This is a genomic window from Lacihabitans lacunae (assembly GCF_042649125.1).
GTDB classification, from domain to species: domain Bacteria; phylum Bacteroidota; class Bacteroidia; order Cytophagales; family Spirosomataceae; genus Leadbetterella; species Leadbetterella lacunae.
Genome location: NZ_JBHRYQ010000001.1, coordinates 922,742 through 980,412 on the forward strand (window position 1 = coordinate 922,742; position 57,671 = coordinate 980,412).

General features: G+C 36.0%; 45 protein-coding genes, 1 other RNA gene and 1 CRISPR repeat array (2 of these 47 running past the window's edge). Of the genes, 32 read left to right on the forward strand and 14 right to left on the reverse strand.

The window, feature by feature from the left end; translation table 11 throughout:
* A CRISPR array of direct repeats spans positions 1–1,045; the repeat unit is 37 nt; unit sequence GACAGAACCAATAATCCAGAAGAATAAGGATTAAGAC; it begins 6,955 nt to the left of the window's first position.
* A gap of 360 nt (positions 1,046–1,405) precedes the next feature.
* From ACFOOI_RS03885 to ACFOOI_RS03895, 3 genes are all read left to right on the forward strand, one after another.
* A complete protein-coding gene (locus ACFOOI_RS03885) occupies positions 1,406–1,615 on the forward strand; it encodes a hypothetical protein (protein WP_379835279.1) in 210 nt (69 codons plus the stop codon).
* A complete protein-coding gene (locus ACFOOI_RS03890; protein ID WP_379835281.1) occupies positions 1,600–1,755 on the forward strand; it encodes a hypothetical protein in 156 nt (51 codons plus the stop codon). The genes ACFOOI_RS03885 and ACFOOI_RS03890 overlap by 16 nt, the downstream gene beginning before the upstream one ends.
* A 547-nt stretch (positions 1,756–2,302) precedes the next feature.
* Positions 2,303–2,581 carry a hypothetical protein gene (locus ACFOOI_RS03895; RefSeq protein WP_379835284.1) on the forward strand — a complete coding sequence of 93 codons (279 nt, stop codon included), beginning with the start codon at positions 2,303–2,305 and terminating at the stop codon, positions 2,579–2,581.
* A gap of 577 nt (positions 2,582–3,158) precedes the next feature.
* Here ACFOOI_RS03895 and ssrA read toward each other — a convergent pair.
* Together ssrA and ACFOOI_RS03905 are read right to left on the reverse strand one after the other, a co-directional pair.
* Positions 3,159–3,536, reverse strand: a transfer-messenger RNA (tmRNA) gene (gene ssrA, locus ACFOOI_RS03900).
* A gap of 121 nt (positions 3,537–3,657) precedes the next feature.
* Positions 3,658–4,677, reverse strand: a complete 1,020-nt coding sequence (locus tag ACFOOI_RS03905) for a LacI family DNA-binding transcriptional regulator (RefSeq protein ID WP_379835286.1) — start codon at positions 4,675–4,677, stop codon at positions 3,658–3,660.
* A gap of 365 nt (positions 4,678–5,042) precedes the next feature.
* On the opposite strand from ACFOOI_RS03905, the gene ACFOOI_RS03910 reads away from it, so the two are divergent.
* The 12 genes from ACFOOI_RS03910 (at position 5,043) to ACFOOI_RS03965 (ending at position 25,806) form a co-directional block, all read left to right on the forward strand.
* Positions 5,043–8,240 (forward strand): SusC/RagA family TonB-linked outer membrane protein, encoded by a 3,198-nt coding sequence (locus tag ACFOOI_RS03910; RefSeq protein ID WP_379835288.1) that lies wholly within the window; start codon positions 5,043–5,045, stop codon positions 8,238–8,240.
* 76 nt (positions 8,241–8,316) lie between these two features.
* Positions 8,317–9,624, forward strand: coding sequence for a RagB/SusD family nutrient uptake outer membrane protein (locus ACFOOI_RS03915; RefSeq protein ID WP_379835291.1), 1,308 nt, complete (start codon positions 8,317–8,319; stop codon positions 9,622–9,624).
* A gap of 75 nt (positions 9,625–9,699) precedes the next feature.
* On the forward strand, positions 9,700–11,943 hold the full coding sequence (locus tag ACFOOI_RS03920; protein WP_379835293.1) for a polysaccharide lyase 6 family protein: 2,244 nt from the start codon (positions 9,700–9,702) through the stop codon (positions 11,941–11,943).
* Positions 11,940–14,165 carry a heparinase II/III domain-containing protein gene (locus ACFOOI_RS03925; protein WP_379835296.1) on the forward strand — a complete coding sequence of 742 codons (2,226 nt, stop codon included), beginning with the start codon at positions 11,940–11,942 and terminating at the stop codon, positions 14,163–14,165. The genes ACFOOI_RS03920 and ACFOOI_RS03925 overlap by 4 nt, the downstream gene beginning before the upstream one ends.
* 23 nt (positions 14,166–14,188) lie before the next feature.
* A complete protein-coding gene (locus tag ACFOOI_RS03930) occupies positions 14,189–14,941 on the forward strand; it encodes an SDR family NAD(P)-dependent oxidoreductase (RefSeq protein ID WP_379835299.1) in 753 nt (250 codons plus the stop codon).
* A 38-nt stretch (positions 14,942–14,979) separates the two neighbouring features.
* Positions 14,980–15,321 carry a cupin domain-containing protein gene (locus ACFOOI_RS03935; protein WP_379835301.1) on the forward strand — a complete coding sequence of 114 codons (342 nt, stop codon included), beginning with the start codon at positions 14,980–14,982 and terminating at the stop codon, positions 15,319–15,321.
* 22 nt (positions 15,322–15,343) lie between these two features.
* The gene (locus ACFOOI_RS03940; RefSeq protein ID WP_379835304.1) at positions 15,344–16,126 is read left to right on the forward strand and encodes a polysaccharide lyase family 7 protein; all 783 of its coding nucleotides are present in this window, start codon (positions 15,344–15,346) and stop codon (positions 16,124–16,126) included.
* 35 nt (positions 16,127–16,161) lie between these two features.
* A complete protein-coding gene (locus ACFOOI_RS03945; protein ID WP_379835306.1) occupies positions 16,162–17,481 on the forward strand; it encodes an MFS transporter in 1,320 nt (439 codons plus the stop codon).
* Positions 17,482–18,301: 820 nt separating this feature from the next.
* Positions 18,302–21,640 carry a SusC/RagA family TonB-linked outer membrane protein gene (locus ACFOOI_RS03950; protein WP_379835309.1) on the forward strand — a complete coding sequence of 1,113 codons (3,339 nt, stop codon included), beginning with the start codon at positions 18,302–18,304 and terminating at the stop codon, positions 21,638–21,640.
* 18 nt (positions 21,641–21,658) lie between these two features.
* Positions 21,659–23,203, forward strand: a complete 1,545-nt coding sequence (locus ACFOOI_RS03955) for a RagB/SusD family nutrient uptake outer membrane protein (RefSeq protein ID WP_379835311.1) — start codon at positions 21,659–21,661, stop codon at positions 23,201–23,203.
* Positions 23,204–23,628: 425 nt separating this feature from the next.
* Positions 23,629–24,555: a class 1 fructose-bisphosphatase gene (gene fbp / locus ACFOOI_RS03960; protein ID WP_379835314.1), complete on the forward strand. Its 927-nt coding sequence runs from the start codon at positions 23,629–23,631 to the stop codon at positions 24,553–24,555.
* A gap of 9 nt (positions 24,556–24,564) precedes the next feature.
* A complete protein-coding gene (locus ACFOOI_RS03965) occupies positions 24,565–25,806 on the forward strand; it encodes an Nramp family divalent metal transporter (RefSeq protein ID WP_379835317.1) in 1,242 nt (413 codons plus the stop codon).
* A gap of 65 nt (positions 25,807–25,871) precedes the next feature.
* Here the strand turns inward: ACFOOI_RS03965 and ACFOOI_RS03970 are convergent, their stop codons facing one another.
* Together ACFOOI_RS03970 and msrB are read right to left on the reverse strand one after the other, a co-directional pair.
* Positions 25,872–26,942, reverse strand: a complete 1,071-nt coding sequence (locus ACFOOI_RS03970; RefSeq protein ID WP_379835320.1) for a M42 family metallopeptidase — start codon at positions 26,940–26,942, stop codon at positions 25,872–25,874.
* Positions 26,943–27,072: 130 nt separating this feature from the next.
* On the reverse strand, positions 27,073–27,558 hold the full coding sequence (msrB, locus tag ACFOOI_RS03975) for a peptide-methionine (R)-S-oxide reductase MsrB (protein WP_379835322.1): 486 nt from the start codon (positions 27,556–27,558) through the stop codon (positions 27,073–27,075).
* 185 nt (positions 27,559–27,743) lie between these two features.
* Here msrB and sufC point away from each other — a divergent pair, with 185 nt between their 5' ends.
* From sufC to ACFOOI_RS04005, 6 genes are all read left to right on the forward strand, one after another.
* Positions 27,744–28,514, forward strand: coding sequence for a Fe-S cluster assembly ATPase SufC (gene sufC, locus ACFOOI_RS03980; protein ID WP_379835325.1), 771 nt, complete (start codon positions 27,744–27,746; stop codon positions 28,512–28,514).
* Between the two features lie 58 nt (positions 28,515–28,572).
* The gene (gene sufD, locus ACFOOI_RS03985; RefSeq protein ID WP_379835328.1) at positions 28,573–29,868 is read left to right on the forward strand and encodes a Fe-S cluster assembly protein SufD; all 1,296 of its coding nucleotides are present in this window, start codon (positions 28,573–28,575) and stop codon (positions 29,866–29,868) included.
* A gap of 42 nt (positions 29,869–29,910) precedes the next feature.
* Entirely contained in the window at positions 29,911–31,134 is a 1,224-nt protein-coding gene (locus ACFOOI_RS03990; RefSeq protein ID WP_379835330.1) for a SufS family cysteine desulfurase, read from the forward strand.
* Between the two features lie 33 nt (positions 31,135–31,167).
* Positions 31,168–31,596 (forward strand): SufE family protein, encoded by a 429-nt coding sequence (locus ACFOOI_RS03995; RefSeq protein ID WP_379835332.1) that lies wholly within the window; start codon positions 31,168–31,170, stop codon positions 31,594–31,596.
* Between the two features lie 52 nt (positions 31,597–31,648).
* Positions 31,649–31,960 carry an iron-sulfur cluster assembly protein gene (locus ACFOOI_RS04000; RefSeq protein WP_379835334.1) on the forward strand — a complete coding sequence of 104 codons (312 nt, stop codon included), beginning with the start codon at positions 31,649–31,651 and terminating at the stop codon, positions 31,958–31,960.
* 93 nt (positions 31,961–32,053) lie between these two features.
* Positions 32,054–32,476 (forward strand): BrxA/BrxB family bacilliredoxin, encoded by a 423-nt coding sequence (locus ACFOOI_RS04005; RefSeq protein WP_379835337.1) that lies wholly within the window; start codon positions 32,054–32,056, stop codon positions 32,474–32,476.
* Positions 32,477–32,531: 55 nt separating this feature from the next.
* Here the strand turns inward: ACFOOI_RS04005 and hemW are convergent, their stop codons facing one another.
* From hemW to ACFOOI_RS04020, 3 genes are read right to left on the reverse strand one after another with little or no spacing between them, the layout of a single operon-like run.
* On the reverse strand, positions 32,532–33,665 hold the full coding sequence (hemW, locus tag ACFOOI_RS04010; protein WP_379835340.1) for a radical SAM family heme chaperone HemW: 1,134 nt from the start codon (positions 33,663–33,665) through the stop codon (positions 32,532–32,534).
* Positions 33,665–34,438 carry a class I SAM-dependent methyltransferase gene (locus tag ACFOOI_RS04015; RefSeq protein WP_379835342.1) on the reverse strand — a complete coding sequence of 258 codons (774 nt, stop codon included), beginning with the start codon at positions 34,436–34,438 and terminating at the stop codon, positions 33,665–33,667. Before ACFOOI_RS04015 ends, hemW begins: the two co-directional genes overlap by 1 nt.
* 4 nt (positions 34,439–34,442) lie before the next feature.
* Positions 34,443–35,648: a leucine-rich repeat domain-containing protein gene (locus ACFOOI_RS04020; RefSeq protein WP_379835345.1), complete on the reverse strand. Its 1,206-nt coding sequence runs from the start codon at positions 35,646–35,648 to the stop codon at positions 34,443–34,445.
* 100 nt (positions 35,649–35,748) lie between these two features.
* Here ACFOOI_RS04020 and queG point away from each other — a divergent pair, with 100 nt between their 5' ends.
* Positions 35,749–36,678 carry a tRNA epoxyqueuosine(34) reductase QueG gene (queG, locus tag ACFOOI_RS04025; protein WP_379835347.1) on the forward strand — a complete coding sequence of 310 codons (930 nt, stop codon included), beginning with the start codon at positions 35,749–35,751 and terminating at the stop codon, positions 36,676–36,678.
* A gap of 1 nt (position 36,679) precedes the next feature.
* Here the strand turns inward: queG and ACFOOI_RS04030 are convergent, their stop codons facing one another.
* Positions 36,680–37,690, reverse strand: a complete 1,011-nt coding sequence (locus tag ACFOOI_RS04030; protein ID WP_379835349.1) for a tetratricopeptide repeat protein — start codon at positions 37,688–37,690, stop codon at positions 36,680–36,682.
* 18 nt (positions 37,691–37,708) lie between these two features.
* On the opposite strand from ACFOOI_RS04030, the gene ACFOOI_RS04035 reads away from it, so the two are divergent.
* A complete protein-coding gene (locus tag ACFOOI_RS04035) occupies positions 37,709–37,951 on the forward strand; it encodes a hypothetical protein (RefSeq protein WP_379835352.1) in 243 nt (80 codons plus the stop codon).
* An 81-nt stretch (positions 37,952–38,032) separates the two neighbouring features.
* Positions 38,033–39,160 (forward strand): signal peptidase I, encoded by a 1,128-nt coding sequence (gene lepB / locus ACFOOI_RS04040; RefSeq protein ID WP_379835354.1) that lies wholly within the window; start codon positions 38,033–38,035, stop codon positions 39,158–39,160.
* 55 nt (positions 39,161–39,215) lie between these two features.
* Here lepB and ACFOOI_RS04045 read toward each other — a convergent pair whose 3' ends face one another.
* Complete coding sequence (locus ACFOOI_RS04045) at positions 39,216–40,355, reverse strand: THUMP domain-containing class I SAM-dependent RNA methyltransferase (RefSeq protein WP_379835356.1); 1,140 nt, start codon at positions 40,353–40,355, stop codon at positions 39,216–39,218.
* 27 nt (positions 40,356–40,382) lie between these two features.
* Complete coding sequence (ung, locus tag ACFOOI_RS04050; RefSeq protein WP_379835359.1) at positions 40,383–41,048, reverse strand: uracil-DNA glycosylase; 666 nt, start codon at positions 41,046–41,048, stop codon at positions 40,383–40,385.
* Positions 41,049–41,181: 133 nt separating this feature from the next.
* On the opposite strand from ung, the gene apaG reads away from it, so the two are divergent.
* From apaG to ACFOOI_RS04075, 5 genes are all read left to right on the forward strand, one after another.
* Positions 41,182–41,568, forward strand: a complete 387-nt coding sequence (gene apaG / locus ACFOOI_RS04055) for a Co2+/Mg2+ efflux protein ApaG (RefSeq protein ID WP_379835362.1) — start codon at positions 41,182–41,184, stop codon at positions 41,566–41,568.
* Between the two features lie 3 nt (positions 41,569–41,571).
* Positions 41,572–42,339, forward strand: a complete 768-nt coding sequence (locus ACFOOI_RS04060; RefSeq protein ID WP_379835364.1) for an O-methyltransferase — start codon at positions 41,572–41,574, stop codon at positions 42,337–42,339.
* Positions 42,340–42,470: 131 nt separating this feature from the next.
* Entirely contained in the window at positions 42,471–43,610 is a 1,140-nt protein-coding gene (locus tag ACFOOI_RS04065; RefSeq protein WP_379835367.1) for a DUF4249 domain-containing protein, read from the forward strand.
* Complete coding sequence (locus ACFOOI_RS04070) at positions 43,607–44,749, forward strand: DUF4249 domain-containing protein (RefSeq protein WP_379835370.1); 1,143 nt, start codon at positions 43,607–43,609, stop codon at positions 44,747–44,749. Before ACFOOI_RS04065 ends, ACFOOI_RS04070 begins: the two co-directional genes overlap by 4 nt.
* 29 nt (positions 44,750–44,778) lie before the next feature.
* Entirely contained in the window at positions 44,779–47,169 is a 2,391-nt protein-coding gene (locus ACFOOI_RS04075; RefSeq protein WP_379835372.1) for a TonB-dependent receptor, read from the forward strand.
* 88 nt (positions 47,170–47,257) lie between these two features.
* Here ACFOOI_RS04075 and ctlX read toward each other — a convergent pair whose 3' ends face one another.
* The 3 genes from ctlX to ACFOOI_RS04090 are packed head-to-tail and all read right to left on the reverse strand — an operon-like array spanning position 47,258 to position 51,026.
* Positions 47,258–48,184, reverse strand: a complete 927-nt coding sequence (gene ctlX, locus ACFOOI_RS04080) for a citrulline utilization hydrolase CtlX (RefSeq protein ID WP_379835375.1) — start codon at positions 48,182–48,184, stop codon at positions 47,258–47,260.
* A gap of 21 nt (positions 48,185–48,205) precedes the next feature.
* The gene (locus ACFOOI_RS04085; RefSeq protein ID WP_379835378.1) at positions 48,206–49,663 is read right to left on the reverse strand and encodes an arginine deiminase family protein; all 1,458 of its coding nucleotides are present in this window, start codon (positions 49,661–49,663) and stop codon (positions 48,206–48,208) included.
* Positions 49,664–49,694: 31 nt separating this feature from the next.
* Positions 49,695–51,026 carry an alkaline phosphatase D family protein gene (locus ACFOOI_RS04090; protein WP_379835381.1) on the reverse strand — a complete coding sequence of 444 codons (1,332 nt, stop codon included), beginning with the start codon at positions 51,024–51,026 and terminating at the stop codon, positions 49,695–49,697.
* A gap of 163 nt (positions 51,027–51,189) precedes the next feature.
* Between ACFOOI_RS04090 and lysA the strand changes: the two genes are divergently transcribed.
* Together lysA and ACFOOI_RS04100 are read left to right on the forward strand one after the other, a co-directional pair.
* Positions 51,190–52,425 (forward strand): diaminopimelate decarboxylase, encoded by a 1,236-nt coding sequence (lysA, locus tag ACFOOI_RS04095; protein WP_379835383.1) that lies wholly within the window; start codon positions 51,190–51,192, stop codon positions 52,423–52,425.
* 69 nt (positions 52,426–52,494) lie between these two features.
* A complete protein-coding gene (locus ACFOOI_RS04100) occupies positions 52,495–53,502 on the forward strand; it encodes a Gfo/Idh/MocA family oxidoreductase (RefSeq protein ID WP_379835386.1) in 1,008 nt (335 codons plus the stop codon).
* A gap of 37 nt (positions 53,503–53,539) precedes the next feature.
* Here the strand turns inward: ACFOOI_RS04100 and ACFOOI_RS04105 are convergent, their stop codons facing one another.
* On the reverse strand, positions 53,540–54,439 hold the full coding sequence (locus tag ACFOOI_RS04105) for a nucleotidyltransferase family protein (protein ID WP_379835389.1): 900 nt from the start codon (positions 54,437–54,439) through the stop codon (positions 53,540–53,542).
* A 222-nt stretch (positions 54,440–54,661) separates the two neighbouring features.
* Between ACFOOI_RS04105 and ACFOOI_RS04110 the strand changes: the two genes are divergently transcribed.
* Positions 54,662–57,671, forward strand: the 5' portion of a protein-coding gene (locus ACFOOI_RS04110; RefSeq protein ID WP_379835392.1) for an amidohydrolase family protein. 50 nt of this gene lie beyond the right edge of the window; 3,010 of the gene's 3,060 nt are visible here — the first part of the coding sequence; it begins with the start codon at positions 54,662–54,664; the stop codon falls past the right edge of the window.

Sequence of the window (57,671 nt, forward strand, 5' to 3'; positions counted from 1 at the left end):
TAAGACATCATCTTCTCCGAGCTTTTCAGCTCCTAAGTAAAGTGTGACAGAACCAATAATCCAGAAGAATAAGGATTAAGACCTAACTTCATTAACTTTTCGACTGTAAGTTCCATGGACAGAACCAATAATCCAGAAGAATAAGGATTAAGACGACTTACTCCCGCAGAACTTATATTCCGTTATCAGGCCGAGACAGAACCAATAATCCAGAAGAATAAGGATTAAGACACCATCTTATTCGGTCTTCTCTTCAGGAGTTATACTGGACAGAACCAATAATCCAGAAGAATAAGGATTAAGACGCACTGAGGAAGATACAAGAGACAGTTTCTTGTGGCAAGACAGAACCAATAATCCAGAAGAATAAGGATTAAGACAGGAAAAAACATAAGATAGTTAAGGCTGTACCAATGGCGACAGAACCAATAATCCAGAAGAATAAGGATTAAGACTTGTGATTACTATTTCATTAGGTAGTAATGAAAAATGACAGAACCAATAATCCAGAAGAATAAGGATTAAGACATGTTAGCTGGTACTTGTGAGGTTAGCTTACAATTGTAGACAGAACCAATAATCCAGAAGAATAAGGAATAAGACTGACTTACTACTTTTGTAGTGTTACCAATATGAATAGACAGAACCAATAATCCAGAAGAATAAGGATTAAGACACTTGTTTAAATTGTTTATTTGATTATTTTTAAGTTCGACAGAACCAATAATCCAGAAGAATAAGGATTAAGACAGTGATTTTTGCTTCTAAAATGTCCGTATTCAGTAAAGACAGAACCAATAATCCAGAAGAATAAGGATTAAGACTTTTTCAGAGTTTTGATGCCCTCAGCCCCTGAATCGTGACAGAACCAATAATCCAGAAGAATAAGGATTAAGACGCTAAAGCTGTACACAAACCTGTGTCGCATCCATACGACAGAACCAATAATCCAGAAGAATAAGGATTAAGACTTAGTAACAGCGAAACTAAGAGCAGCTAGCATAGTTTGACAGAACCAATAATCCAGAAGAATAAGGATTAAGACTAACCTGTAATGGCGTTATATGCACCCCAAACCGTATGACAGAACCAATAATCCAGAAGAATTAAGAATTTATTTCTTTCAACAGTAAAAGCTTTCATTTATAAAGATGATGAAATAGATGATCTTGAAAGTTAAAAAGACTACAACAGTAGTTATGCTGATAGTATTGGTGAAATTCTTGAAAAGCTTGATGAAAAAGAAGAAGGTACTGACTGACAACAATTTTAAGACTAATTCTAATAGCCAAGGGACTTTGCTCCTTAAAAATTGTCTCTATAGGGCTAAGAGACGCATGTTTAATTACAGTCATCAATTTCTACATACTAACCAATGTGTGAGATGGCTTTAACAAAAAAGAGAATGAATGAACCAATTTTAAGTATCTTACAATCTGTTGACAAACAAATTCAAGATAAAACTGAAGAGATGAATGACTTAAAATCATTTGCTGCAAAAATGATGGGACATGGTGGGGATCTTTATATAGAGATTCTGAAAAGAAGAGAGGAAGTTGAGAAATGTTTAAAGGAATTACATAGCAAAAAAGAAGCTTTATGCTCCCAATATTGATCAAAGGCTTGCTAGTGGGTATTATCCTGGCACTAGTAGTAGGAGGTTATATACTCATAATGTCTGGAAGAAATGGATGGATTACTCTTCATGCTTTCCTAAAACTTGGGCAAGACAGAACCAATAATCCAGAAGAATAAGGATTAAGACAACAGCATTGATGAAAATTAAAAGAAATGTAATTGTTTAAAATATTTATTCTCTTGAGATAGAGAAACTAACACCAAGGAAATATTCTATTTTCCTTCAAAAACTAAAAAAAATGTTTGATAAAATTGAGTATATCATATTCTGTTTGGGAATAGTGTTCCTAGCTATAATGGGATTTAAAAAATTGTCTTCTTTCAGAACTACCGTAAAGAGTTTCATCTTGTATTTTTTAGCCTTATGTCTGTTTTACACTGGAATATTTCACGAGTTATTTCAAGACTCTGATGATATTGAGGTTAAGTTAATGGTTGTAGTAAAGCTTTTAGTTATGTTGACTAATTATTCAATGTTTCTCACGGGTTTTATACCGGTCAGTTTATCTATTATTACAAGAAAAAAAAATGAGCAAATTAACCATGAAGAAAACTAAAAGGTTATTACTTGGCCTTCACCTTGTTCTTTTTCTGAAAATTTTAGTATTAATTAATCAGTAGAATAAAGTTTAGAAATCAATAAAATATATTCGCAAATAATAATATGGAAAAAATAACTAGTATCCTATTTTGGATTTACGCAGCTGTCTCATCTACCTTTTTTATTTTATGTTTCTTTGCTAGTGGAAAAAATATGCTGGTTTTTCATATTCTGCAAGGAATGATTTTGATATCAGTTCTATGGGTATGGAAAGCCAAACAAACTAAGGAGGTCATTGGTGATACTGAAGAGATTAGTGACTTTGAGAGAAACGAAATGCTAGAATCTACATATGGCCCAAAAATTCTAAGAAATAACTGGACCAATTTTAAAAAATTCTGAACCACTCTGAAGTAAGAAGATTAAACTATTCAATCTAAACCTACAGCTCAGATAAGATAGCATTGAGACAAACTTGGCTACTTCGTTCATTGAAGATTACGTATCCAAACTGCCAGTACAGAATAGTTAGCATTGAGACATATCCTTTCCAACGTAAAAATTCTTCCTCTCCCTCAAAATTATACTTTTCCAAGAATCAAACCTAAAAAACACTTGTCACTGAGAATTGAATATTCTGAACCATTGTAAAGTTCGTTTTTAAATAATCAATTCTCAGGCGTTTGGCAAAAAGTCTATTTTTTCATTAAAAGTTTATCAAAGAAGTTTAAGACCATTTCAGAATTAGAGTCAAAATGATAAACCTAGGTATTTCGAAATTTCTCAACGAATCTTAAAGTTTGCAAATATTTAAAATCCGATATGATTTTTAAAATCAAAATAAAAAGACTGAAAAAAATTCTTCATTGGATAGGAGTGGAGCAAGAAGAGAAGATAGAAAAATGAGCTTAAAAAATTATGGGCTAGATATGGGCTAGATTTCAAAAAAAAGCCCTCCTGAGCTATTCAAGAGGGTTTTTAGTGGAGACGCAGGGAGTCGAACCCTGGTCCGAACACGGCTACTGTCGAGCCTTCTACATGTTTATTCGGTCTTAATTTTCGTGATAGAGATGCTGTCCGACGTACCAAGCTCTACCCTTATCTTCTCGTATACTATTTAAAAGTCAGAAGTCCGCTTAAAAACGCCTCTCTATTTTCGACGCCCCAGATTCTCTCGCAACAGAGGTTAGCTAGAGTGGAACGATGGCAAATGCTAATTTACTCCGAAATTAAGCAGCCATGGCATACTGTGTATTGCCTGATATTGTTCGGTAGATTTTTTAAATGGAGACCTTCCACCAACTCCATACATGCTTATACTCGCAATGGCTTCATGCCGTCAAAACCGGTCGCCCCCATTACCTATTAACAAATGCAAATTTACTGCATTAAGTTCACTCTTTCGTTTTTTTAAAATAAAATATGTCGTTTTTTTAATCACCAAAATGTCCCACTAACTATCCTAAACTGTTATTTGCTCACTTGATCTTCATCGATGATTCTCTAATCATTAGATGCGGCACAAAGGTCTCCAAGCGATTTTTGTAGCCTTCTTGGCTGTTTAGCTGCTCTATAAATAGGCGAGCGGCCATTTTTCCCATCTCAAATGCCGGCTGAGCCACACTACTGATTGACGGACTCACCATGCTCATGATCGGTTCGTCGTTAAATCCCACTATCGCTATATCCTCCGGAATTCTTAAGCCTTTTTCTTTTATGGCTTTGTAGGCTCCGAGGGCCATTCGGTCACCCATGGCAAATATGGCGTCCGGCGGCTCTGCCAACTGAAGCAAGTCCAACATATTATTATACGCACTTTCCTTCTCAAATTCACCGTGAATAATGTATTCCGACTTTATTTCTAATCCCGCTTTTTTTAAAGCTTCGGTATAGCCTTTTTCTCTGCTGTTACTAATCGCCAAGTTGGCCTGTCCGCCCAAATAGGCAATTCTCCTACAGCCTTGATCTATCAAATGGCTCACGGCGGTTTCGGCTCCTAACTCATTGTTTAGCAAAACTTTTGAGCCTTCTAATCCAGGAAAATCCCTATCAAAAAACACAAGAGGAGATTGTTTACGCTGCACCCGCTTAAAATGTTCCACATTTTGGGTTTCTCTGCTCAACGAAACTATCAAACCTTCCACTTGGGAGTTCATGAGTCGCTGCGTGTTAGCCACCTCTCTTCCATATGATTCGTTAGATTGGCTAATCACCACCGTGTAGCCTGCTTCCATGGCAGCCTCGTCTATTCCTTTTACAGCAGTGGCAAAAAAGTAATCCATGTTGGGTACCAATACCCCAATTAGGTGCGAATTTCTTTTAACCAAACTAGTGGCTACCATGTTCGGCTGATAGTCTATTTCTTCCGAATATTTCACTATTCTTTTTCTAGTCTCTTCATTAATTTCTGGCATTCCTCTTAAGGCCCTAGATACCGTAGATACCGAAACATTAAGCTCTTTGGCGATATCTTTAATGGTGGGTAATTTACTTCTCATTTTATATTTTTTTTATTGACGGAAATTTCAAATAGTCTAATTCCAAGATTCTTTAAATATAATAAACTATTCTAAAATTAGTTCAAAACTTAGATTTCTAAATGAAATTCAAAATTACGTATAATTTTTGTAATATTTTAATAAATTGTACTTTTTATGCAAACGTTTCCGATAACGTTTCCGGTATCGTTGTAGTTAAAAAGTGCTATTTTTTCTGTATTTTTTTTAATATAAAGCTTGTTTTTGGCTAATTGTTCCTATAGTTTTGAATCAGATAGCATTATTTAAATGAATCTCTATTTTCTTGTAAATAGTACAATTTCAAGAAATAGCCTAATTTTTAAACCTTAAAATTTGAAATGAACATGATGTTAAAACTACCTATTAGGCAAGCATCTCTATTAACAACTTTTGTGTTGTTGATCTGTTGTTTTGCCAACAATGCCTTCGCTCAAGAAAGCGTCATTTCTGGGCAAGTAATTTCTACGGTCGACAATGCGGGAATTCCCGGAGCAAGTATATTAGTAAAAGGAAGCTCGCAAGGTACCATCACTGATATAAATGGAAAGTTTACAATAAAGGCGGACAAAAACGCGACCCTAGTTGTAAGTTTTATCGGTTTTCTTTCTCAATCAATTCCTCTAAATGGAAAAACACTACTTACTATATCTTTAGAAGAAGATTCCAAAGCTCTTGATGAAGTAGTGGTGGTAGGTTATGGTACTCAGAAAAAATCGCATTTAACTGGTGCAATATCGAAACTTGAGGGCGGTAGCATAGCAGCCATCCAAGCCAATCGTGTAGACGATGCCTTAGCCGGAAAACTTGGTGGTGTAAGAATACAAAACCAAAGTGGTGAGCCAGGAGCTGACCCGAAAATTCAAATTAGAGCAGCGGCTTCATTATCAGGCGATTCAAACCCCCTTGTGGTAGTGGATGGTTTTCCTATTTCGGGGAGTTTAGCCACCATAAACCCAAATGATATTGCCAGTCTAGAAGTTTTAAAAGATGCCGCATCTGCCGCTATTTATGGATCTAGAGGTGCAAATGGTGTAATATTAGTAACCACCAAAAAAGGCGGTTCTGGCAAAGCTAACTTTAGCTACAATGGTTATACAAGTATCTCAAATAAATATGTAAAAGACATCGCGATGCTCAAAACGGCTTCTGAATGGGCAAATGAATTAGTTACTGATAAATATGATCTCAGTGGCGTAAATCCGCAACTTTTAGAATATAGATTAAACGCATATAAAAATGCACCGGATGTTTTAAGTGTTGAGGATTGGTTATTTAGACAAGGGTCCACAAACAATCACGACTTAAGCGTTTCTGGTGGAAGCGACAAAGTAAAAGCTTTTGCATCAGTTGGTTACTTAAACACCAAAGGTATCGCTCAAAAACAGTCATTCGAAAGATACAATGCTCGGTTAAACGTAGATGCAAATTTGACTAAAAGATTCAGTGCTGGATTGAGCTTTAATGGAAGTTACAGCAGCAGAGAGATTTTACCAACAGATATGAGAGACCTTTTGAGGTCGTATAGCATCAGTCCTATCTATCACACTGCTGCTTCTATCAAATTTGTACAAGACCTAGACGCTCAGCGTGCAGCATTAGCAAAGTCAGGTTTAACCATTGCCAACATGGGTAGAACTTTTGACCAAGACAGAAGAGGTGCTTTAGGAAATCAAAGTATTTATACCCTACAGCCAGGAGACATCGTTCACGATTGGCATTATGGTAGAAATCAAAACGGTATCGGTGGTACTGGAGACCAAGGGCCTGCCGCTAAGTTAGATTATTCAGACCAAACAGAAAAAACTATATTTGGTAACCTAAATTCATATCTTCAGTTTAAGATTTTTGAAGGCTTGAATATTAAGACCATATTGGGTGCAGACATGAATGATGGCCAAGCATATTATTACAAAGGAGTTTTGGCAGATGCAACCCACAGATTAAACCAAACAGCTCTTGACCAAAACAGTGTAAAAAGAACCTCAATACTTAGCGAAACCACGCTAAACTATGCCAAAGTTATCGGTAAAAATGACATTTCGGCAGTAGGTGGAATAGAGTTTCAAAACTTTTATATTAAAGGTACTAGTATAACAGGAACAAACGTTCCCCTTGGTTTACCACTAAATTATTCATTTTTGGCACCAATTGATGTAAACACCAGACTAAGAGACGAAACGGTTTCAAGACAAAGTGTTTTTGGAAGAGTAACTTATGCTTACGATGACAGATATTTAGGGTCATTCTCTTTAAGAAGAGATGGAGATTCTAGATTTGGAGCCAATAACAGATTTGAGGTTTTTCCAGCGTTTTCACTGGGATGGAATGTTCATAATGAAGCTTTTTACAATTCAAAAGTACTTACCGATTTAAAACTGAGATTTAGTAGAGGTTCATTGGGTACTACCTCATTTTTAGGCTCTTACAGTTCATTGAGTCTTTTACAAGCTCAGCCTACGATTTACGGAACGGGTTTCTTGATTCCTAACAATGTGGCAAACCCTGATCTTACTTGGCAAAGCAACACTGAAACCAATTTCGGTGTAAACTTAGGATTTTTGAGAAATAGATTTACGATAGGCATTGATCGCTATACGTCAAACATCAAAGACATGTTGATTAACCAAAGCGTGTCAGAGGTTTTGGGTACTTCTTCTATAGTACTTAATCGTGGAGACGTTAAAAGCTCTGGAATTGAATTTGAATTAGGGGCCACCGTAATTAACAAATCAGATTTTAAATGGAAAGTAGCTGGTAATATTTCGTCTGTAAATACTAAAATTACGAGTTTGGGTGACCTACAATCTTTACCTTATGTAGTATATGGTGGACCAGCAGGTAGAGGACCTCAATTTAGAAACTATGTAGGCGGCCAAGTTGGCGAAATGTGGGGATACGAAACACTAGGACAGGTAGAAGCTAAATATATCAATGATCCTTCACAAAATATTGGACTTAGTAGCTCAGCTTATTATGTAAAAGACCAAAACGGTGATGGCAAAATAGACCCTGAGAATGATTATGTGAAGTTAGGAACAAACACTCCTAAATTTTACTGGGGATTAAACAGTACAATGAACTATAAAGATTTTGATTTATCACTTCAATTTCAAGGTTCTCAAGGAGCAAAAGTTTATAACATAGATCCTATATATTGGGAATCACAGTTTGGCGGAAGACTAAAGGCGAGTTTTGATAAAGAGAACGATGGCAAAGCCGATGATTCCGGGCTATTTTACCAAGAAGCAAGAAATGCCCACGGTTCAATGATGCAAGATGCTTCATACATTGCATTAAGAAATATGACATTGGGATATAATATCAACACCAAGTTAGCTAATAAAATAGGGATTGGCTCAGTAAGAGTATATGCAGCAGCAACAAACTTATTGTATATAATGGCTAAAAATTACACTTCATTTAATCCAGAAGGTGTTGAAACTACAAACTCTGGATATTTAGGACCAACTACCTACGGATATCAAGAAGGAGCTAGTCCAGTTGTAAGAAGCTATACTTTAGGCTTAAATATAAATTTTTAAATAAGTTTTAAATCGGTAGTGAAAAGTCAAAATAGGCTATCCTTTAAAGATTTAATGAATTATAAAAAATAAGAAAATGAAAAATATTTTTAAATATATCGCAATAATCTTGGTGTTCACCTCGTGTGAAAGTAACCTCAACCAAGTACCACCTTTAGAAGCCGAAGCCTCATCTTTATCTTCTTATGCAGAGGTATTAAATGCAGCGTATCACTATCAGCAGGCCTCTACTACGCCGTTAGCAGTTATGGGCGACTTTAGAGCTGATAACATGTTTATGAGAGAGGCACCTTATTCTGCTTTTGACAAATTTGACAAAGATTTGGCCGGAGGAGATTTAGTAGAACAATTTTTCCGTCCGTTCTACAGCAATTTATACAAATCTATTTTGAGTGCAAATAACGTAATTGCAAATTCAACTAATGCAACTCAAGTAGCTGAAGCTAAGTTTTTAAGAGCATTGTCGTACTTTAAATTGGTGAAGGTATTTGGTGATGTAACAATCAATTTGTCTGCAACTCCAAGTATTACAGACAAATCTATATTGGCAAGACAAGCAGCCTCAAAAGTATATGACGAGGTAATAATTCCTGATTTTCAAGCAGCTATAGCTACCTTGACAAACGCTTCGACAACCAAAGCAACCAAAATAGCTGCTCAAGGCATGTTAGCTAAGGTGTATATTCAAAGAGGTAATTTTGCAAGTGCAGCACCTCTATTGGCCGAGGTAGTAAATACCGCCACCGCAGCAAAAATTAGCCTTAGACCTAAGTTTTCTGATGTTTTTGGTGAAACCAACGACCTGAATTCAGAAATAATATATGCTACGCGTATCTCTACCTCTATTAATAACCTATATGGATTTTCTAAGTTTTCCGAATGGTTTAAAGGCACCGACACAAAGTCTCCGAATCCATTAGACCCAGCTTTAACTGCTGCTTTTGATGCAAGCCCCGGCGACTTGAGAAAAGATGTTACCATTGATGTTGCAAACAGAAAAGGTAAAAAATGGGGTAACTTAGACCAAGACTGGATTGAACTTAGATATGCAGATATCCTTTTGCTTCATGCTGAAACTTTAAATGAAAACGGTAGCCCTGCTGCAACTGTACTTAAAGTCTTGGACCCAATTAGAACAAGAGCCGGCGTTAAAGTGCTTGATCCGGTTGAACTAAATACAAAAGAAATAGTAAGAGCTGCCATTTTAGCTGAAAGAAGATTAGAACTTGCACTTGAAGGGCAAAGATGGTTTGACCTTGTAAGAACTGGTACGGTAGATTCTGAATTGAAACAGAGTGTAAATAAGAATTATTACGTATTTCCTATTCCAAGTTCAGAAGTACTTGCAAGTGGTGGCATTATCACCCAAAACCCAGGATATTAATTTATAGGTTGAATGTTTAAATAGATTGAAAAGGGGAGGAATTTTCCTCCTCTTTTAATTGCAAACTTTATTTTCATGAAAAAACTACTCGTTCTAATTTCTATTTTCTTAAGCTTCGAAACTTTAGCTAGTGATATATTAGTTAAAAACCAATCTGAATTAGAATCAGCCATAAAAACAGTAAAACCAGGCGATGCCATTGTAATGGCAAATGGAGACTGGAGAAACATAGAAATCCTTTTAGAAACAAACGGAACCGCAAAAAGTCCAATCACACTAAGAGCCCAACAAAAAGGTAAGGTGACGATCTCAGGAGAGTCAAACTTACGGATAGCAGGAAACTACTTAAACGTAGAAGGTCTTGTATTTAAAAATGGAAATTCACCTACATCAGAAATTATAGCATTCAGAAAAGATTCTAAAAAATTAGCGTACAACAGCCGATTGACGGAAGTGGTTATCGACAATTTCAATGGACCAGAGCGTAACAATGTAGAAGCATGGGTGGTATTGTTTGGTAGAAATAACAGAGTAGACCATTGTCAATTTATAAACAAAAGAAACCAAGGCGTTACGCTAACGGTAAGACTAGATACAGACGAAAGTGCTGAAAATAAGCACCAAATTGACCATAATTATTTTGGTTATAGACAAAACTTGGGTTCAAACGGCGGCGAAACCCTAAGAATAGGAACTAGCCATAACTCCATGAAAAACTCGCAAAGCATCGTAGAATATAACTATTTCGATAAATGTAACGGAGAGCATGAAATTATTTCAAATAAATCAAACCAAAACACATATCGTTTCAATACCTTTTTTGAATGTAAAGGAACACTTACCATGCGTCATGGAAACGAAACTTGGGTAGAAGGAAACGTTTTAATTGGTAATGGAGTGGCGTTTACTGGTGGTATTCGTGTAATAAATGAAAAACAAACTGTAATAAACAATTACTGTGAAGGACTAACCGGAAACAGATTTAGAGGGGCACTTACCATCATGAATGGCGTACCAAATTCTCCACTAAACAGATATGTTTCGGTAAAAGAATCAAATGTTACAAACAACACTTTTGTAGACTGTACACACATAGAACTAGGAGCCGGAAACGATAAAGAAAGAAGCGAATCGCCACAAACTTCTACCATTAAAAATAATCTTTTTTATTCAAATGGGTCGCCTCAGCATTTTGGCGTATATGCTGACTTATCAGGAATTTCATTTGAAAACAACGTTGTAAATAAAACTACTACTTTTCCGAGTAAAACCGGCTTTAAAGTAGAAGATGTAAAGCTAAACACGCTTCCAAACGGCACAAAATGTGCCAAAGGAATTGGTGCTGAAATAAAAGAGGCCGTGGCTTCAAAGGAAAATACTGGCGTGAAATGGTACTCAAAAAATACAGAATCTACAGAAAAAGCGAATATAATAAAAGCTCAACCGGGTCTAAACACTTTGTTTGATGCGGTTAAAAACTCAAAATCTGGAGATATCATTGAACTTACAGACGGAGAATATAATCATACCAAAGTTATTCACTTATCACATCCAATAACTGTTAGAGGTACAAAAGGAAGTATCGTGACTTTCGAAACAAATAATCTTTTTGTCATAGAAAACGAAGGAGGGCTAAGACTAGTTAATTTGACTATAGATGGTAAAATCTCAAACGATAGTCCACTAAATGCGGTAATTACTACAAGCAAATATTCAATGAACAAAAACTACAATCTGTTTGTGGATAATTGCACGGTTAAAAATCTAACGGCCAATAACTTCTTTAACTTTTTCAAAGTAGCCACTAGCACCTTTGCAGATACAGTTTCTATCACAAATTCATCGTTTTCTAAGATTTCGGGAGATGTTTTAGCACTCAACAAAGAAGGAGATGAAATTGGAATCTACAATGCAGAGACCATTATTATTGATAACTGTGACTTTACAGATATTGAGGGAGCTGCCATAATTTTTTACAGAGGAGGCTCTGACGAAAGCACCACAGCTGGTTACATGACTATCAATCATTCTGAATTTAAAAATGTAGGACTTGGAAAGAAAAATGCAAGCAAAGCCGCTTTAGACTTAGTGGGATTACAAAATTTAGATATTAAGAATTCTATATTCGAAAAAAGCTCAGCTATCAAAATGCTGTTAACAGTAGGGGAGCCAAAGGCAGAAGTACACCACAATGTGTTCAATCAAAGCTCAGATTTTGAAATAAAAGGAGAGGGTTTTTCTGAAAAAGAAAACAGTAAAAATATCGCTTCAAATACAAAAGTAATGGGAGACGATAAATTATCAATCGGAAGAAAATGAATAAAATAGTAACACTTATCATATCGCTAACGCTCATTACTTCTAATTACGTTAATGCTCAAACGCACCCATGTTTGACTTTAACAAAAAAAGGTATCAAAGAAATAAAGGCTAATCTAGGCAAAACGCCACTTTACGATAAGTCATTTGCAGAAGTAAAAAAAGTAGTAGATGCTGAAATTTTGAAAGAAATAGATGTGCCTATACCGAAAGAGTTAGCAGGTGGGTATTCGCACGAAGTGCACCGTAAAAACTACAATACAATGGAAAAAGCAGGATTGCTTTACCAAATTACGGGAGATGAAAAATATGCGAAATACGTAAAAAATATCTTACATAAATATGCAGACTTATATCCAACGTTAGGGCTACATCCAGCCAAAAACTCATACTCGAGAGGAAAGCTATTTTGGCAATGTCTAAATGACGCCAATTGGTTAGTAAGTGTAGCTCAAGCCTATGACTGTGTGTATGACTATTTAGGAAAATCAGACAGAGCAAGAATCGAGAAAGACCTTTTTGTGCCTTTTGTAAACTTCTTATCCATAGAAACTCCACAGTTTTTTAATAGAATTCACAATCACTCTACGTGGGGCTGTGCAGGCGTAGGTATGATTGGTTTGGTGATGAACAACGAGGATTTTGTAAAAAGAGCTTTATATGGCACCATGGATCAAACCATTACGGCAGACCAACACGATAACGATGGAGGCTTAATAAAACATCCAGGACAAGAAAAAGCCGGTTTCTTAGCACAAATAGACGGACTTTTCTCACCAGATGGTTTATATTCCGAAGGTGCTTACTATCATAGATACGGTGCATACCCTTTTTTGATATTTGCCGCTAGTCTTCAAAACACAAAGCCTGAGCTTAAGATTTTTCAATACAGAGACAGCCTTTTGATTAAATCGGTATATTCACTTTTAGATCAGACCACGTCTACAGGAGAGTTCTATCCCCTAAACGATGCTCAAAAAGGGATGTCAATTTATAATTCATCTTTGATTTCAGCAGTGGATATCGCCTATCACTTTGGCAAAAGAGATCCAAGCTTATTGACAATCGCAGCTTTACAAAATGAAGTTGTTTTAGATGAGTCTGGAATGGCCGTTGCTAAAAACATTAAGAATAAAATCCCTCTTCCAAACAAGTCTATTATATACAAAGATGGAATTGATGGAAAAGGAGGAGCGATTGGAATTTTGAGATCAAAGTCTGATTTAAACTTAGTTTTCAAATCAGGAACACACGGCATGGGCCATGGACACTTTGACCAAATGTCTTATTCTTTTTACAAAAACGGAAAAGAAGTAGTGCAAGATTACGGAATGGCACGTTTTGTAAACATAGAGCAAAAAGCTGGCGGTGTGTATTTACCTGAGAACAATACTTTTGCAAAACAAACGATTGCCCATAACACCTTGGTAATTAACCAAAAAACACAATATGGCGGCGATAGTGATGAAGCAGATAAATATTCTCCGAAGTTAAACTATTATAATTTCTCTAATCCGGAGGTGCAGTATATCAGTTCTCGCGATTCTAATGCCTACCAAGGAGTATTCCAAAACCGAACGCTAGTTTTAGTTGACTCAAAAGAATTTAAGAATCCATTTGTACTTGATGTGTTTAATGTAAATTCAGAAACTGAGAACACCTATGACCTTCCCTTATATTTTATGGGGCATTTGATGTCAATTAGCACAAAAGTTACGATTCCAAATCAAATGCAAAAGCTTGGTAAAAGCGACGGTTACCAGCATATTTGGAAAGAGGGCGATGCCAAAGCAAACGAAGGAAATACGAATTTCTCGTGGTTAGGCGATGGCGTTTTTTATACCTACATAACCGCCACCACCGGCAGCGACAGCATCTTATTAGGTAGGTCTGGTGCTTCGGACCCCAACTTCAATTTAAGAAGAGACCCGATGTTTATTGTCAGAAAAAAAACAACAGGTCCAACAACGTTTGCCTCTGTTTTAGAAGCTCACGGATCATACTCACCGGTAACAGAAAAGGCGATAAATTCTTACAGCGACATTTCGGCTGTAGAAGTATTAGTAAGCAACAAAGATTACACCATTATAAAATTAAAAACCAAGGAAAATAAAAACTGGTTAGTAGCCCTTGCTAATCAAAATGAAGAAAAACAACATGCCATAAAAGTGGAAGGGAAAGATTTAAGCTGGAATGGTCCTTTTAAATTATTAAAATTTTAAAACGTAAAAACAATTTTTAGATTATGAACTTAACAGGTAAAGTAGCAGTAGTGACAGGTGGTGGTAGAGACATTGGTAAAATGACATCTATTAAATTGGCATCATTAGGAGCTAAAGTGGTGATAAACTACTTCGACACAAAAGACGAAGCAGAAAAAACATTAGAAGAAATAAAAGCAGCAGGCGGTGAAGCGATATTGGTTCAAGGAGACATGACCAAACAAGCAGACATAGACAATATGGTAACCAAAAGCTTAGAAGCATTTGGAAGTGAAATAAATATTTTGGTAAACGTAGCTGGTGGTTTAGTAGCACGTAAAACTTTGGCTGAAATGGACGAAGATTTCATCAACTTCCTATTCAAATTAAATTTCAACACGGTATTCTTAGTAACTAAGGCCGTAGTTCCACACATGCCAGCAGGTTCATCTATCGTAAACTTTGCTTCTCAAGCAGCTCGTGACGGTGGTGGCCCAGGTGCTTCTGCATACTCTGCTTCAAAAGGTGCGGTTATGACGTTTACAAGATCTATGGCGAAAGAATTAGGACCTAAAAACATCCGAGTAAACTCACTTTGTCCGGGTATGATTGCCACTACCTTCCACGATACATTCACTAAAAGCGAAGTACGTGTTAACGTAGCAAACGGCACGCCTTTAAGAAGAGAAGGACAAGCCGCAGAAGTAGCAGACTTGGTTGCTTACTTAGCATCTGACGAGTCGTCATTTGTAACTGGAAATAACATTGATATCAACGGTGGATTAGCGTTTTCATAAAACGCTTTTCTACTTAACACAATAAAACTAATTAAATCATGATAAAAAAAGCTACGGATATTTTTATAGCTGACTCTTCGGTTGAGTGGGACCAAATAGACCCATTAGTAAAAAGAAAAATCATGTCATATGATGAAAATCTGATGTTGGTTAAGGTTGAGTTTCAAAAAGGTGGTGTAGGACCAATTCATGAACACTTTCACAGCCAAACCTCGTATGTAGAGAGCGGAAGCTTTGATGTTACCATTGATAACCAAACTAAAAACCTAAAGGCAGGAGATGTATTTTATATTCCGCCTCATGTACCACACGGTGCAGTTTGCTTAGAAACTGGCGTTTTGCTAGATTTCTTCAGTCCAATGCGTGAAGATTTTTTATAAATTTCAATTAATTGATATTGAATTGAAGACTATATTTTTATTTGTATTTGGCATCTTATTTTTTGACTGTGTAAAACATGGCTCCGACAGCAACTCGGAGCTTGTTTTACCTTCAAGTTCATTAGATCTGACCAATTGGAAACTAACACTTCCTTTTGATAAAGAAAATAAAGATGGACCAGAATCAGGTGTTGCAGCTGAGATATCGCAACCTGCATTGGCCGATTACAGCAATTCACCTTACTACTTTTACGATAAAACAAAAAGTGGTTTGGTATTTAGGGCACATGCTGGAGGAGCTCACACGAGCGGCTCGGGTTATCCAAGGTCAGAACTAAGAGAGATGACAAATGAAGGTAAAAGTCAAGCCAAATGGAATTCAGAAATTGGCAAACATTCAATGGAAATTGACCAAGCAATAACTGCACTGCCAACACAAAAAAAACACGTGGTAGCGGGGCAAATACACAGCACGGGCGACTTTGACGATGTCATCACCTGTAGAATAGAGGCCAATAAATTATTTTTGTCTCACAATGGCAAAAAAGCGACTATTCTCACAGAAAGTTATACTTTGGGTACGCGATTCAAAATAAGGTTTGAAGTTGAAAAAAATCAGATTAAAACCTTTTATAATGACTCAAAGCAACCCGTTGAAATTTACGACATTGCCTTCCCAGACGCCTATTTTAAGGCTGGTTGTTATACACAATCTGCCTCTTGGGGAAAAAACGATAACCACAATGCCGATCCAAAGGAATTTGGTGAGGTAATTATCTTCGGATTAAAAGTAAACCACGAATAATAAATTAAAGATTAAAAACGCTAATAATTGTCAACATGAAAGTTAAAGGATTAAGATGGTGGGTAATTGGTTTAATTGCATTTGCAACGATTATCAATTATATAGACAGACAAACACTAAATGTACTTTGGCCTGATATTGCGGATGATTTATATCCTGATAAAACCAGCGATGAAAGAAAAGAAATTTACTCTTACATCTCCATCATATTTGTATTTTCATATGCCTTCGGACAAGCCATATTTGGGAAAATATTTGATTGGATTGGTACTCGTCTAGGGTTTGCATTATCTATCGGAGTATGGTCTATCGCTACTGCCCTTCATGCTTTGGCTACATCCTTTGGCATTTTCGCTTTGTTTAGATCGATTCTCGGCATAGCTGAAGCAGGCAACTGGCCTGGAGCGGCAAAGGCAAATTCTGAATGGTTCCCAACAAATGAAAGAGCATTTGCTCAAGGATTATTTAACTCAGGAGCGGCCATCGGTGGTATTATTTCTATACCCTTGATCGCTTTTCTATCCATTTATTTTAGCTGGCAATACATTTTTATTCTGGTTGGACTTATAGGTTTACTTTGGTTGCTTCCTTGGTTTGTATTGGTCAAAACAACACCTGATAGCCACCCTTGGTTAACAGACGAAGAGCGTGAATATATTCTAAATGGACAGTTTAGTTTAAACGAAAAAAAGGAAAAAGAAACCAATACCTACAACCCAAGCACTAAAGAACTGTTTGGCCACAAAGAAAGCTGGGGCGTAATAGTTGCCACAGCCGCTATCGACCCAATTTGGTGGCTTTTTGTTTTCTGGATTCCTATTTATTTAAATGAGGTTTACGGAATGAACGTACAATCTATTGGCCTATATGGTTGGGTGCCTTACGTTGGAGCAATGTTTGGAGCGTGGTTCGGTGGATTATTTGCCCAAAACAGACTAAAAAAAGGCTGGAGTGTAGATAAAACTAGAAAAATGGTAATCACATTAGGCTGCGTGATTATGCTACCTGCTTTATTAGCAATGGCAAATCCAGGAGGACCAACCTCAGCTGTACTTATTATGGCTGTGATTTTATTTGGATTCCAAACCGCCATTGGTAATATACAAACCTTACCGAGTGATATTTTTAATGGAAAAACTGTTGGGACACTTTCTGGATTTTCAGGAATGGCTGCCAAGTTAGGAGCAGCAGCTTTGACTTATTTGGTTCCTTGGCTTACAAGTGGTGGAAATTATACACCAGCATTTGTGATAGGGGCAGCATTGGCTATAATTACTGCACTTAGTGTATGGTTCTTAATTCCGAATATTAAGCTTTTAAAAAAAGTAATACTGTTAAACGGGAAAGAAAAATAGAAAATAAATCTTTACATCGCCCTGCACTGTTTGAGCACTGTTAAAATTCTTTTGGGAAGTGTATTTTTATTACAACATTGACAATAAGAATTTTAATTGTGCGAGTTTGCAGGGTGCAGTTTTTTTTGCTCCGTTTTTTTTCGAAAAAAAATGGAGGCCCCGCTGGCAGGCGACACAGTAAATGAAAGGGGGGTGTATTTCAAAATGGTTATAAAATGGCTTCAATGGTAGGTATAAGCTATGTTTTCTTTAAAAATAAAAATTAACACTTTGACAGTAAAAAAAGTAATATAAAATATTAACTAAGAGACAATTAAGGTATATAGGCAAGCAATTAAGAATGAGGTTTAGTAAGCTTAAAGCTTCATTCTTAATTTAACCCAAACATTTAAAGTTTATGGCATTTAAAGCGAGTGGCATAAAAAATAAATAAAGAGTTTAGCCTAGGACTTTTCACCAACTTTAAAATCAAAAACACTTTACACAACACAAATTCTTCTAATTGAAAGAGTTTAAATATTACGGATATTTTAAATATAGCATTCTGAAAAAATAAAAAATGTAAGCTGGGTGTTTTTCGCAGACTATACATTAGTTAGAATAAAATTTCAATAGAATGAAGCTATGTTTTATTTAAAAAATGTATCAATACTTTCACCATTAAAGTGCTGATATTAAGGCAAATGTAAAATTATTTAAATTCAATTTCTTTCTATAGTTTCCTAATTACATAAAAAGGGAAGGTAGGAAAACTATGTTCTTTCAATTTTTTTTTAGACCAAAATGAATTTCAATTTAACAATTAATTAAAATCAATCGTATGTCAATTTTTTTACGAAACAATCTTAAATCGGGTTTATTGGCAGTGCTTCTGCTTATAAACTTACCTAGCCAAGCAAAAGAGCTTGTAGCTGGTGAAAAAGACCGTATTACGTCATCTTTACATGCCTCATCTCCAAAAATGACGCATGAAAAAGTTTTGAAAGAAAATAATAATGAAAAGTCTTCAATAGAAGAAATTATTGTAAAAGGAACCGTGCTAGACCAAGAAAACGGAGAAGGTCTGCCTGGTGTGAGTGTTTTAGTAAAGGGAACTCCACAAGGTGTAATTACAAATAATGCTGGTGAATATACCATTAAAGTGTCGAAAAAAACAGATGTGTTGGTTTTTAGCTATGTAGGGTATAATGCAAAAGAAGTAGTCGTTGGAAACCAATCTGTTATAAATGTTTCTTTAAGTTCAGACAACAAGACCTTAGAAGAAATAGTAGTGGTAGGTTACGGAACCCAAAAGAAAGGAGATATAACGGGAGCTGTGGCACAATATAAAAATGAAAAGTTAGACGAAGCCCCAGTAAGTAGAGTTGATCAAGCATTACAAGGTAAAATAGCCGGTGTGCAAATTCAGAACACTTCGTCTGATGCAGGTTCAGAGCCAAAAATCAGAATAAGAGGAGTGGGATCTGTAAATGCAGGAGCCAACCCATTGGTAGTAGTAGATGGTCATCCGGTGGCAGACGGTTTATCTTTTGTAAACCCAGCTGATGTGGAGTCAGTAGAGGTACTCAAAGATGCCGCTTCAGCAGCTATTTATGGCTCGCGTGGTGCTAGTGGCGTAATATTGGTTACCACTAAAAGTGGAAAAGTAGATAAGACAAAATACAGCTTAAAGTATTCGCAAGGTGTAAAGTCAGCCTATAAAAAATACGATATTCTTACTACCACAGAGTTTGTAGAAAGACTATTTAGCGAAGCTGCCATTAGAGCCAAAGACCCGGCTATTTCGGCTGCTGATTTGGCAATTTCTACTGCAGATAGAGCTGCCTATGTGTTAGAAAATGAAATTATGGGTGGAGCCACCGATTGGCAAAACGAAGCATTAAGAAACGCAAGTTTAAAAAACCTTCAAATGAGTGTTTCGGGAGGGGTCAAAAACCTAAGATATTACGTGTCTGGTGGTTATCAAAATGACCAAGGTATTATGTATCATTCTGAATATGAGAAATTTAACGTACAAACTAAACTTAATGCTACTTTAAGTAAAAGAGTAAAACTTTCTTTAAATATTAGTCCATCTTTTATTAAAAGAGAAAGACCAGGTATAGAATTTAATGATTTTGTACGTTGGAGAACTTTCCAGCCTGTTTATTTAAACGAAACTACAGCAGCTTACATCAGAGAAAATCCGTTATATGCTGACGTAAAAGCTGGCGATTATTCTCAGGCAAGGTTTTTTGCAAACCGAAAATACTCGGGTACTATGCCTGACGGAACATTATGGACTACAGGTACAAGTACAGCCAATCCATTTTCAACAAGTAATCAGCAACCTAAGTCGGTTTTAGAGTCGAGAAATTATGCAACCAATGATTATAGGGTTTTATCTTCGGGCGATATTACCATTAATATCCTTCCGGGTCTAGATTTTAAAACATTGGGAAGTGCATATATGAATAGCACAAACGGGTTAGATTTTACGAAAAGAAACTCAGCAAGAGCGGGTGATGTAAACAAAGGTCTATATACGAATAATTTGTTTTTAGATTTATTAAATGAAAATACCCTAAACTACCAAAAGCAAATTGGCCATCATTCCATAGGTGCTTTGGCAGGTTTTACTGCTCAACAAACAAGAGTCTCAGTTTCTAAAATTACAGGGCTAGATTACCCAAGTGACGAAATCACAACGTTAAACACCGCTCTATCAATTGATATCAACAACTCATTTACCACAAAAAACCAAATAGGCTTACTTTCGTACTTGGGAAGAGTTAATTACGGATATATGAATAAATACTTAGTGGCAGCAAGCTTCCGTGCTGATGGTAGTTCATATTTTGCACCAGGTAACAAGTGGGGTTATTTTCCTTCTGTATCCGTTGGTTGGGTAGTATCAGAAGAAAACTTCTTGAAAGATGCAAGTTGGGTTTCAAACTTAAAATTCAGAGGAAGTTATGGAGTTACGGGTAATAACCGAATCGTTGATTTTGCTTTTGTGGATTTGCTATACAATGCAAATTATGTAACAGGAGCAGGAAATGGAACCATCATCTCGGGTCAAGTACCATCAAATACCATTCTTTCAAACCCAAATATTACGTGGGAGCGTACTTTTCAGTATAATGGAGGTTTAGATTTATCGGTTTTGAAAAACAAAATTTCATTATCGTTAGATGTTTATAAGTCTAATACGGACCAATTGTTATTGAGACAAGCCGCTATGGGCTTTACCGGTGTGCCCCAAACTTGGAATAACATTGGTAGTCTACAAAACAAAGGTATTGAGCTTGAAATAAGTACAAACAACTTCAAAACCAAAGATTTTGAGTGGAAAACTTCTGCTAATATTTCACATAATGAAAACAAAATACTTGAACTAGGATCTGAGTCTCAGCTACTAAATCAAGGCGAGCGTACAGAACTTTACTTAAATAAAGTGGGAGCTCCGTTGGTTCAATTTTACGGATACAAAACAGATGGTGTTTGGATTTCGAAAGAACAAATTGCGGAATCTAAATTAAAAAGTTCATTGTCAAATGTATTTGTACCAGGTGGTCTGAAAATAGTAGATATTAACAATGACGGCATTATTGATATCAACGATAGAACAGTAATAGGAAACCCATATCCTGATTTTATTTGGGGATTAACCAATAGTTTTAAATTCAAAGGTTTTGACCTGAGCTTAATGTGGCAGGGATCTCAAGGTGGGCAGTTAATTAATGGTGATCCTAACTACAACGAGATCAAAAGAGGAGTAGCTGCATTTAATACAACCGACAAATGGCTAAGTCCACTAAATCCAGGTGATGGAAAAACTCCATATTATACCAACGGATTTAACTGGATGCTAACCGACTATGTAGTTGAAGATGCTTCATATCAGGCTCTTAGGGAAATAATAATGGGCTATACGCTACCAAAGTCCTTAATCAGCAAATTAAAATTAGGTTCGGTAAGGGTATATGCTACTGCACAGAATCTATTATTCTTAACAGCTAAAAGCTACAGAGGCTTAAATCCTGAGGCAGTTTATGACAACACAAACGGGGCTTCAAATACCGTGAGTGTTTACAACACGCCTTTGATAGACGGCTACCAAAGAGGAGCGTACCCAATAAATAGATCGTTCAGATTTGGAGTTGATTTGAATTTTTAACATTAAAGAAATTTTAAAATGAAATACGCAAAATATATACTCATAACGTGTTGCCTAAGCTTTACTGCTTGTAACGACGTCATTGATCTTTACCCCCAATCAAACTTAAACACGGGTACCTATTACTCTACTTTGGATGAAATAAAAACAGGACTTATGGGCTGCTACAATGGACTTCAGGCACCTATGGTAAACGAATGGCAACTAACCGAACTTCGGTCTGACAACTCAAAAATGGGCGTGCCTGCAAGTTCAAGTTCAACGAACAGAGACTTAAGTGACTTAGACATGTTTATTCCAGCTACCATACATAACGCCATGTATTCGTATTGGATCAGCACATACCTAAATATCCGTAATGCAAATATTATCATCGATAGACTTGGTGCTAATTATGACCCTGCAACAGGTTCCATTACTTTGTCTGATATAAACATACCTATGTCAGATGCTGATCGCAAGCAATTAATAGGTGAGGCTCTATTTATCAGAGGGTATCATTACTTAAACCTTGTACGTCTATTTGGAGGGGTTTTCTTGGTCCACGAGCCACTTTCAGCAGACAAAGCCAAAACCATAAACAGGTCGACAGTAGCAGAAACCTACAAACTTATAGAAAACGATTTAAAAACAGCTTCTGCGTATTTGAGTGCCTCAAAATTTGGAGCTATAGCGTCTACAAGTATAGGAAAAGCAAACCAATGGTCAGCTAAAGCACTTCTTGGGAAAATGTATTTAACACAAAATAAAAAAACAGAGGCAGCTGCTCAACTTCAGGACGTGGTGACCAATAGTGGGTATTCATTACAAAAGAAATACAGCGATGTTTTTTCTACAACCAATGAAATGAACTCCGAGATTTTGTTTACTATTCGTTACAAAGCAGGTGGTTTGGGCTTGGGGTCAGGTTTTGCAAATAACTTTGCAGCACTAAATAGTGGCTCTACTATCTTAAACGGTTCCGGTTCAGGAAACAACACTCCTACCACCGAATTGATTTCGCTTTATACAGACAAAGACACTAGGAAAGCGACAAACATTGCAGTTTTTGGTACAGGTACCGCAGCCGTTTACTATGTTCCAAAATACCTAAGTCCTGTTGTTTTATCTTTTGATGCCGAAAATGATTGGCCAATTATCAGATTCGCAGATGTATTGCTGATGTTAGCCGAAGCACAAGGATTCAAGGCTGAAAGTATTGCCTTAATAAATCAAGTAAGAGTTAGAGCGGGCTTGGCGGCATTAACAGAAACCGTAAACTCAGTAGAAACTTTTGAAAAAGCATTGGCAGACGAAAGAAGGCTTGAGTTCGCATTCGAAAACCATCGGTTCTTTGACTTAGTTAGGTATAACACTACCATGAACACTATCAAAGCAGAACAAACATTAAAGAATCATTTTGCACTGGAGTACACTTCGCATTATGCTCAATATACAGCTCCGGTTCCAACCTTGGTACAACTTCAGGGATATGTAACTACAGATAAGTTATTGTTACCAATACCCCAACGCGAGATTGACACCAACCCGTCATTGAATATTCAGCAAAACCCTGGATATTAATATTTGGGGATTTAGAACCTAGGAGGTCTTACTGAAAAAAGCTTCCTAGGTTTTATTTTTTATATTCTATTTTTTTTAGAAAAAGTAAAAATAATATTCCGAACTGATATAAATAGTGATAACTTAATTAAATAATATATTAAAAATATTTAAAAATACACAAAAAGTAAAAATTGTACTTTTCGAATATTTAACAAAAGGATATTAGATTTTTGAAATAATTAATAAAAATTAGAATAATTATATTTTGAGTAAAAAGAAAAATTTTATAACTAGTTATATACTAATGAAATATTAGTAAAAATAATTTATTCAAAATTAAATAAAACACTATACGTTATGAATTTAAAGCACCAAACCCTAGGCGAATTTATAATAGAAAACCAAGATGCGTTTTCTTATTCATCGGGGAATTATCAAAACTTTTGAACGGAATAGGCCTAGCCACCAAAATAGTTAACCACGAAGTTAACAAAGCGGGTTTAGTAGACTTAATTGGTGAAGTTGGCGAAATAAATGTACAAGGAGAAGCCCAGCAAAAATTGGACTTAATGGCGAATCACACATTTATAGAAACACTTTCAAAAAGAGAAATTGTCTGTGGAATAGCTTCGGAAGAAGAAGATAGTTTCATAAGTATCAATAGTTTTGATATGCAAAACAAAAACAAATATGTGCTTTTAATAGACCCTTTAGATGGCTCAAGTAACATAGATGTCAATGTGTCGGTAGGTACCATATTTTCAATTTATAGAAGAGTGACACCAATTGGTTCACCTGTAACCATAGAAGATTTTCTGCAAAAGGGTCGAAATCAAGTAGCAGCTGGCTATATAATATATGGAAGCTCCACAATGCTTGTTTTCACTACTGGTAAAGGGGTAAATGGCTTTACGCTAAATCAAGCATTGGGCACATTTTATCTTTCGCATCCGAATATAAAACAACCCGAAGACGGTGCCATGTATTCTATAAATGAAGGCAACGCCGATTTTTTCACCACCGGATTAAATAACTATCTGAGATACTGCAAAGCAGGCGATGACGACAAAATGCCATACAAAGCCAGATACGTTGGTTCTTTAGTGGCAGATTTTCACCGAAATCTTCTAAAAGGTGGAATTTATTTGTATCCAAAGTCTGCTTTTGACCGCCAAGGAAAACTACGATTATTATACGAATGTAACCCAATAGCCTTTATAGCCGAGCAAGCAGGTGGTGGAGAAAGCGACGGTAAAGGATCGGTATTGGATATAGAACCCACAGAACTACATCAACGTGTTCCATTTTTTACGGGAAGCAAAAACATGGTAAAAAAACTAGAAAGTTTCTTAAAAATCGATGATAATTAAAAAATAGGTATGATAAAGACCTTAAAGAAAATATTAACTGCAATAGGCCCAGGCATAATGGCCATTGGCTTCACTATCGGTACAGGCAGCGTTACGTCAATGATTGTGGCAGGAAGTCGATTCGGAATGCAGCTACTCTGGGTTTTAATACTGAGCTGTTTGTTTTCTTGGGTACTCATGAATGCCTACGGACGTTTTTCTTTGGTGAGCAATCAAACGGCCTTGAGCGGTATACGTAAAAACATAAAATACGGAAATTGGATAGCTATTTTCATTATCGTTGGTATTTCGTTTGGGCAAATAAATTCCTTAATAGGAATTTTAGGCATAGTTTCTAACTCCATTTTTGAGCTCAGCTCCTTATATGTCCCTGAACTTTCCAGGTCGTCATATTCCTTTATTTTAAGTACCTCAATCCTAATTTTACTTATTTTTTATTATTTACTTTGGAAAGGCTCATACACACTTTTCGAAAAAGTTTTGGTGGTATTTGTCGTACTGATGGGACTTTCGTTTTTGGGCTCATTATTTGTATTGCACCCATCTTTATCAGAAGTCTCACGTGGGTTTATACTCACTATTCCGCAGGTAAATGAGGGCAACACCTTGGTTGTAGCTTTTGTAGGCACCACTATGGCTGCGGCTACTTTTATTTCGAGGCCGTTATTTTTAAAAGGAAAGGGATGGAACAGTTCAAACCTAAAAGAACAAGAAAATGACGCAATGTGGTCAGCGTTATTGATTTTGATAATCAGCAGTTCCATAATGGCAGTAGCCACAGCGGCCCTTTATAGCCAAGGCAAAGTGGTAGAAAAAGTACTAGATATGATTTATACCCTTGAGCCAATCGCAGGAAGAATGGCCGTAATCATATTTTTCTTAGGTACCCTTTCCGCAGGCCTCTCTTCTATATTCCCAATACTAATGATAACCCCATTGATGATTTCAGATTTCCAAAATGGAGAAATGGATACAAACTCTAAGCAGTTTAAAATAATAACTGGAATTATCTGCGTAATCGGACTTTACGCACCTTTGGTAGGGGCAAACCCTATCAAAATTCAAATACTTTCGCAAGTATTTAATGTTTTTGTATTGCCATTGGTCATTTTAGCTATCATTATCATGGTGAATAAAAAGAGTATTATGGGCGAAAACAAAGCCGGTCTGCTTTTAAACATTGGTCTTTTTGCGGCAGGATTCTTTTCAATTTTAATCACCATCAACGGCTTAAAAGTTCTATTCTTTTAAACAAAAAAAAAGTATAGACTAACCGCGGTTAATCTATACTTTCAAAGCCTTTCTATTTTAGATTTTTATTTGATATATCTAAAATCCGTACCAGCTTTAAGATTTGTTAAAAATGCATAATAAAGTTCAATACAAGCGTTAATATCATCTTTGTGGCACATTTCTACGGTAGTGTGCATATATTTTTGAGGCAATGAAATTAAAGCCGAAGCCACACCTTCTGCCGAATAAGCAAATGAATCTGTGTCTGTACCTGTAGACCTCGTAGCAGCTGCCCTTTGGAAAGGGATTTTGTGCTCCTCAGCCAAGTCCATTATCATATTTAATAGATTATTTTGCACAGCCGGACCATACGTCAGCGATGGACCTTTACCACATGCAATATCCCCGTCTTTCACCTTGTTATACATTGGAGACTGCGTATCATGGGTAACATCTACTACCACGGCCACATCTGGTTTAAGTCTTCTAGATATCATTTCTGAACCTCTAAGACCAATCTCTTCTTGAACCGCATTTACCACATAAAGTGTAAAAGGAAGCTCTACTTTATTTTCTTTAAGCTTACGTGCTACTTCAGCGATTATATAGCCACCCATGCGGTTATCAAGTGCTCTACCGACATAAAACTTCTCGTTTAGCTCCATCAGGCCATCTTCAAAAGTAGCCACAGTACCTACATGAATACCCATTTCTTCTACTTCTGCTTTAGAAGCCGCACCTACATCTATAAATATATTTTTTAGCGTTGGTGTTTCTTCTTTGGCATTGTCTCTAACGTGAATCGCTGGCCAACCGAATATACCTTTTACAATACCTTTCTTTCTGGTATGTAAATTTACTCGCATAGATGGGGCTATCTGATGATCAGAACCACCGTTTCTGCGAACATAGATATAGCCACTGTCTGTAATATAATTTACAAACCAACTGATTTCGTCAGAATGGGCCTCTATAACTACTTTGTATTCTTTTCCAGCATTAATAACTCCCACCGCTGTACCGTACACATCAATGATGGTTTCATCGATGTATGGCTTCAAATAATCAAGCCAGATTTGCTGACCAGTTGACTCAAAACCAGTAGGAGAGGCGTTGTTGAGGTATTTATAAAGAAATTCTATGTTTTTATCCATTGGTTTTTTAAAAATTTGATTTGTTACAAAAATACAAATGTGAACGTATGATTACTATAATGAGGGTCATATTATCAAAAAAAACTCGGCTTTATGAATAAAACCGAGTTTTAATCAAAACTTAAAAACATTATTTTTTCGCCACGAACTTAAGCGAAGCCGAATTTAGGCAGTATCTCAAACCCGTGGGCTTAGGGCCATCGTTAAAAACATGCCCCAGATGCGAGTCACATCTTCGGCATCTTACTTCGTCTCGCACCATACCGTAGCTTTTATCCGTACCAACTTCTACATTACATGCCTCCAAGGGTTTCCAAAAACTTGGCCACCCTGTTCCAGACTCAAACTTGGTTTCTGAGCCAAACAAAGGCAAACCACAGCCAATACACACATACGTACCTTTTTCATGATTATCCCAGTAAATACCTGTAAATGCCCTTTCTGTACCAGATTTTCGAGCTACATCGTATTGTTCAGCTGTTAACTGACTTCTCCATTCTTTATCGGACTTCGTAATTTTGGAAATATTACAGTCTACTTCTTTCGTTTTTTTGTTTTGTGCTTGGCAACTAACAATCATAACTAGGCCAAAACATATCGCAAGGTATTTTTTCATATTATTTTAAAATTTATCTAACAGTATAACTACCTAAACTACGAAATTGATATTAAAATAGTTTTATACGTAAAAAAAACTGAAGGATTGGAACAAGAAAAGCTTATTTAGAGTTATTAAAAATAAACTATACATTCATAGATAAACCATTATCTTTGCAATAAAATTGATACAAGAAAATTATTATGCTGAAAATCAGTAATTTACAAGCAAGAGTAGAAAGTAAAGAGATTCTAAGAGGAATAAATCTAGAAATTAAGCCAGGCGAAGTACATGCTATAATGGGTCCAAACGGCTCAGGTAAGAGTACTTTAGCTTCAGTTTTGGCTGGTAGAGAAGATTATGAAGTTACCGGAGGAACGGTTGAATTTTTAGGAAAAGACTTATTAGAACTTGCTCCTGAAGAGCGTGCAGCTGAAGGAATATTTTTAGCTTTCCAATATCCAGTAGAAATTCCAGGAGTTACTACCATTAACTTCTTAAAGACTGCATTAAATCAAATCAGAAAATATCATGGTCAAGATCCGCTAGATGCTGCTCAGTTTTTGAAAAAAATGAAAGAGAAAGCGAAGTCGGTTAAAATTGACGACCAACTACTTAGAAGATCACTTAACGAAGGTTTTTCGGGTGGAGAAAAAAAGAGAAACGAAATATTCCAAATGGCCATGCTAGAGCCGAAACTTGGTATATTAGATGAAACAGATTCAGGATTAGACATTGACGCACTTAAAATAGTTGCCGATGGTGTTAACCAACTGAAAGGAACCGACCGTTCGTTTATTGTAGTTACTCACTACCAAAGATTATTAGATTATATCGTACCTGATTTTGTTCACGTGCTTTACAAAGGAAAAATCGTTAAATCTGGCACTAAGGAACTTGCTTTAGAACTAGAGGAAAAAGGATACGATTGGATAAAAGAAGAAGCTGACGCTTTAGAAGCTTCATTAAGTTAATTTTTTAGTTAAAGATTAGTTTAAAATCATTTTCTAAAAACTATTTATTAAAGTAAAAATGTCAGTACTAAATATACAAGACCAATTGCTTCAAAATTTTGAAAAACAAACAAAATTTGAAAACAATGCATTTGGCGAAACAAGAAAAAATGCTGCAGAAGCATTTTCAAAGTTGGGAGTACCTACTGTTAAAAACGAAGATTGGAAGTATTCTAATTTAAAAGGACTTTCGAAAAGAGCATATTCATTTGAATCAAAATCTGATTTAAATGTAAAGGACTTAGCAGAACTTCCTTTTGATTTTTTAAAAGGAATAAAACTAACATTTGTTAACGGAATATTTTCAGAAGAGCTTTCCGACATCAATTTTGGTGAATCAAAATTAGAGGTTTCAAATTTAGCAAAATTAAAATCAGAAGGTTCTGAGTTACTCAATGAGCACTTTGGTAAATATTTAGACCAAAAAAACGAAGGCTTATCTGCTTTAAATACAGCTTTTGCTAACGATGGAATGGTAGTGAACATACCAAAAAACACTACGTTAGACAGACCTGTAATTTTAAATTATATATCAGACGCTAGAAAAGAAAATGTCGGCTCTCTAGCTCACAACCTGATTGTGGTAGGCGAAAACTCAGAAGCAAAGTTTGTTGAGATTTTCAGCACAATAGGAGAAGAATCAGCGTTTGGCAACATTACCACCGAAATAGTGGTGAATGAGTCTGCAAGGGTAGATTACTACAAAATTCAGAATGAAAATGATGCATCTTATCATGTAGGAACTACGCAAGTTCAACAAAAAACTAAAAGTTATTTTTATTCTGCAACAGTTACCCTAAATGGTGGGTTTGTAAGAAATAATTTGAACTTAGTTTTAGACGGACAGCACATCGACAATCACATGTATGGTCTTTATATTCCTAATGGAAACCAACATGTAGATAATCATACAATAGTAGATCACCAATTGCCAAATTGCCAAAGCAATGAGCTTTACAAAGGTGTTTTGATGGGAAAATCTACAGGAGTTTTTAACGGCAAAATCTTTGTAAGAGAAGATGCCCAAAAAACAAACGCGTACCAAAACTGTAGAAACGTAATTGTTTCTGACGACGCTACAATGAACTCAAAGCCACAGTTAGAAATCTGGGCGGATGATGTCAAATGTTCGCACGGTACCACTACAGGGAAATTAAACGATGAGGCCATATTTTATATGCAGTCACGAGGAATTCCGAAAGTAGAAGCAGTAAAATTACAATTGATAGCTTTTGCTGAAGATGTTGTTTCTCAGATTAAAATCGAGGGGATAAGAGAGAAGTTGGAAGAGTTAATTCATGAAAAACTGAGTTAATTCACGTAGGATTTTCACCTGAATTAAACAAATTTCATAGTCATGTCAAAACTAAATATTCAAAAAATTAGGACAGACTTTCCGATTTTAGATCAGAAAGTTAACGGTAAGAGTTTAGTATACTTTGACAATGCTGCTACAACTCAAAAGCCACAAGTAGTTATAGATGCTATTTCGGAGTATTATACGGGATACAATGCAAATATTCACAGAGGAATCCACTATTTAGCCGAGAAAGCCACTACGGCATTTGAAGCTACTAGAACTACTGTACAAAAGTTTATAAATGCTGATTCAAAAGAAGAGGTGATTTTTACTTATGGTACTACTGACAGTATTAACTTAGTTTCTCAGACATACGGAATGAAGTTTTTGGGTAAAGGAGATGAAATCCTCATCAGTACCCTCGAGCACCATTCTAATATTGTGCCTTGGCAAATGCTTTGCGAAGCCCGTGGATGTATTTTAAAAATCATTCCGATTAATGATCAAGGTGAAATAATTTTCGAAGAATATCTAAAGCTTCTAACTGATAAAACCCGATTTGTGTCTGTAGTGCATGTTTCTAACGCACTTGGAACCATAAATCCGGTGAAACAAATAATTGAAAAAGCCCATGAATTTGGAGCCGTAGTTTTGATTGACGGTGCTCAAGCAGTTACGCACATCGAAATTGACGTTCAAGATTTAAATGCAGACTTTTATGCGTTTTCGGCCCATAAATTATTTGGACCAACGGGTATGGGAGTTTTGTATGGCAAAAAAGACTTGTTAAATGCCATGCCTCCATACAGAGGCGGTGGTGAAATGATTAAAGAAGTCACTTTCGAAAAAACAACTTATAATGAATTGCCGTATAAGTTTGAAGCGGGAACTCCCAATATAGCAGACGTTATTGCAGTTAAAAATGCAATCGACTACATTAATGCCATAGGAAAAGATAGCATAGCAGCTTATGAAGATGAACTTTTAAAATACGCTACAGAGAAGCTTTCGGCTATAGAAGGTCTTACTATTATTGGTACTGCCAAAGAGAAAGTAAGTGTAATATCCTTTATTTTGGAAGGAATTCACCCGCAAGACGTAGGTATTATTTTAGACCAACAAGGAATCGCCATCAGAACCGGTCACCACTGTACGCAGCCACTTATGCAAAGACTTGGCTTAGTAGGAACATGTAGAGCCTCGTTTTCGGTATACAACACTTTTGGAGAGATAGATTTATTGGTGGAAGGAATTAATAAAGTAAAACGAATGCTTTCGTAAAAAACTATTAATTAACTTATAAAAACGAACATTTTGAGTTCAGAAATAAATAAAATACAAGACGAAATCATTGAAGACTTTGAGCTTTTTGATGATTGGGAGGGCAAATACGAATACATCATTGACCTTGGTAAGAAGTTACCCGGCTTGTCTGATGAATTTAAAACCGAAGAAAATATAATAAAAGGTTGTCAGTCTGTAGTATGGCTTCATGCCTATTACAAAGACGGCAAATTGTATTTCGAAGGCGATAGTCAGGCAATTATTGTAAAAGGATTGGTTGGTATGTTATTAAAAGTACTTTCGGGACATACACCAAAAGAAGTGCTTGAAGCGGATCTATATTTTATTGATAGAGTAGGCTTAACTTCTCATTTAGCTCAGACGAGATCAAATGGTCTGGCTTCTATGGTTAAGCAAATGAAAACGTACGCTTTGGGATACCAAAGTTTAGAAAAGTAAAAGAAACTAAAACCAAACGCTTAATGTTTTTGGTTAGTAAATAGAAATAATAATGACAGACGATCAATTAAAAGAACAAGTAATAGAGGCTATCAAAAAGGTTTATGATCCTGAGATACCTGTAGATGTATTTGAGTTAGGTTTGATATATGACATTAAGATATTTCCTGTTCATAATGTATATGTTTCTATGACCTTAACTTCGCCTTCATGTCCTTCGGCTGAAAGTATTCCGGTAGAAATAGAAGAGAAAATAAGAGAAATACCTGAAGTGAATGATGTAAGCATAGAGCTAACTTTTGATCCGCCTTACTCTACAGAAATGATGAGTGAAGTAGCAAAGTTAGAACTAGGTTTCATGTAAGAAATAACAAATGGCCAATTTGACTCCATTGGCTTTTTGAACAATATTAATTTATTCCCCTTGGAGTCGGGGAGATTTTATTTAGAAAAAATTATGTATCCTCCTCATTTAGTAGCACCAATGAAAGCAGACCTTACAAGTGTAGGCTTTCAAGACCTTGAAACAGCTGACGATGTAGATCAGTTTATGAAAAACCAGAAAGGAACTGCTTTAGTAGTTATAAACTCCGTTTGTGGCTGTGCAGCCGGAACTTGTAGACCAGGTGTTAAGCTTTCACTTCAAATGTCTGAAAACAAGCCAGATGCTTTGAGATCTGTTTTTGCAGGCGTAGATACTGAAGCTACACAACGTATGCGTGAGTACATTCCAGTAGCTCCATCGTCGCCAGCAATAGCCCTTTTCAAAGACGGCGAATTAGTACATTTTGTTGAGAGACACCACATTGAAGGCCGTTCGGCAGATATGATTGCAGGTCACTTGGCAGCAGTTTACGAAGAAGTTTGTGTAGCTGAGTAATCGGTAAATACCAAAATATGTAAAGCGTAGGATATCCAATATCTTACGCTTTTTTTTATTCAAAAAATAAACTTGAAGTTATTCTATCGGAAAATATTCTACCCTTTTCGGTAATCACAATATTTTGAGTCCGCATAGTTACCCAACCATTCATTATGAACTCATTTAATGCCTCATAAAACTCTTTTGGCACCTCACCAGCTATTTCTTTTAATATGCTGATATTAATACCCCAAATGGTTCTTAAACCACACAAGATATAGTCGTTTACTTTGTCAGTAATACTTAAAATCTCTTCTTGAGTGGCAAGATGACCTGCATCTAAAGCTTTTATGTATTTTGCGTTATTGGCAACATTGGCAAATCGCTTTTCTAAGTCGTACGAATGAGCGGATGGGCCAATTCCCAAATAGGCTTTATTTTTCCAATATGAAGTATTGTGAACTGCGTAAGCTCCATTTTTTGCAAAATTTGAAACCTCATATTGCTCATATCCCAATTCTTTTAAAGTTTTAGTTAAAATATTAAATTGCTCTTCAGCATATTCATCTTCAACTTCTTTAAGTTTTCCCTGCTTTTTCCAAGCACCCAACACCGTTTTGTTTTCTATGGTAAGGTTGTACGCCGAAACATGGGGCAGATTATATTTGGCAATAATTTCTAAATCTTGTTTCAGAACTTCGTGGCCTAGTTCTCCATTTTGATCGATAAGCGAATAAATTAAATCTACGCTAATATTAGGCAAACCATCAGCTATGAGCATCTCTAGGGAAGTAATTGCGTCTGCCCGCGTGTGAGCCCTATTCATGAAGTTTAAAGCTGACTCATCAAAGGTTTGGATGCCTAGACTGATTCTGTTTACACCAAAGTGCTTCCAAGTTTTTATGTTTTCTAAAGAAATATCATCCGGATTTGCCTCAAGCGTAATTTCTTCTATTTGGCTTAAATCATAAATTGATTTTATTTTAGAGAAAATCAATTCAAAATCTGCAAATTCTAATAGGGAAGGAGTGCCCCCACCAAAGTAAATGGTCTTCAAACTCTTTTGTTTCAGGAAATCTTTCTGAAGTTCAAGTTCCTTAACCATCGCAGCCACCATCTCAGTTTTGCGACTGGTATTGGTCACAAAGTGGAAATCACAGTAATGGCATGCTTTTTTACAGAAAGGAACATGCAGGTATAAATGCATTATTTGGTAGCCACAAAAAAGTAATCAATACATTTTTCAGGCTCATTGCTCAGGTAATGATCATCCCAGTTAATTTCTGCTGCTAAGCCTTCAGACTGATCCAGTAGTTTGTTTCTGTTCATTCTGTTAAGAAACTCATAGGGAGCTCTGAGCATCCAAGCGGGCAGGTTGTACTGTAGATTAAAAATATCCCAACGCATAATTTTGCGAACAGAAGCCTTGTTTTGTTCGTAATATTCCCAAACTTTATCGTTTCCACCCACACCCTTTGCATCCAGAGTTTTAAAATACTTAAGCATTAAGCTTTTCAATTCCTCCGTTTTATATTCTCTAATGTGCCATGGATTTCTACTTAAAGAATACTCTTTGTTCACTGTTGTGAGCAATATCTTCCCACCTGGCTTAAGTACACGATTTGCCTCTTTCAAAAACATGTGGTCATCTTGAATATGCTCTATAACCTGAAATGTTACAATAAAATCAAAGGTGTTATCCTCAAATTCACTTAAATAAGGTAAGTTGACGGTGTTAAAATAGTGCTTTGGATATTTTTCTTGTAGAGCCTTTATCAGAGGTTCGTTTTTGTCTAAACCTGTAAAGTGATCACATGCATTTATAAGCTTTTCTACGCCACGGCCCCAACCACAACCTAGTTCAAGCACTTTTCCAGAGATAATTTTAGCGGCTTCTTCGTATGGGAAATATAATCTTTGGTGAACCGGATTATCAGATAAAATCTCAGCACTTGTTATTTCCGTGGTCGCGTATTTCATATTTTTAATTACAGTTTGAAATATAATTTGTTTGCAAGTCTTTCACCCAATCGAAATTATCGGTTGCAGTGGTAACATTGGGTACACAAATATTTAAAAGATTCGTATTGTTTTGCGTATTAAGATAAATTAAGCTCGTCAGTGGTTTTACACTTAAAGCCGTTAGTCTGTTATTTGAAACATCAATTGTTTTCAATAACAAATTCGAAGCCAAATTTACGGAGGTTAATTTATTTCCCGATACATTTAGCAATCTAAGTTTTGAATTAGAGGAAGTATTTAAAGTGGACAGTTGACAAGCCTTACATACAAAATCTTCCAAATTGCCCAAAGTTGAGATATTTATTGTAGAATATGGATTTGAACTTAGGTCAAGTGATTCAAGTTGACTTTTGGCACTTATCGAAATATTTGAAAGGCTATTAAAACTTAACCCTATGGCTTTTAGCTTGTTTAAACTATTGATATCCAGAGCCGCCAATTTATTATTATCTGCAACCAAAACCTCCAAATTAACACATTGGGTAATATTTAGTTGGTTTAAAAGATTGTTAAATACATAAAGCTCAACCAAAGATGTGTTTGGAGAAAAATTTAGATTAGTCAATTCATTCTTTCCTAAATTCAGTTTCCGAATTGCTCTATTTTGACCAAAATCAATAGTTTTTAGTTTATTATTAGAAAAATCTGCTTCAATCAAATTAATAAAATACTGCAAACCAGATGAATTTGAAATGTTGTAGCCTGATGCATCTATTTTAGAAGCCGCTTCGGCGTCAGCTTTAATCATTTTTCCATTCAAAATCCCTTCTGTGTCTTGTCCGCCTGTAATTAGTGCTTGCTCAAAACCCGCATCCGGAATCAAAATATACTCTTTTCCCGTAGTAAAAGTAAAATCCATACTTTCGGTGTCGCCCGTAGAGGCTTTTCCAACAAGAGTGCCCGTATAGGTGGTATTAAATGCTAAATTATTAATGGTGAAGGTATTTGCTGTGATGTTAGATGCAAGCTGAGAATTACCTAAAAAAACATCATATCTCACAGTACCTAGTCTGCTATCGTTTACTAAAGGCCAATCTACTCTTACCGAATTTCCGTTATCTAAAACCGTAGTAGTTATTACAAAAGGAGGTATATCTGGGGGAATTTGACACGAAAACATCGCCCAAATTAAAATGCAGGAAATGGCTTTTAAAAAAAAGTGACGCACGTGTTTTATTTTGAAATAGTTAATTTAATGACAAAAATAAGGGATAATTTTGCATTCGAGCAAAAATCAACATATTTGTGTTAGTCTTCAATTTTAGGAAATGAATAAAACAGCAAAAGAAAATCATAAAAACATAGTTAAACTATCTGCTCAGAAGTTTGGCTTTGACTTTTGTGGTATATCCAAAGCTGATTTTTTAGAGGAGGAAGCTCCATTATTAGAGAATTGGCTCAATAAAAATTACAACGGAAAAATGGCCTACATGGCCAATCACTTTGACAAAAGACTCGACCCAAGAAAACTTGTGGAAGGAGCAAAGTCTGTGATCACGGTTATTCTAAATTATTTCCCCGAAGAGCGGTTGCCTGAAGGCGAAAACGATATCAAAATCTCAAAATATGCTTACGGAACAGATTATCATTTTATAATGAAAGAAAAACTGAAAAGTATGTTTGCCGAAATACAAGCTCAAATAGGGGACATCGAAGGTCGAGTTTTTGTAGATTCTGCACCGGTTATGGATAAGGCCTGGGCTAAAAAATCGGGTGCGGGCTGGATGGGAAAAAATACAAATATTATCAATAGAAAAATCGGGAGCTTCTTTTTTATTGGTGAAATAATTTGCGATTTAGAACTTGAACCCGATGGACCAATTAAAGACTATTGCGGCACATGCACGGCATGTATAGACGCATGCCCTACAGATGCAATAACAGGTCCGTATGAAGTAGACGGCAGCAAATGCATCAGTTATTTGACCATAGAGTTAAAAGAAGCAATCCCTGCGGAGTTTAAAGGTAAAATGGGCAATTGGGCTTTCGGTTGTGATATTTGTCAGGACGTGTGCCCGTGGAATTCCTTCGCAAAACCACATAATATTACAGATTTTGAGATAAATCCGGCGTTGCAAAAGCTCGGTGACTGGGAGGAGATTACGGAGGAGATCTTTAACAAAGTTTTAAAGCTTTCGCCCATAAAAAGAACGAAATACGAAGGTATAAAAAGGAATTTTAGCTTTCTTAAGTCTTAACTCAACAACCTGCATTCAATAATTCAGACTTGCCATCTTTGAGCGTTTTGCCTGTTTTTATGTGTTTACAAGCTGAGTTTTTATCCCCGATTTTCAGATATCCTTTACCCAAAAAATAATAAATGTATTCAACGTCTGGATGTGCCTTTTCAAGATTTGTTAAGGTATTAATACCATTTTTAGCATCTCCGTAGCTTATTTCATAAATGCCTCTATTTCTTATGGTGTAAGGATTTTCGGCCGCTATACGCTCCGATTTATCCAAATAGTTTTTTGCAGTTGATTGGGAATTTGTTTCTAAATAACACAGCGTTAGGTTATTCAATATAATGATATCAATCGGATTTACTTTTTCGGCTTTTTTCAAATACTCAATTGCCTCACTGAGCTTATTTTCCTTTTCGTAAATTGTCGCTAAATTATTAAGTGCATAGGCAAAATTAGGGTTAATTTTTAATGCTTTTTCAAATTCAGTTTTTGCCTTTTGGTTTTCATTTTGAAGCGTGTACACATACCCGAGATTAGTGATTGCTTCCACATTTTGTGGGTCAAGTCTTACAGATTCAGTTAGGGCAAACAGACCTTCCGATATTTTATTCATTTTTATCGAATTCTGACCAAAATGATTCATAAAATCGCTCGAATCTTTGTATTTATGTTGAATATCTTTGAAAAGTGCCTCACTTTCGGGTAATTTATTTTGATCCGAAAATAGCTTTGCTAAATTATATTTGGCTTCAATAAAGGTAGCATCTAGGGCAATAGCCTTCTCAAAATCCTCTTTAGCTTCTTTATGTTTTTCTAATTTTAAATAAACCACCCCACGGTTATTGTAAGCATCGGCAAAGTTTCCATCTTTTTCTATAGCTTCCGAAAAGAAGGTTAAGGCTTGGTCTAATTCATTTTTTTTAAAATGATAGTTACCTCTTTTAAAAAATTCAGCAGATTCCTTCTTACTTTTGCAGCCAACAAAACCAAATACCGTAATAAGTATTAAAATATAAACTTTCATAAACAAATAAATATCAACATGAGATTCGTTAAAGAAATAGAAAACGATTATTGTAAAACACAATTATACAGTTTTAACAACAAATATATCATAAAGTTCGAAGCTGGTATGTATGAACAAATCTATAAAGTTTCAGAATTGGAAATTTCTGGAGAAGACGAGATAGACGAAATGCTTGGAGACTCTTTTTATAAAGGAGTTGTGAAAAGATTTCAGGAAATGGAAGAAGAATTTGAGAAAATTATAGATTCTATAGATTAAAACGAACCGTTAGTCCTTTTTTTGGGCTCAATTGATAATTTTAATATATTTTTGCGAAATTAAAATTTAACCCTTCCGTAAATGGCAGAAGAAATAGAAAAAAAGAAAAAACCGAAATCGGCGTTTAGAGAATGGTGGGACTCCGTACTTTTTGCTGTAGTAGCCGCCACACTTATTAGAGGATTATTTTTGGAAGCCTACACAATACCTACTGGCTCCATGGAAAAAAGTTTATTAGTAAACGATTTCCTTTTTGTTTCTAAGGTGCATTATGGTGCTCGTACGCCTAAAACCATTTTGCAAGTTCCTTTAACTCACCAAAAAATTTGGTTTACAGATATCCCTTCATATTTAGAATGGATACAGTTACCAAACTTTAGACTCCCTGGGTTTACAAGTGTGAAAAATGGTGATGTAGTTGTATTTAACTATCCTGGCTGTCCAGAAAGACCTGATCAATATGGAGGTTATGATAAATATCCAGTAGACTTAAGAACAAACTATATCAAAAGATGTATTGGCATAGCAGGAGACGTTATAGAAAGCAAAAACACGGCTATCTATGTAAATAACGTATTGATGCCAAATCCGCCAAATTCTCAAAAATATTATAAAATAGAGACCAATACCAATGTGAATCCAAAGTTGTTTAGCAAACTGGGAATTACAGAAAGAGGTTCTAATACAGACAATGGTAAGTATTATTATGATATTAATGCAACTGAATCAGCCTTGGCTGACCTAAAAACCAATGATTTCGTGACAAACGTATATCCCGACCTAATAGCGAAAGGAGATACGATGACCTATTACAATAGTTTCCCGTATGGTTCGAAGTTGTTTCATAACAACAGAGATAACTTTGGCCCGATTACAGTTCCAAAAAAAGGAATGAAGATTGTTTTGGACGAAAGAAACCTAGCTCTTTACAAATCAGTAATAACTACGTTTGACCTAAACAAAGACGCTGTTTACAAAGACGGAAAGATTTATTTAGATGGCAAGGCGATTACAGAATATACCTTTAACCAAGACTATTACTTCATGATGGGAGATAATCGTTACGAGTCTGATGATTCGAGGTTCTGGGGATTTGTACCAGCTGACCACATCGTAGGTAAAGCAGTGTTTATTTGGATGTCATTAGACGCTGAAGGAAACTTATTCAATAAAATCAGATGGAGCAGATTATTTAGCTTAATCAAATAATCTCAGAACATAGTAGTAAAAAGGCTCGTTGAAAAGTTTTTCAACGAGCCTTTTTTTATTCCTCCATTCTACCTTCAAACATTTTGTACTGCTGAAGTCGAGCGTCAAGACCGCCATTCATAAGGTCTATTTTTTTATCGGCTCGTAATCCCAACACTTTAAGGGCTACGTGGTCAGAGCTTATAATCCAAGCCTCAAAACCCGCATATCGCTGTTTAAGCGTATCGCCTATTCTTTCATAAAAATCTTTGATATTATCCAAGCTCAAACGCTCACCATAAGGAGGGTTCAAGAATAAAAAACCATTTTCAGTACTTGGACTAGATTCGAAGAAATCCTCCTCTTTTACTTGTATGTATTCTTCCACACCTGCATTTGAAGCATTATTTGCAATTATACCAAGGCTTTCGGTAGTAATGTCGCTACAGAAAAACTTACACTCCGGATCCACAATTTGATTTTTCAATTCATCATAAACCCTATCAAACAAACGCTCATTAAAATCAGGCCATCTTTCAAAAGCAAATGACCTGTTGATACCAGGAGGAATATTAGCCGCGATATATGCAGCCTCTATGCTAAACGTGCCCGAACCAGCCATAGGGTCAAGGAACGGGGCTTTTTTATCCCATCCACTTAATAAAATTATTCCGGCTGCCAGAGCCTCGTTTATAGGTGCTTCGTTGGCATTTGTTCTGTATCCTCTACGGTCTAAACTTATACCCGTAGAGTCAAGCGAAACTGATATTTCTTGACGGTTTACGTGAATATTAATTTTTAAATCAGGATTCTTTGTATCTATGCTCGGGCGTTCACCGGTTTTGTTTCTAAATCTATCTACAATCCCATCTTTAGTTTTGAGGGCCACATATTGAGAATGCGTAAAAGTAGTACCCGAAACTATTGCGTCTATGGCAAATGTATTGCGGTTATCCATAAGGTTTTCCCAAGGATATTCGTGAATTTCTCTGTAAAGGTCATGCTCATTTTCGGCAATAAAACTATAAATAGGAACCAACACACGAAGTGCAGTCCTCAACTTAAGATTTGCTTTATACAAAATTTCGTCGGAGCCATTATAACGAACCGCTCTTTTCAAAACTTCTATTTCTTGTCCTCCTAATTCAAAAATTTCATCGGCTAATACTTCCTCTAAACCTTTAAGCGTAGTAGCTACTTGTTCGTAAATTGCCATATTCTAATATTAATAACGATTTTTTTATTACCATGAAATGGGAGTTTTCCCATTTGTGATCAAATATGTGTTGGTTTGAGAAAAGTGTTTGTTTCCAAACCAACCCCCAAAGTTAGCCGATAATGGCGAAGGATGCTTGGCCTTTAACACAAAGTGTTTGTTAGAATCGATTATTTCTCCTTTTTTCTGGGCATAACTGCCCCAAAGTAAAAAAACTACACCCGATTGACTATCGTTTATTTTTTTAATGACGGCATCCGTAAAAGTCTCCCAACCTTTTTTTTGATGTGAAGCTGCTTTTCCGGCCTCTACACTCAACGTGGCATTGAGCAATAAAACGCCTTGTTTTGCCCATCGTTCCAAATTTCCAGAAAACGGAATATCAATCCCTAAATCGGATTTTAACTCCTTAAAAATGTTTGCGAGTGAAGGAGGGAACTTAACACCGTCATTTACCGAAAAACAAAGCCCGTTTGCCTGCCCAGGTCCATGGTAGGGGTCTTGCCCAATAATTACAACTTTCAAATCACCCAACGGGAATTGATTAAAAGCATTAAAAATTAAACTTTTGGGTGGATAACATACTTGGGCACTATATTCGTTATCTATGAAACTTAAAAGCTCTACAAAATAGGGCTTGGTAAATTCTTCAGATAAATATTTTTGCCAAGAAGATTCTATGTTTAAATGCATATAATTAATAAAAAGTGAGCAAAAGTCTTGAAAAAGATAACATTTATCAATTAAAATTGAATTCTTTTAAAAATATTATTTTATTTACGTAACAAATAGTCACGTGCGGTTGTAATAAGTAAAACTAAAGTATATGGTAGCAGCAGTCACCAATGGAATTAAAGTAAGTGTAGTGACCGAATATCAACCATTTTATTCGGATCCTTCTCGATATCACTTTGCTTTTTCGTATCGAATAAAAATAGAAAATAACTCTGACGCCACGGTTCAACTTATGAGACGTAGGTGGGAGATTTTTGATGCCACCTATCACAAATACGAAGTCAAAGGAGACGGAGTAGTAGGAATTCAGCCCGTTATAGAGCCTGGCAAATCGCACGAATATGTTTCGGGGTGTAACTTTAATTCCGTAATTGGTAAAATGGAAGGTGAGTTTTATATGGAAAGACTTATAGATGGAAAACAAATAGAAGTTATAATTCCTAAATTCGTGATGATTGTACCCTATATTCTTAACTAATCTGTGTATTTAGACTTCATTAAGTATTATTTTAAGGCAAAAAATGCTCACGGCATACATTCGCCTTTTGTTTTTGATTTTTATAACAATGTTTTTAAGTCAAAAGAAAATTCGGATAAGATTGATAAAATAGAGCGTTTAAGAGAAAGAAATCTCTCAAATTCTGAAAAGATAGAAATCCAAGACTTTGGGGCGGGCTCGAGATTTTTCAATAGCAACAAAAGGTCAGTAGCTTCTATAACTAAAAGCTCTTCTAAACCACTAAAATGGGCAACTTTGATAGCCAAAATAGCCAAACATTACAATTATGATAAAATAATAGAGCTCGGCACTTCTGTTGGTTTTACTACAGCATACATATCTCAAATAAACCAAAATGCAACAATAGACACCTTTGAAGGTTGTCCAAATATCAATGCATTGGCTAAAGCGAATCACCGTGAATTGAGTATTTCAAATGTAAACTATCACGAAGGAAACATTAATGAGACCCTTCCGAAGTTATTGAGCGAAATAGAACATGTAGACCTCGTATTTTTTGACGCTAATCACCAATATGAGCCAACAATTCAATACTTTGAGTGGTGTTTAACCAAAGCTCATGAAAAGTCATGTTTTGTTTTTGACGATATTTATTGGTCAGAAGGCATGAAAAAGGCATGGAAACAAATAAAATCACATCCTCAAGTAAGAATATCGCTTGATTTTTTCTTTATAGGGATTGTGTTTTTTGACCCAAAACTATCTAAGCAAGGTTTTGTATTGAAGTAAAAATATTTTCATCTTCAAATTATTTCGTTTCATACTTTATAAGCAGCAGATTCAACTTCAAATAACCAAAGTTAAATATTTTTAAAGTACATTTAAGGTGTAAATTTATCAGTACCTTATTTTGCCTTTTAATGGTTAATCCAAAGTTTCTTTTCCTATTTATATTTTCTACCTTATTATTTGCATGTGTTGAGCCTTTTGAGATAAATTTAAATACAAAAGATAAAATTTTATTTATTGAAGCTGATTTAAACAACATTGACGATAACCAAAGCATAACCCTTCAATATAATTTCCCCTCGAATAGTAGTATCGAATATGTGGGAATAGATAATGCAAAAGTAGAAGTTATAGAAAACGGCAGCAACATAATCTCTTGCTCGTTTTCTTCGGAAGGTACATATCTTTTACCAACAAAATTTAAAACCAAAATAGGGGCAGAATATCAACTTCACTTTACGCTTGCTGATGGCAGCGAATACAAATCATCCATTGAAACTTCTCAAGATGTGCCACCTATAAGTAATGTTTACTCAAGATTTGTTTCTAAATCAATCGCATGGGAACAAAGCATGCTCGACGGTCACGAAATTTTTATTGACACCAAAGACAATCCCACTGAAGGCGACTTCTATTTATGGCAATGGAAAATGTATGAGAAGGAATCTTACTGCATATCTTGTCAAGGAGGAAAATACTACAACAACCCGCTTCCATTGGGCGTGTGTATAGACGATGCTAACTTAAAAAGAAGAAATATCACCTATGATTATCAATGTTCGGGCGATTGTTGGGATATAATATTCAGTAACAAAGTAAATATTATGAGCGACATTTATACCAATTCGGGTGAAATCAAAAACCGCTTGGTAGCTGAAATCCCATTTTTTCAGTTTAAAGAGTGCGTGGTCGAAATCCAGCAATTTTCAATTTCAAAAAGTGCCTTTGACTATTTTAATCTGATAATACAGCAAAACCAAAACAATGGCTCGCTAGCAGATACCCCCCCAGCAGGATTAATAGGCAACATAAAAAACATAAATAACTCCGTAGAAGCCGTGGGTGGCTTTTTTGTGGTCGCAGCTAAAACCACCTATAACTATTGGCTAAAAAGAGACGATTACGCGAATGGTACCGTTCCTTACGGTACACTTAATGGCAGAGCACCAAGCCCAGAATTGGCAGGAGCCGATACATCTCGACCGCCTTTTGCACCCTGTATAGAATCAAAAACAAGAACCGCCGTAAAACCCCAAGGATGGCTTAAATGAAAACTAAAACCTTATTAATTGTTGCATTTATTTTTGCAATCAGCATACCTATTGCATGTGTAGAGCCCATAAATCTCAAAATATCGACTAATGTCAGTATTTTGAGTATTGATGGAACCATAGATGATTCAGATCGTGAACAATATATCTCTATCAAAAAATCGCTACCGAGTAGCGGAAATGTCACCTATGCTCCAGAAAAACTTGCGAAAGTGAGCATTAAAGAAAATGGAAACAAAGTATACGACTGCGTAGAAAAAGCTCCTGGACTATATTATTTGCCTATTGGTTTTAAAACCATTGTAGGCAATACCTATGTTTTAAATATCACACTTAGCGATGGAAAAACGTATAAGTCAGAGGAGGAGAAAATGAGATCAACTCCTGAGATATCGCTATTAAGTGTAAAATTTGAACCTGAAGGTATCACAAGAGGAAACACAAAACTACCGGCACACGCAATCTATCTTGACAGTAAAGACTCTCCCGAAACAGGCGATTATTATCTCTGGTCATGGAAATTATTTGAAAAACAGAATTATTGCAAAACATGTGAAGGAAGTTATTACGTGACATATCCTGCCCCTCAGGGGAAATGTATTGAAACTGCAGCATTAAGAGAAGCAGAAACCATTTACGATTATGCTTGCGATGGCAATTGTTGGGATATTTTTAAATCGCAGGATATAAACATAATGAGTGATGTTTATTCGAATGGAAACGAAATAAAGAATAGGCTCATCGGTAAAATTCCGTATTTCCAAACAAATGGATTTCTGATAGAAGTCACCCAGCAAAATGTAAGTCCTTCTGCGTTTAGATATTTAAAGATACTTGCAAGCCAATCTCAAACAAATGGAACGCTTGCCGATGCACCACCAGCTGCTTTGATTGGGAACATTACCAACATAAACGATAAATATGAAAGTGTGGGAGGATACTTTAGAGTAGGAAACGCTAAAACAAAAAGACTGTGGGTAAATAGAACAGATGCTATTGGATTTACCCCACTCGGATTTTACGGAGGTAGATTAGTAAATCCCGAGCCAGCGGGTGATGACCCGAATAGGCCTCCAAGAGCAATTTGTGTAAAATCTGAAACTCGCACTCCCGTAATGCCTGAAGGCTGGAGGTTTTAATTATTGATATTTTAATAAAAACAGAAAGAATGAAAAAATATATACTTGGGATCTTTATTATCATATTGACAACTAACGCATTCGCTCAGAATATCGTAACAATTTCTGGCCAGGTTTTAGATTCATTGACTGCCGAGCCACTAATAGGAGCATCTATAAATGTCAACTATGGCCAAATGAACCTCACCACAGATAACAAAGGAAAGTTTGCTTTCTCTTTTCCCAAAAAAGAAATGGCAATAGTTATTAAATTTGTAGGTTATAGGCCTTGGAGAACTGTAATTTCTGGTCAAAGTGACAAGGTGTTTAACATTCGTCTTCAACAGGTTTCAAACGACCTTGAAGAAGTACTAGTAAGCACCAAAGGTGCCGACGCGTTGGTTAAAAGACCCATTTTAGGAGTAAATTCTCTTAATATTAAAACTTTAAGTAAAATCCCGACGGCATTGGGAGAAATAGATATTTTGAGAGGCCTACAAATGCTACCCGGTGTAACCAGCGTAGGTGAAGCTGCAAACGGCGTAAATATTAGGGGAGGAGCAACTGACCAAAATTTGATTTTGTTAGACGACGCACCTATTTTTAATCCTACCCACATGTTCGGTTTGTTTTCGGCATTTCCTTCTGAAGCAGTTTCTAGTTTTGACTTGTACAAAGGAAATGTACCCACACGTTTTGGGGGAAGAGCAGCTGCGGTTTTAGATGTAAGCTTGGCAAATCCATCCTTAGAAAAATTTAAAATGTCAGGTGGAATTAGTCTAGTTTCTAACCGCATTAGAATAGAAACCCCAATCATAAAAGATAAATTAGGTATTTTGGTTTCAGGAAGGGGAGCTTTTAATGACTTTTTGCTTCCTTTGGCATCTGACAAACTCAAAAACATAAAAGCGAAGTTTGGCGATGGCTCATCTAAGATTTTCTATAAACCCAATAACAAAAATACGTTTACGCTCTCTACTTATGTTTCCAAAGATTTTTTCCAAACTGACGTGTTGGGTTCTATAAACGAAATTAACTCAACAAATACCCAATATCAGTACCAGACGGTTAATAACACCCTAAATTGGTTTCATGCCATAAATAATAATTTAAACCTTCAAACTAAGTTAATTACCTCAAATTATAGACCTGAAACACTATTGCCAGAGTTAAATTCTGATAATAAAGTGAAAATAAAATCAGGAGTTAACTACAGACAGTTTAAGTCCAATCTTAATTATTTTAAAGGCAAACACAAATTAGAAGTAGGCTTCGACGCGATAAATTATTTGATAAACCCAGGAGAATTAGACCCAGGAGCCAACCCAAACATTACTTCGGTAAAAACCCAAAAAGAAAACGGCCTTGAAACTGGACTTTATATAGAAGATGAAATAGAACTGGGGCCAAAGCTATTGATAACGGGGGGCGTCCGATATTCTTACTTTATGAATTTGGGACCGGGTTCATACAGAGAATATGCTACAGGATTGCCACGTGACGAAATCTCACTTATTGATACGGTGTTTGTAACTGGCAAAAAAATCATGAACTCATATGGAGGTTTTGAGCCAAGATTTGGATTAAGATATCAATTAGACGAGCAAAAATCTATAAAAATCGGGTACAATTTGATGAGGCAGTATTTACAGGTTGTAACCAATACCACAACACCTTTGCCAACTTCGAGGTGGAAAACTTCTGATGGATACATAAAACCACAAGTGAGTAAACTATATACGATTGGGTATTTTCAAGAGTTGGAACAAAAAATTTATGAATTCTCAGTTGAGGCATATTTGAGGCTCACTAAAAATATAGTGGACTATAAGCCGGGTGCCGATTTCTTATTACAAGAATATCCTGAGAGTCAACTTCTACAAGGAAAAAATAGGTCGTATGGTTTTGAGTTTATGATATCGAAAAAGAAAGGTGAACTAACCGGTTGGGCAAACTATACGTATTCCAGAAGCTTAAATATGGTGAATGAGGGACCAGCGGTTTCGCAACAAATAAATTTGGGAGATTGGTACAGAGCAAATTACGATAGACCACATTCGGTAAATGCCACAGTGGTTATTAACCAAGGTTCACACCATGATTTTTCTTTTAACTTTACTTATAGTACCGGTAGACCATTTACAATGCCACAAGGCTTTATTCAGTATCAAGACAGGTCTTATCCGTTTTATTCTTTGAGAAACAATGCCCGAATTCCTGACTACCACCGCCTTGATTTCGCATGGAATATTTATAATCCATCGATGGATCCTAAAAAGCGTTGGAAAGGAAACTGGACTTTTACTATTTATAATCTTTATGGGCGAAAAAATGCGTATTCGGTATTCCTAAAACCACGCGGAAACATTATTGACGCTTACAAGCTTACGGTATTTGGAGCTCCGTTGATTTCACTTTCATATAATTTCAAATTCTTTTAATGATTAAAAAGAGAAATTTGAATTGAAAATCTGACAAAAAGACATAAAAATGCCCAGTAAGAAATTTCTCACTGGGCATTTTATTTATTTATTTCTTTACTAACAGGTTTTCTGCAATCATACATCTAGCAGAGCCACCACCCATAGTTTCTATATATCCGAGGTCTACCGCTATTATCTCAGCTTTATCTTCCAAGTTTCTGATTTGTGCTTTTGTCAAAGAATTATGAGCTTTTTCTGACATAATCAAAAAACGTTTTTCTGAAGCATTTTTTACCAAAAGCATATTTCCGGCGAAATTCTCCATTTGATCCATCGTGATTTCTATCACTTCTTTTGAGGTAGCTTCTAGTTTTTTCTTTACTTTAAGGCGTTCGTCTAAGTCAGTGATGGCATCCAAACAAATCACACAGAAAGTCTCTCCCATGCACATCATTACGTTTGTATGGTAAATAGGCACTCCGTTTCTATCATTGGCCGAAAACGTAACTACTTCGTAGCCGTTCATCTGTTTCTGCCACGCTTTTAACACATCTTGGTTTGTTCTGGTAGATAAACATGCGTACGCTACACGGTGCATTCTGTCAAATACCAAACTGCCTGTACCTTCCAAATATTTTCCTTCTTTTTCGAAGTGTGTAAAGTCCAAAATCACATCTAAATCAAAATCTTTTTTAAGATAATCCAAAATATCCGTTCTTCTTTCAGCACGTCTATTTTCTGCCTCCATTGGGTACAAAATAGCTTTTCCGCTAAAATGTAAGGAAAGCCAGTTATTTGGGAAAATGCTATCCGGAGTATGTGGCTCTAAGGTGTCTTCAAAAACTTTGACGTTAATATCTCTAAGTCTTAGTTGCTCCACAAATTCATCAAATGAGGTTTGAACTGCAATTTGAAGTTCGTTTTCATCTACTTTTACATCATTTTGAAAGGCATTTGATTCCGCAGTTTGCTTGTTACTGCAGAAGCGAACTGGCCTTATCATTATTAGGTTTGAAGTTACTTGTTCTTGCATTGTTTTATATTTGGTTTGTTGTTAGTTCTCAAAAAAAGGTTTTCTCAAAATAGGCATACTCATACAATGTGAGCCACCTCTAGCCCTCGAAAGTTCCGCCGAAGGCAACATAATTACGGTGTTTTTCATTTCAGAAGGCACTTTGCGTCCACTTTCAAAAAGCTCTAGAATATCTTCTACCCGATAGATTTCAAAGCCTTTTTCCTGAAAAGCCTCCATGGTTTTATCATTTCTGTCATAACCAACAGCTACACCCTCTTGAATTACCAAAAGGTTACAAGAGTCAGTCCATTGCTCACGAGCTCCGTATGGAAAAGCATTATTACCCGAATATATAAACTCTACAGGTTCTTTACATTTTAAATCAACTTCTGAGACATGTTTGAGCAGACTTTCTAAGTTTTCAAAAGAGCGATGTTTTACAACGCCTTCTTCTTTATAAAACTGCTTAATCAAAATTTCCTCGTGGGTAATTCTTTGGCCCAATTCGTCCCAAACGAGCTCCTTATTAGCAAATTCGTTAGTTCTGCCCAATGAACCTAATAAAACCCATACGTTTCGTTTTATTTGGGTAAAAATAGTGTCTATGTGCATGTAGTCTCTTTTGGCGGGTATTTTTACCAATGAGACTTTTTTTACGATGTCTTTTTCAAAAAGCTTATTTATCACCTGTCTGGCAGCCTCTACAGACGTTCTTTCAGAAAGGCCTATTAAAAGGTGATCGGGACCAACCATCATTACGTCTCCGCCTTCTAGCGTATCCACACGTGTGCTCTGCTCGTCTTCTGGCAATAAAAAATGATCTTCGTCTTCCTCTATTTCTATTATTTTCCCCCTTAAATCCTCAAAAAATGGGTGATTGAAAAAAATATACTTGGCCAAAAGCGATTCTCTCGAACGAGCGGCTTTGGCGGGTTTGTTTAATAATATATGGTCGTTTATTACGATACCGATATCACGCGTAAAAATTAGGTTTGGAATAGGAGGGAAAAACATTTCACCTTCGTTTGTCATTCCGGTAATCAATATTTTGGAAAGTTCGGTGGTTTCATAATCCATGAATTTCTTCATTTCCACGTATGAACATTCCTCTATTGCACTTACTGCGGCCACTAACTGTGGTTTTACCTCAGGCATTTTGAGTACATCTGCCAAAAGCGTTTCAAACTCAATAACTTTGTCTGAATTAAAATAATCAGGCGAACTTGGCTTAAAAAATCCTCTTTTAGTATCTGCCTTAATTGCAGCGGCTTTATTCTGAATTTTTTCTGGGTCCAAAAAATACAACAACAGTTTTACGTAATAGTCATATTCTTTTTTTCGCATAGTGTCAAGGTGAATAATGTCTTCAAATAGCCAATCTTGGGCTTTAGAAGGCACCACTTTACCCAATCCACTGTCAGGACTGTGTATAATTAAGCGTTCTAGTTTTGTAATTTCCGAATCTACATAGATTCTCTTCTTTTCGGTTGTATTCATTTATCTGTCTGATGAAGTTTATGTAAGGTCTTTATTTGGCTCTTAAATCGCGAGCCTTTATCTCATAGTCCCATTTTTTATTTCCTTGGCCATCCATGATATTGATTTTAAGTACACGATCAGTTCTTTTGCCTGATACTTCTAAAATACCAAAAGTCTGCGAATTGTTCACTTCCGTACCTTCAACTATTGTTTTAGTCTCGTATTCCTCTTTGATAGGTGAACCCGCCGAAGAAGTTAAAGGCGAAACCGTTAGGTCATATAAAGGATAATTTGATCCTCTTTCAAGTTTTTGAAGGTTAGTGTGATGACGATCTCCCGTAATGAAGATTACACCAGATATTTTATTTTTCTCAATTTCGGCTAAAAGTCTTTGCCTTTCACCTGGAAAGGTGGCCATATTTTCAAAAACTGGAGCAGGGTTAACAACCTGCCCGCCAACAATCACAAATTTAAACGGAGCGGTAGAAGTAGCCAAGGCCTCGATTAACCATTTAAGCTGTTTTTCGCCAAAAAAATCTTTATTTTCGTCTAACAAATTGTTTGAAGCTCTGAAATACCTATTGTCAGTTAAGAAAAACTGTACATCTTCCCACATAAAAGAACCAGTTACTCCTTCGTTCTCAAAAATATAGTTTTGATTTCCCCAGAAATTCTTAAACGACTCTAAGGTCATGTTTTTGCCCCAAAATGTTCTGTCAGAATCATTTGGACCGAAATCATGATCGTCCCAAATGGCATAGTGATGGACATTGGCCCAAAGTGGTTGCAATTCTTTTTGACTTTTAAAGTGCGTATACCTATGATTGATTCCCGTTTTAGTAAACCAATCTACTTCTCTCAAATAAATATTATCGCCACCCCAAACCATAAAATTTGGCTTTTGGTCATATATTTTTTCAAAAATACGAATATCCTTTCCGTAAGGTGTGCCGGGGCGGTCTACTTCTGTTTCATTGGTATATGTGCAACTTCCAACTGCAAATTTAAACGCAGGCGGGTCGGTTCTAAACTGCCAAAGTGTTTGGGTTTGGAACTCCATTGGGTAGTTTCTAACTACTTTTTTATTATTTACATATACCTCATAGCCGTATTTTTTTCCTGGCTGCACTTGGTCAGCTATTTGTTTGGTTACAAAAGCCGTATTTTTAGAAGTAGATGCTTCATCTGTAAAATATTTGACTGCAGGTGCTTCTTTATCCCAGTAGCAAAACTTCACTTTTGCCGCCTTTTCAGTTTGCACCCACAGCAAAACCTCTTTCATATCGGAGTACCCAAGCATGGGTCCTGACTTAATCTGAGCGTAAGCATTTTGAAGAAAAAAAGAAAATAATACTAGTAAAATTCTAAAATTTGATTTCATCTGTTGATTGTTAGTTTTTGGCAATTTACAAGAATCTTTTATAAAATATATTAGGAAAAAATTAAGAATTCACAATTTTAATCAAAGTATCAATATCTAAAGCTCTCATAATATCAAGAATATTTAATTCTAATGCCTATTTTTGCGAAAAAATAAATTTTAGATGCACTTAGCGAATAATCAATACGTAATTCAAAACACCCCAGTTTTAGACCTTTGCAATGAATTTGAAACGCCATTATATGTCTATGATGGGAGTAAAATAGAAGAAAAGGTTAACATCTTAAAAAGTACATTTTCGGATGTAAATATGAAGATTAAGTATGCGTGTAAAGCCAATACCAATATTTCAGTATTGAAACTCATGAAAACTTTGGGTGTAGAATTAGACGTGGTTTCGCCTCAGGAGATTCAACTTGGCCTAAAAGCAGGTTTTAGTCCAAAACAAATCACTTTTACCTCTAGCGGTGTATCTTTTGATGAGATAGAAAATAGTGTAGAAAATGACGTTTTGGTAAATATTGACAACTTGCCAACCCTAGAAAAGTTTGGAGAAAAATACGGCAATACCGTTCCCGTAATGTTAAGAATCAGGCCGAATGTAGTTGGAGGTGGAAACCTCAAAATTATGACGGGTCACAAGGATTCGAAATTTGGAATAGCCATAGAGCAGAAAGACCAAATTTTGGCTTTGGTAAATAAGTACAACCTTGATGTAGTGGGCTTGCACCAACATACCGGTTCTGACATAAAAGACGGACAAACATTTGTAGACGCGGCAAAAGTGATGCTGGAATTGGCGTTTTCATTTCCAGACTTGAAATATATGGATTTTGGTGGTGGTTTTAAGGTTTCCTACAAAGAAGGAGACGCCATAACCGATATGGCCGGATTGGGAAAAATATTAACCCAAGAGTTTAAAACTTTTTGTACCAAATATGGAAAAGAACTTGAACTTTGGTTTGAGCCAGGCAAGTTTTTAGTGAGTGAGTGCGGATATCTTTTTGCAGAAGCTAATGTGGTTAAAGAAAACCCAACGTTTACATTAATTGGATTAAATACAGGTTTAAATCATTTGATTAGACCGATGATGTATGATGCCTATCATGAGGTGATAAACGTTTCAAAACCTACACAAGCCAAAGACACCGAATACAATGTAGTGGGTTACATATGTGAGACAGATGATTTTGCAAAAAACAGAATGATGCCTTCGGCCGACCAAGGCGACGTATTTTGTTTTTTAAACGCAGGAGCTTATGGCTTTACTATGGCTTCAAACTATAACAGTAGATTCAAACCTGCTGAAGTTCTTATTTACAAAGAAAAAGTACACCTTGTTAGAGCAAGGGAAACCATGGAGGATATATTAAAAAATCAGATTTTAGTAGAACTATAAATTCGCTTTTCTGGTACTTTATATTAAAAATGCGATTGTAAATTTAAATTCAACCAAAAGTATATAAATATGTTAAATGTAGGATTAGTTGGTTTCGGGCTATCGGGTAGATACCTCCAAGCACCTTTTTTTCAGATTAGTAGTTACTTTAATTTAAAAAGTATAATTACTTCGCAGCCCATACCTCAGGAGTTATTTCCAGGAGTAGGGAAGGCATCCGATTTTCAAGAATTGCTTGATGACACTACCATAGAAGTGGTTTCGATTTGTTCGCCTAGTAATACACATTATGACTATGCAAAAAAAGCACTCAATGCTGGCAAACATGTTTTATTAGAGAAACCTATGACTGCTACAGCTGCAGAAGCTAAAGAGTTATTGGACCTAGCAAAAGCTAAAAATAAGGTATTGTATGTTTTTCATAACAGAAGATTTGACAGTGATCTAATGACTGTCAAAAGAGTGATAGAGTCTGGTATGCTGGGTGAAATATTGAGTTTTGAAGCTCACTTTGATAGATACAAGCCAATTTTGAATCCTAAAAAATGGAAAGAAGCAGCAACACCTGCCAACGGAATTTTATATGACCTCGGAGCTCACTTAATAGACCAAAGCATTTACCTTTTTGGAAAACCACAAAGTGTAACAGGAGAAGTATTTACTCAAAGAGAAAATTCAGAAATAGACGATGCCTTTGATTTACGATTAGACTACGGCAAACTAAAAGTTACCCTAAAGTCTAGTCTAATGGTAAAAGACCAAGGACCTAAATACGTAATAAACGGCACGATAGGCAGTTTTACCAAATACGGAATGGATGTTCAAGAAGATCACTTGGTGAGTGGCTATTGGCCTCACATGAGCGGCTTCGGAGTAGAACCGAAAGCAAATAACGGAACAGTAAAAACTAATTTGGCAGGTTTAGAAATGGAGGGAAAAATAGAAACCTTTGCAGGAAACTGGGGGTATTTGTTTGAAGACTTTGCTAGCGTAATTATCAACGGCACAGAACCTATCATAAAAATAGAACAAGTTATTGACCAATTAGAAATAATTGAATCTATAAAAGCTAAATAACAAAATAGGCCTGAGTTTCTGCTCAGGCCTATTTTCTTTACCACAACTTCGAAGGATACTTTCCTTTTTCTATCAATTTACTTAGTGCATCTTTCACTAACTCTTTATCTTCCGGATAGGTAACTCCAAACCAGTCAGAAGCACTTTCAAAAACCTTGCATTTCCCTTGTTCGGTTTCAATCAAATGACTGATTACTTTAGGTATATAAAATTCCGCTTTCGGAATATTAAAGTTTTCCTTTGCGTATGCCTCAAATAGGGTTTTAATTTCTGGAAAAACACTTGGCATAAAACCCCAGAAATTCATTGATACAGGCGTATTTTCTCCCAAAACTTCAGGCTCACCATTGTCTAGGAAAACAATCTTTCCGTCTTCTTGTCTCACAATTTGTGTTCTCTCAGTAACAATTTCTAAGAACCCATTTTCGTCGGTTACACAAACCCCTCTAGACACAGAACCATTTTCAGAAAGTGTATTTTTAATTTGATACCCAATCATACCATGTACGGTTTCATCGGTATTTGAACTTAAAAAATCTGACATGGTTTTAAACGCCTCAAAACCATAAAAGTCATCGGCATTGATAACCGCGAAAGGTGTTTTGGTGGCATCCCACGCACACAAAACCGCGTGACCTGTGCCCCAAGGTTTTGCTCTTTCTATTGTTCCTAGCTCAGTAGGTACATATGATGCATTTCCTTGTATTGCGTATTCGTAATCTATTTTCCCTTTTAATTTAGCTCCAAAAGTGCTCTCAAAATCAGCTCGTAATTCTTCTCTGATAATAAAAACTATTTTTCCAAAATCAGCCCTAATAGCATCAAAAAGAGAATAATCTATAATGGTTTCGCCATTTGGCCCGAAGCTATCTAATTGCTTTATTCCGCCATACCTACTGCCCATTCCAGCAGCTAAAATCAATAATGTTGGTTTCATTAAATATGTTTTTTTTCTCAAAACTAGTAATTTTCTCTGACAATGGCTTTCTAATATTTTAACCTTTTGTTTAAAACTACTTTTTCTTATTTAAGGGAGTCAGAATTGGTATATCCTCAAATATTGACATTACATCGATATTTTCATCGAAAAACGAACATAAATTTCTGTTTAATAGCCGATTTATATATTTTTATTAATTAATCAACTAAACTAGTTTTTATGAAAAAAATCGTACCGATTCTGTTTTTTTGGTATTTTTCTTCAATGGCAGTTTTTGGACAAGCTACTTTCCATCCAAATGGAGTTGCAGACCAAAGATCTGAATACATTTTAATAAAAAATGCCACCCTTCATGTTGACGCAACCACCATCATAACCAATGGCTGGATGCTACTCAAAAATGACAAAATTGAGAAAGTAGGCAAAGACTTTTCTTATCCTAAATCAGCTTTTGTTGTTGATTTAAGCGGTAAACATGTATTCCCTTCTTTTGTAGATGCCTATTCAGACTATGGAATGCCTGAAATCAAAAGAGCAGGTAGAAGAAGTTACTATGACATGGTCTTTGAATCAGAGAAAAAAGGAGCTTACGCTTGGAATCAGGCACTTAAGCCCGAAGTGAAAGCCGCAGAAATCTTTGTAGGAGATGCGAAAAAAGCAGGTGAATTAAGAAAACTGGGCTTTGGAGCTGTAGTTTCTCACGCTCAAGATGGTATCGTTAGAGGAACCTCTGCTTTACTTTCATTACAAGACACGCAAGATCAACTTTCATTGTTAAAAAGCGATGTCTCTAGTCATTATTCATTTTCAAAAGGATCATCTGCACAAAGTTACCCAGTTTCATTGATGGGCAGTGTGGCACTTTTGAGACAAACTTACTACGATGCTGATTGGTATACAAAAGGCGGAAGCTCGAAAGAAAGAAACCTTTCACTTGAATCATTTGCAAAAAATTTAGCTTTTCCTTCTATTTTTGATGGAAATAGTTTTGCTGATCTATTAAGAGCTGATAAAATTGGGTCAGAGTTTAATACCAAATATATTTTAAAAACAGGTGGTGACGAATACCAAAGAATAAGTGAAGTAAAAGCCTTAGGTGCTCACCTTATTGTACCGGTAAACTTCCCTAAAACACCAGACCTAGACGATCCTATGGACGCAGAAGAGGTAACGTTAGAAACTCTTAAACACTGGGAAATGGCTCCAACTAACTTAGGAGCTTTGGCTTCAAATGGCGTTAGCTTCTCTATTACTACGGCTGACTTGGTTGATAAAACCACATTTTTAACAAACATCAAAAAAGCCATTAAATTAGGTTTGACTAAAGAAGCCGCTTTGGCTGCTTTAACAAGCAATCCGGCGAAGGCCCTTAAAATTGACAATCAAGTGGGTAGTCTTAAAACAGGACTATACGCTAACTTTTTAGTTACTTCAGATGATGTATTTGCTGAAAAAAGTAAAATTTTAGAAAACTGGGTACAAGGTCAAAAATATGTAATCACTGACGAAAGCTTAAGCGAAATTAACGGTACATATAGCCTAGCATTGGGTACTGAAAGCCTAAAAATGGAAATAACAGGTGAAAATGATAAGCCAAATATTGAAATTATAGAATCAGATTCTGTTAAAATTAAGGTTACTACCAAAAGAGACCGTGATTTTTTAAATCTGACATTTAAAAGAAATCCAAAAGACGAAGGTATTTTTAGATTAACTGGATATTCTACAGATGGAAAAGTATCAGGAGAAGGAAAAACTGACAAAGGTGCTGATTTAGTTTGGACCGCAGTAAAAACCATAGGAGCCGATGCCGCGAAGGCTGATTCTGCCAAAACAGAAAAACCAGAAAAAATCGGAAACGTTATATATCCTTTCGTAGCTTTTGGAAACGAATCTCTACCAAAGTCGAAAGATATGTTGATCAAAAACGCAACTATCTGGACAAATGATAAAGACGGAAGAATAGTAGGAGATGTGTTAATCAAAAACGGAAAAATAGACGCAGTAGGTAAAAACTTAAGTGCAGCTGCTGGTGTAGAAGTTATAGACGGAACCAACAAACACCTTACAAATGGAATTATTGACGAGCACAGTCACATCGCTTTGTTTTCTATAAATGAAGTAGAATCTGTAAGTTCTGAAGTAAGACAAGAAGACGTAATTGATTCTGAAGATACTGATATTTATCGCCAACTAGCAGGTGGAGTAACTACCTCGCAACTTCTTCACGGTTCGGCTGACTGTATCGGTGGTCAATCTGCCATTATTAAACTTAAGTGGGGAGAAAACGCAAACAAGCTAATTATCCCAAATTCGCCTAAGTTTATCAAATTTGCACTTGGAGAAAACGTAAAAAGAGGAAACTCGCCACAAGCTCCAAACAGATACCCAAGCACAAGAATGGGAGTAGAGCAGGTGATTCAAGATGCTTTTGTAAGAGCAATTAACTACAAAAAAACATGGGCTGATTACAATTCCAAAAAAATTAAAACTGGCTTAGAAGTTCCTAGAAAAGACCTTGAACTTGAAACTTTAGTTGAGATTTTAGACGGCAATAGAAACATTACCTGTCACTCATACGTACAGTCTGAAATCAACATGTTGCTTAAATTAGCAGACTCACTAGGCTTTAAAGTAAACACTTTAACGCACATATTAGAAGGATATAAAGTGGCAGATAAAATGAAAGAAAGAGGCGTAAACGCGTCGACATTCTCTGACTGGTGGGCATACAAAATGGAAGTTAAAGAGGCAATTCCTTACAATGCCGCTATTATGTCAAAAGTAGGTGTAAACGTAGCCATAAACTCGGATGATGCCGAAATGGCCAGAAGACTTAACCAAGAAGCAGCTAAAACTATACTCTATGGTGGACTTTCAGAAGAAGAGGCTTGGAAAACAGTTACTTTAAACCCGGCTAAAATGCTTCATTTAGATGACAGACTTGGAACTATCAAAAAAGGAATGGATGCTGACTTAGTACTTTGGACAGATAATCCGCTTTCTATTTATGCAAAACCAGAAAAAACAATTATCGACGGTGCTGTATATTTTGACATGGCAAAAGAAGACAAAAAAATGGAAGAGTTAAACGCTGAGAAAAACAGATTAACTCAAAAAGCTTTGGCTTCTAAAACTAGTGGAGCACCAACTGCAAAGCCAAACACAAGAAAAAAACCAGCACATGTACATTGTGACAGTATGCTTGAGTTTGGTGGCATGTCAGTAG

Coding starts and splice junctions, on each gene's coding strand:
- hemW (WP_379835340.1), bottom strand. CDS start 33,665: ATGCATTTATACCTGCATGTTCCTTTCTGTAAAAAAGCATGCCATTAC.
- ACFOOI_RS03895 (WP_379835284.1), top strand. CDS start 2,303: ATGGAAAAAATAACTAGTATCCTATTTTGGATTTACGCAGCTGTCTCA.
- ACFOOI_RS04030 (WP_379835349.1), bottom strand. CDS start 37,690: ATGAAAGTTTATATTTTAATACTTATTACGGTATTTGGTTTTGTTGGC.
- ctlX (WP_379835375.1), bottom strand. CDS start 48,184: ATGCAAGAACAAGTAACTTCAAACCTAATAATGATAAGGCCAGTTCGC.
- ACFOOI_RS04015 (WP_379835342.1), bottom strand. CDS start 34,438: ATGAAATACGCGACCACGGAAATAACAAGTGCTGAGATTTTATCTGAT.
- ACFOOI_RS03950 (WP_379835309.1), top strand. CDS start 18,302: ATGTCAATTTTTTTACGAAACAATCTTAAATCGGGTTTATTGGCAGTG.
- ACFOOI_RS04065 (WP_379835367.1), top strand. CDS start 42,471: ATGGTTAATCCAAAGTTTCTTTTCCTATTTATATTTTCTACCTTATTA.
- ACFOOI_RS03970 (WP_379835320.1), bottom strand. CDS start 26,942: ATGGATAAAAACATAGAATTTCTTTATAAATACCTCAACAACGCCTCT.
- ACFOOI_RS03920 (WP_379835293.1), top strand. CDS start 9,700: ATGAAAAAACTACTCGTTCTAATTTCTATTTTCTTAAGCTTCGAAACT.
- ACFOOI_RS03885 (WP_379835279.1), top strand. CDS start 1,406: ATGAATGAACCAATTTTAAGTATCTTACAATCTGTTGACAAACAAATT.
- ACFOOI_RS03990 (WP_379835330.1), top strand. CDS start 29,911: ATGTCAAAACTAAATATTCAAAAAATTAGGACAGACTTTCCGATTTTA.
- ACFOOI_RS03890 (WP_379835281.1), top strand. CDS start 1,600: ATGCTCCCAATATTGATCAAAGGCTTGCTAGTGGGTATTATCCTGGCA.
- ACFOOI_RS04105 (WP_379835389.1), bottom strand. CDS start 54,439: ATGAAACCAACATTATTGATTTTAGCTGCTGGAATGGGCAGTAGGTAT.
- lysA (WP_379835383.1), top strand. CDS start 51,190: ATGCACTTAGCGAATAATCAATACGTAATTCAAAACACCCCAGTTTTA.
- ACFOOI_RS03955 (WP_379835311.1), top strand. CDS start 21,659: ATGAAATACGCAAAATATATACTCATAACGTGTTGCCTAAGCTTTACT.
- ACFOOI_RS03925 (WP_379835296.1), top strand. CDS start 11,940: ATGAATAAAATAGTAACACTTATCATATCGCTAACGCTCATTACTTCT.
- ACFOOI_RS03910 (WP_379835288.1), top strand. CDS start 5,043: ATGATGTTAAAACTACCTATTAGGCAAGCATCTCTATTAACAACTTTT.
- sufD (WP_379835328.1), top strand. CDS start 28,573: ATGTCAGTACTAAATATACAAGACCAATTGCTTCAAAATTTTGAAAAA.
- ACFOOI_RS03915 (WP_379835291.1), top strand. CDS start 8,317: ATGAAAAATATTTTTAAATATATCGCAATAATCTTGGTGTTCACCTCG.
- ACFOOI_RS04005 (WP_379835337.1), top strand. CDS start 32,054: ATGTATCCTCCTCATTTAGTAGCACCAATGAAAGCAGACCTTACAAGT.
- ACFOOI_RS04000 (WP_379835334.1), top strand. CDS start 31,649: ATGACAGACGATCAATTAAAAGAACAAGTAATAGAGGCTATCAAAAAG.
- queG (WP_379835347.1), top strand. CDS start 35,749: ATGAATAAAACAGCAAAAGAAAATCATAAAAACATAGTTAAACTATCT.
- lepB (WP_379835354.1), top strand. CDS start 38,033: ATGGCAGAAGAAATAGAAAAAAAGAAAAAACCGAAATCGGCGTTTAGA.
- ACFOOI_RS04085 (WP_379835378.1), bottom strand. CDS start 49,663: ATGAATACAACCGAAAAGAAGAGAATCTATGTAGATTCGGAAATTACA.
- ACFOOI_RS04075 (WP_379835372.1), top strand. CDS start 44,779: ATGAAAAAATATATACTTGGGATCTTTATTATCATATTGACAACTAAC.
- ung (WP_379835359.1), bottom strand. CDS start 41,048: ATGCATTTAAACATAGAATCTTCTTGGCAAAAATATTTATCTGAAGAA.
- ACFOOI_RS04045 (WP_379835356.1), bottom strand. CDS start 40,355: ATGGCAATTTACGAACAAGTAGCTACTACGCTTAAAGGTTTAGAGGAA.
- ACFOOI_RS04070 (WP_379835370.1), top strand. CDS start 43,607: ATGAAAACTAAAACCTTATTAATTGTTGCATTTATTTTTGCAATCAGC.
- ACFOOI_RS03965 (WP_379835317.1), top strand. CDS start 24,565: ATGATAAAGACCTTAAAGAAAATATTAACTGCAATAGGCCCAGGCATA.
- ACFOOI_RS04090 (WP_379835381.1), bottom strand. CDS start 51,026: ATGAAATCAAATTTTAGAATTTTACTAGTATTATTTTCTTTTTTTCTT.
- ACFOOI_RS03930 (WP_379835299.1), top strand. CDS start 14,189: ATGAACTTAACAGGTAAAGTAGCAGTAGTGACAGGTGGTGGTAGAGAC.
- ACFOOI_RS03935 (WP_379835301.1), top strand. CDS start 14,980: ATGATAAAAAAAGCTACGGATATTTTTATAGCTGACTCTTCGGTTGAG.
- ACFOOI_RS03945 (WP_379835306.1), top strand. CDS start 16,162: ATGAAAGTTAAAGGATTAAGATGGTGGGTAATTGGTTTAATTGCATTT.
- apaG (WP_379835362.1), top strand. CDS start 41,182: ATGGTAGCAGCAGTCACCAATGGAATTAAAGTAAGTGTAGTGACCGAA.
- msrB (WP_379835322.1), bottom strand. CDS start 27,558: ATGAAAAAATACCTTGCGATATGTTTTGGCCTAGTTATGATTGTTAGT.
- sufC (WP_379835325.1), top strand. CDS start 27,744: ATGCTGAAAATCAGTAATTTACAAGCAAGAGTAGAAAGTAAAGAGATT.
- ACFOOI_RS04100 (WP_379835386.1), top strand. CDS start 52,495: ATGTTAAATGTAGGATTAGTTGGTTTCGGGCTATCGGGTAGATACCTC.
- ACFOOI_RS03905 (WP_379835286.1), bottom strand. CDS start 4,677: ATGAGAAGTAAATTACCCACCATTAAAGATATCGCCAAAGAGCTTAAT.
- ACFOOI_RS04035 (WP_379835352.1), top strand. CDS start 37,709: ATGAGATTCGTTAAAGAAATAGAAAACGATTATTGTAAAACACAATTA.